Below are 57,527 nucleotides of genomic sequence, written 5' to 3'. Positions count from 1 at the left end.
CATCCGACGCAGGAATTGTCGATTGCTGCGACCGGGTCGTCGCGCAGGGGATCGTCGAGCTGTTTCACCGACAGCGACGGGCAGCCGGAGAGCCGGATGCAGGCGTGGTCCCCGGTGCACACGTCCTCGTCGACGCCAAAGCGCTCCTTGACGATACGCTCGCCGTCCTTGATCGCCTTGTTGATTTGCGGCTTCACGCGGCGCTGCTTGTTCAGCATGCATTCGGAAGAGGCGACGATGACCTTCGGACCTTCGTCCTTGGTCGTCAGCGCGTCCTTCAGCGTGTCGCGCATCTTGCCGACGTCATAGGTGCGGTCGATCTGGCGGACCCATTGGCCGCCGATGCCCTTCACGGCCTGCACGATCGAATTGTTGGTCTTGCGCCGCTTGTTGATCGCGCGCGAGGACAGGATGTCCTGACCGCCGGTGGCCGAAGTGTAGTAATTATCGACGATGACGAAGACGCCGTCATGCTTGTTGAAGACGGCATTGCCGATGCCACTGGTCAATCCGTTGTGCCAGAAGCCGCCGTCGCCCATCACGGCGATCGAGCGCTTGTCGGCCTTGACGTTGAAGGCCGAAGTCGAGGCCGGGCCAAGGCCGAAGCCCATGGTGGTCGCGCCGATGTTGAACGGCGGCAGGATCGAGAACAGATGACAGCCGATGTCGGCCGAGATGTGGTGCTGGCCGAGTTCTTCTTCGACCAGCTTCATGGCGGCGAAGATCGGCCGTTCCGGACAGCCGGTGCAAAGCCCGGGCGGGCGCGCCGGCACCACCTGCTTGAGCTTCTCGACCGCGGGGTGATTGAGCACGGGCGCTGCATCCGGCGCGGGCGGCCGGTTGCCGAGCAGCCGCGGCTCGGTCTTCTCCAGAAATTCCCTGACGCCGCCGAGCAGGACCTGCGCGGTGTAGTCGCCGCCCATCGGCAGCACGTCCTTGCCATGGACGCGCGCCTGGATGTCCTTGCGCCGCAGCACCGTGTTGATCGCCTGCTCCAGATATTCCGGCTGGCCTTCCTCGACGACGAGCACGGCGTCCTTGTCGAGACAGAACTCCGCGACCTCCGCGTCTATTACGGGGTAGGTGACGTTCATGATGTAGAGCGGGATCTGCGTATTGCCGTAGGCGTCCGACAGCCCGAGATATTGCAGCGCGCGGATGACATTGTTGTACATGCCGCCCTGCATGATGATGCCGACCTTGCTCTGCTTCGGCCCCATCCATTCATTCAGCTTGTTGTCCCGGATGAAGCCGATCGCCGCGGGCATCCGCGTCTTGATCTTCTCCTGCTCGTGCTCATAGGCCGCCGGCGGCAGCACGATGCGATTGACGTCGCGCTTGGGATTGTTGAGCGCGTCCTTGATGGTGTGCGCGGGCCTGACATTGTCCTTGCAGGCGAAGCTGCCGTGCATGTGACAGGCGCGAACGCGCACCTCCAGCATCACCGGCGTATTCGAGAACTCGGAGAGCTCAAAGCCCTTCTCGATCAGGTTGACGATGCATTCATGCTCGGGGCGGGGATCGAGCAGCCACATCTGCGACTTCATCGCGAAGGCGTGGGTGCGCTCCTGCATGATGGAGGAGCCTTCGCCATAGTCCTCGCCGACGATGATCATGGTGCCGCCGGTGACGCCGCCCGAGGCGAGATTGGCGAGCGCATCCGAGGCGACGTTGGTGCCGACGGTCGACTTCCACGCCACCGCGCCGCGCAGGGGATACATCACCGAGGCCGACAGCATCGCCGCCGCCGCTGCTTCGTTGGCGGAGCTCTGGAACACGACGCCGAGATCGTCGAGCACGTCCTTGGCGTCGGCGAGCACGTCCATCAGGTGCGAGATCGGCGAGCCCTGGTAGCCGCCGACATAGGCGACGCCCGATTGCAGCAGCGCCTTGGTAATGGCGAGGATGCCTTCGCCGCGGAACGTATCGCCGTCGCCGAGCCGGAGATCCTCGACTTCACGAGCAAAAGACCGTTCAGCCATTGCAGCCTCCAGAAATATGCTATAGCATACGTTTATATGTGAAGTAAGTCAACGCCGAGCCATGCTATCACGCCTGCGGATCTTCTCTCCGGCAAGGCGGTCATGAGCCAGCGACAGGGTAGGGCCGATGCTGAAGCTGCCTCGCTTTAGAGCCGCCGCCGTCCAGGCTTCACCAGTCTATCTCAACGCGGGCGCGACCGTGGAGAAGGCGGCCTCACTGGTGCGTGAGGCCGCGGCCAATGGCGCGAAACTCGTCGCGTTCCCCGAAGTGTTCGTTCCCGGCTATCCCTACTGGAACTGGATCACTGATCCCGTCACGGGCAGCGCGTGGTTCGAGAAGCTTGTCAAGGCATCGGTGCTGGTGCCGGGTCCCGAGATCGACGTCGTCAGGAAGGCCGCGCGCGAGACCGGGTGCTACGTCGTGCTCGGCGTCAACGAGCGCAGCCCGGTCTCGCTGGGCGCGATCTACAATACCCTTGTTTTCATCGGGCCCGACGGCGCGCTGCTCGGCAAGCACCGCAAGCTGGTGCCGACCTGGGCAGAGAAGCTGACCTGGACCGGCGGTGACGGATCGAGCCTGCGCGTCTATGATACCGAGATCGGGCGTCTCGGCGGGCTGGCATGCGGCGAGAACACCAACACGCTCGCGCGTTTCGCGCTGCTCGGCCAGGGTGAGCTCGTGCATGTCGCCAGCTACATCTCGCTTCCCGTGGCGCCTCCAGACTACGACATGGCGGAGGCGATCAAGCTGCGCGCGATTGCCCATTCCTTCGAAGGCAAGATTTTTACGATCGTCTCCTGCTCGACGGTGTCGGAAGAGATCATCGCGGCGATGGAAACAATCGTTCCCGACGCGCGTGCGCGCTTGCAGCGCAAATCGAGCGCATTCTCCGGCATCATCGGTCCCGACGGTCGCGTGGTCGGTACTCCCTTGATCGACGATGAAGGCATCGTCTACGCCGATATCGAGCTCGAGCGCTGCATCCAGCCGAAGCAGATGCATGACATCGTCGGGCACTACAACCGATTCGACATTTTCGATTTGCGGGTCAACCGCCGGCCGCTGGCGCCGTTGGGTCTGGCGGACGGTGAGGGCGATGCCCGGAGCAGGGCTTCACACCCATCCCGCTGAGATCGGAATAATGGTTTGGGATACGCTGGCTTGAAGCATGGTGCTAATACTTCCACACCGTCATGCCCGGGCTTGTCCCGGCCATCCACGACCTTTCGTGCAGCAAAAAGAACGTGGATGCCCGGGACAAGCCCGGGCATGACGAGCTTGGCCATCGTGCTCTAGCTGAAACGACGAGACAGGACTTGGAGGACAGGATGCGCGAGAACGTGATCGGCCGGGCCAATGTCGAGGACACGCCCGAGCTCAAGGCCTATTACAAGGATCTCGAAAAGTACGAAGCCGGCGCGCTCTGGACCGTCGCCAACAAGATCGAGCCGTGGGCGCCGCAATCGGCCTCAGTCCCCGTGCTCTGGCGCTACAACGATCTGCGCGAGCATGTGCTGCGCTCGGTGGAGCTGGTCTCGCCGGAGAAGGCGGGGCGGCGGGTGATCTACCTCAACAATCCCGGCCGCCGCGACGTCTCGGCCGCGGTCGGCTGGCTCTATTCGGGATTGCAGGTGATGCATCCCGGCGAAGTTGCCACGGCCCATGCCCATTCCGCCTCGGCTCTGCGCTTCATCATGGAAGGAGCGGGTGCCTACACCATCGTTGATGGTCACAAGATGACGCTGGGCGCGCGGGATTTCGTGCTCACGCCGAACGGCACCTGGCACGAGCATGGCGTCGAGGGCAACGGGTCGGTGTGCATCTGGCAGGATGGCCTGGACATTCCGCTGGTCAATGCGCTGGAAGCAAATTTCTTCGTCGTGCATCCAAAGATCCAGCAGGAGCCTTCCGGCTATCCCGTGGACGACATGACAAAGACCTGGGGCAATCCCGGTCTGCGGCCGGCCGACTCGCGCTGGTCGAAAGGCTATTCGCCCATGTTCAAATATGAGTGGGAGCCGACTTACGATTCCTTGCAAAAATATGCGGCCGCAACCGACGGCTCGCCTTACGACGGCATCCTCATGAACTACGTCAATCCGATCACTGGCGGGCATGTGATGCAGACGATCGGCGCGAGCATGCAGTTGCTGCGGCCCGGTGAAAAGACCAAGTCGCACCGGCACACCGGCAGCTTCATCTACCAGGTCGCCAAGGGGCGCGGCTATTCGATCATCGGCGGCAAGCGGTTCGAATGGGAGGAGCGCGACATCTTCTGTGTTCCCTCCTGGGCCTGGCACGAGCACGGCAATGCGTCGGCGAGCGAGGACGCCTGCCTGTTCTGCTTCAACGATTTACCCGTCATCGAAGGTCTCGGGCTCTATCGGGAAGAGGCCTATGGCGACAATGGCGGCCACCAATCGGTGGCGGCCTGAAATGTCCTTGCAGAATTCAAACAGAATAGCCGGATAAAGCTTTCATGCGCCTTGTCACCTACACCTTGGGCTCCAGCGGTGCCCGCCTTGGGGTTCTCGTCAACGGATTGGTCGTCGATGTCGAGCGGCTCGGTGCGTCCAGGGGGCTCGTCTGGCCGAGCGACATGCTGTCTTTCATCGACAACAGCGTGACGCTGCTGCCGGCGCTGAAGGCGTGCCTCGACAGCAGCAACGGACATTTGCCGGTCGGCTCCGCCGTTCCGATTGAGGATGTGAGGCTCCAGGCACCGATCCCGCGCCCGCGGAAGAACATCTTCGGCATCGGGTTGAACTATCGCGCGCATGTGGCGGAATCTGCCAAGAGCCTGGACACGGACAAGGACCTGCCGAAGCAGCCGGTCGTCTTCTCCAAGCCGCCGACCTCCGTGATCGGTCCGGGCGCCGCGATCCAGCACAATGCGAAGATGACGCAGCAGCTCGACTGGGAGGTCGAGCTCGCCGTCATCATCGGCAAGACTGCAACTCGCATTTCGGTCGAGACGGCGATGGAGCACGTCTTCGGCTATTCGGTGATGATCGACATCTCCGCGCGCGACAATCGCCGCGCCGGGCAGTGGATCTTCTCCAAGGGCATGGATACCTACGCGCCGTTCGGCCCGTGCATCGTGACGGCGGACGAGATCGCTGATCCGCATGATCTGCGGCTCTGGCTGACCAAGAACGGCGTCACGAAGCAGGACTCCAATACCAAGTACATGATCTTCGACATCCCGGTTCTGATATCAGACATCTCGTCGGGGATGACGCTCGAGCCCGGCGACATCATCGCTACCGGTACGCCTGAAGGCGTCGGCGCAGGTATGACTCCTCAGGAATGGCTCTGGCCAGGAGACGTGGTGGAAGCCGGCGTCGACGGTGTCGGCGTCATCCGTCACCCCGTCGTTGCGATCTGATGACGAATTTCTCGTTCGATCGCGAGCTCAGGTTCGGGGATTGCGATCCCTCGGGCATCGCCTACTTCCCGTCCTACCTGAACATCCTCAACGGCGTCGTCGAGGACTTCTGGGCGGAAATCGGCTTTCCCTGGCCGGAACTGATTACGGTGCGGAAGATAGGCACGCCCACGGTCCACCTGACATGCGATTTCTCCCGGCCGTCGATGTTCGGCGATCTCCTGACGTTCAGCTTGCGCATCGTCCGGATCGGCGGATCGTCCCTCCATCTGGAGCATATTGTCTCCGGTGCGAATGGTCCGCGCTGGCGCGCGCGCCAGATCCTTGCGGCAACCTCGCTCGTCGATCATCATGCGATCCCGTGGCCCGATGACATTCGCGCCGCATTGATGGCGCATGTGAGCGTGGGCGAGGGCACCGAGGCAGCACCCGCATGATCTCGCTCTTCATGACATTCTCCGATTCCACAGGCGAGCGGCGAATTCGTTCCGACGAGGTTGCCACTGTGGCGGAGTTGGTCGGATCGATCCCTGATATGACCGAGGGCCTGCTGTTCACGCCGCTCGAAGAGTCGGTTGACCATCCCTACAGGGACGATGGCTCCGGCCCCGTGTTTGCGCTTCAACTGCGGTTTCCCGATCTGTTCGCCTGCGAGGCGGCCATGGACCGCGACAGTGTCCTTGCCAGCCTCGCGACAGGCGCCGGACTATCCGGCCTCACCGGACTGGACGTCACGCACCAGGTGATGCTGACACGCGCGTTTCCCGTCGATGTCGCCGCACATCCGGCAGGAACGAGAACTCCGTGCAGTTATCTCGTCCACTATGCCGGCCCGGCCGAGGACATGAACGCCTGGAATCTGCACTATCTGGAGCACCATCCATCGATCATGCGGACCTTCCCTGATGTCCGCCAGATCGAGATCTACACCCGCATCGATTGGATCGACCGGCTCCCGTCGCAGCGTGTCGAGCACATGCAACGCAACAAGCTGGTATTCGACAGCCCACAAGCCCTCGCGCATGCGCTCGGCTCCGACGTGATCAAGCGTATGCGCGCGGACTTCGTCCAGTTCCCGCCTTTCTCGGGCGGCAACAAGCATTTTCCGATGCTGACGAGGGTGGTTAGGTCTAAGCCCTAGATGGCCGAGAGCGTGAAAGAATACGCGTGGGTAGGACACTGTGTGTGACCAATTTGGAAGTGGGAAGGCGACGTTGCGGGTCAAAAGCCGCCGACGGCCGCCGCTGATCTTCACATGGATTGGAACGTCCACAGCGCGCAAGAGGTTAGATATTGCGCACGATCGCGGCGGCGCTGAACGCTGGATTGGAGGCAGTATGAAAATCATGGACGAAGACGGCGAAGTCATCGCCATTGCATCGGATGATCATACTTTAATCGGCGGCCATCACCGCCTCGCCGTGGCGGCTAGCCTCGGAAAAACACTGTTCTGGCGAGATACCGGCGAGCCAGTGAAGCTTGATCAATTCTTTAAGCATTATGGAAGCTCGCTTCGACATACAGCCTGATCCGCCCGACGAGCGATGTTCGGTTCATCGCAACTACGCCAGCTAAGGCTGCTAAGCCCGCCGCCGGTGCAGCCCCACTGCCGCTTATCGAATTTGCTATTTGTTGTCGTCGTTGAACTTTGCGAGATTTGCAGCACTCGTCGAGTGCTGCTTTGGGTCGCGGCTCGTGCTGGAGTGTCGATGGCGGCTGCGCCACATCAAGCGGCCGTGGGAATGCGCTCCGAAGCATCCGTTCAGATCGGAAAGCCAGAACGGCACGAACCTGGGCTTGGCCAAGTTCAATCGGCGATCGCTGCTTCCTGAACGTCCCCTTGCCCTTGGCCGCTGCCAGAGCGTCGAGTTGCTCGGTACCGGCCGGGCGACAGGCCATGATGTCGATGGAACAGTTTTGAAAACGCCGCCGCTGTCTCGTAACCGACCTGGCTCGCGATCCGTGCGATGGGCTCATCGGTGGTTTCGAGCAGGAACGCCGCCTCCGCCATTCGGCGTTCGATCACATAACGATGCATGGACTGGCCGACGAGCTTGGTGAAGCGGGCCGAGAATACCGAGCGGCCGAGCCCCACGCGATGGCCGAGGTCGCTCAGGGTCCAGGGCCGCTCCGGGTTTTCGTGGATCAACTTGAGCGCCGGTCCGATATGCGGGTCCGATATGGCCCCGAGCCAGCCGCCTTGTCCGGGACTGAGAGACGCGATCCAACTTCGGAGCGCCTCGACGAACAGCACTTCCGTCAGTCGTGAAAGCGCGACGCGTTGACCGGGACGCTCGAGTGCGGACTCGCTGACCATGCGGCGCAGAATGGCTTCGAGCCAGCCACCGTCCGCCGTCGGCTTCAGCAGGAGCACGGGCGGAAGCAGCTCCAGCACGCTGCCAAACATCGGCCGGGACACGGTGAAATTGCCGCAGATCATGGTCGAGATCGGCTTTGCGCGGCTGCCGTGACGAATGACGCCAAACCGCGACGACGCTCGATCGATATCCATGATCCGCAAAGGCTCGGCCCGGCGATCCGAATAAAACACGTGGGGCTCGCCGCGTGTGATCACGACAAAATCGCCCTCGGTCATCTCGATTTCCTGTCCCTGTTCGAGCGCGAGGGTGGCGGAGCCCTGGCTGAGATAGTGAAACAGGGCGTAGGGGCGCGACGGCAACTCGAGATGCCAGGGATGACCGAGCTCGAAGTGAAAGAGCAGCGTCCCGCCGAGACGAACGCGATCGAGCACTTGGGCGAGGATGTCCATGCTGCCGAGATTAGACCGGTGGACGATTGGACACAACATCCGGACGATTGATCCCTATCGTCCGAAAGCGCCGCGCAATAGGTCATGTCGCGGGCGGGCCGACATTACGTGCGGCAACCATTTCGCCGACGGCAGATGGAAGAACCGCCACCTTGCTGGAAACGCCTGTCCATTCCCCCGGACTGTGTTCGTCCGACATGCCAACAGGAACAATCAATGCGAAATATTCTTCTCTCAGCCGCCACCATACTCCTGGCCGGATCGACATTGGTCGCCTCCGCCCATTCCGCCGAGCTGCCCAAGGGAGCAACCCATAACATCGTGCTCGTGCACGGCGCTTTCGTGGACCAGACGAGCTGGCAGCCGGTTGCCGATATTCTCACGAAGAAAGGCTACAACGTAACGCTCGTGGAGAATCCGCTCACTTCGCTCGCCGCTGACGTCGATGCCACCAAACAGGCGCTCGCGAAGCAGAACGGCAGGACCGTTCTGGTCGGCCACTCCTGGGGCGGCGTGGTGATCACGCAAGCCGGCAACGATCCCAAGGTTTCGGCGCTGGTCTATGTTTCCGCTTTCGCGCCGGAGGTAGGTGAATCCCTGGCGTCGCTGGCAAAGGCCGGCCCGTCGACCGAGGGTGGCAACGCGATCCATCCCGACGCGAAGGGCAATTTGTACATCGATCCCAAAGTGTTTCCGTCAGCCGTCGCGGCTGACCTTCCTCCGGAAATCGCTGAGCACCTCGCCAACTCGCAGCTTCCGTTGAACCACGTTGCGTTCGAAGCTCCCGTCGACATTGCGGCCTGGCATGACAAGCCGACGTTCTATGTCATCAGCACGAAGGACAAAGTCCTCGCGCCCGAGGCCCAGAAGTCATTCGCAGCGAGGATCAAGGCGCAGACGACGGAAGTCGCAGGCAGCCATGCTTCGCTCGTCGTTCATGCCAAGGAAGTCGCCGCGGCGATTGAAAAGGCCGCACTCGCGAAGTGACGATACCGCTCCCGGCGTTTTCGCGCCGGGGGCGCTCGCTCGGAGTATGCAGAACGCATCGGACCGCGATGGCGCAAGCCAGTCAAAGCCGCGGAAGCGCCAGCGACAGCCTAGAGGAAGGTTTTGGTCGCTGCGCCACACCGGTCCGCCATTCGATTATTCTATGCCAAGCATCCGGAGGATGACATGACTCAACTCGACATCTCGGGCCAGGACGTCTGGCACTGTTTTCACGCAGCTAACACACGAATTGCTATCGCGCGGGATCCGTCGGCCCGCGCCTCACGGCAGCACCGCGGTCGTTCATATCTGCGTCGAACTGACCGTCACGCGATGGACTTCCATCTTCTGGCCGATGCCTTTCAGGTTCTCGTAGTTGCGCGACATTGAACGTGAATTGACGATGTCACCGATGCCCGGCGCCTCCATCACCGTTGCACTGATGCAGACTTCGTTGACATCGGCGAGACCTTGCACGCGTGCGGCGATATTCACGTCCTGTCCGAAATAGTCGATGCGGTCGTTGAGCGTCACCGCAATCGCACGTCCCTTATGGACACCGACCTTGAGCCCCAGCGGCTGCGAAGCGGTCCGGTTGAATCGCGACAGTTCTTCGATCATCTCGATGGAAGCGCAAACGGCGTCCTGAGGACGCTCGAACCCGGCCATGACCGCGTCGCCGATCGTCTTGACGATGGTGCCGGACCGTTCCCGGATGATCCGGTTCAGGATCTCGAAGTGTTGACGGACCAAAAAATACGCGTTCACGTCACCAACGCTTTCATACAGCGGAGTCGACTGCTTCAGATCGGTGAACAGGAAAGTCATGTCTGAGACTTTGATGCTCTCGCCCTCATCCACCAGCTGCGCCTTGTAGAGTTCGCGGAAGCTCGGGGTGAGCAGCAAGCGCCTGCCGGAAAGAAACGGTTCATATTCGACCAGATGGGGCTCGAAACCCGGGGGATACTGGACGAACCAGAGGCGACCGCGATCGCCGGTGCGGTTCTCGATCCGGATGGTGTGTTTGCCGGGGGTGAGATCAGCCGTCTGCCGGAACGAAAAGCGTCCGTCGCCGAGGACCATGTCTCTCGGTGCCGTCGGGCGGTCGGGCACCAGGAAGCGGCCAGACTCGAGCTGGACCAGCGTCTCTTGCCGTTCTGCCGGCTTCCCGTCCGCGAAGAAGACCAGAAGGAGTTTGTGGCTCAGGTCCAGCACCTCGAAACGGCCAGCCGTAACCTCGAAGTCGAAGCTGCGGCGCTCATGGGCCTCGATATCGGCAAATCCCCGTGAGAGCGCCGCAACGAGCTGCTGATGCGTCATCCCGTGCGGAGCGATGAAGCCCTTGGAAAAGTTGTAGCGCAGGTAGAAATCCTCAACAGAAAGCCTTTCGGGATGGCGGAATATGATGTCGCGCACGCCGCTCGAGACCGTAAAGGCGACCTGAATGTAGTCGTCCAATGCCACATCGTTGTTCGCGTTGCAGAACGCGCACTGAAAGCGCGGATGGACCTGGTCGAGCTCGCGAAAGCTGCCGGCGACCTGCGGGCAATAGGCGCAGATGAGCAGCCAGTCCATCTCGAACAGACCTACCTTTGCGGCGTGCACGAACAGCTCTATCGCGTCCGTCTCGGATAGTCCGACGAGACGGCCGTAGTGGATGGGGTTGACGCGAAAGAGATCATAGTCGTCGGCAGTACGGATGAAGTGTTCGAGATCCGAGAGGGCATTCGGAGCCCAGCTTCTTGCCGATCCGAGCGCATCGAGGCGCTGGCTCAGGAGACTCTCGTTGACTGGAGACGGGACACTCATCTCAAGCTCCCTATCGAGTGACTACCCTATCGGTCTCAGGCTGAACTCCGCGACGGCAGATACTCAGGTGGGTCTTGCACCCGCCAGCCGTTGCTTCGCTCGTCCGCTTCAAGACTGGCGGTATCGGCAATCCGCATTCGCCTGCACGCAGGAGCGCAAAGTCTCGTCACTGGGCGGTGGCCAAGTCGGCTGCATCGGCAAGTGCGATCAGAAAGTCGGTGCGTCGAGCTGCCCGTACGGGCACTTGAATCCATGTTCCGCGACAATGTGCCTAATCTATCCTCGGCTTCGTCCTTGTCGCAAGCAACGAACGCATCGCGGACATCAGGCGTGCCCCTAACCTGATACCCCGGGAGAAAAGCCTGCCAGCGCGGAGCCACGGATTCATCCAGCGGCAACCAAACGTAACATCTTCAACGGTACCGGGGGACAGCAACATGTCAGCCGTCATCATGGTGCGGCAAGGCACGCTTGCGTTTGGCGGTTCATATCGGAAGTCTGGGATGCCCAGGTTGGCGCGATCCCGGGAGCGGCGATGATGGCATCATGCCACTGTTTTGCCCGACGGAGCAAGTTAATTTTCGTAAAATCCGCAAGCAGCGATTAAGCCACTGATATCGCTGTCACCGGCTACTGTGCATGGGGTTGTTTTCGAACATTTTTGTTGCGCGGCTCGCCTGGCCTGATCCAGACGGATTCTAGTGTCCGCCGAGATAGGCCGTGATCAGCCGGGGATCGTGGATGAGATCCTTGGCGGGACCCGACTGCACGATCTCGCCGGTCTCGAGCACGTAGCCGTAATCGGCCGTCTCCAGCGCGGCGCGGGCGTTCTGCTCGACCAGCAGGATCGACACGCCGAGGTCGCGCAGCGATGCGATGGTGCGAAAGATTTCGCGTACGATCAGCGGTGCGAGGCCGAGGCTGGGCTCGTCCAGCATCAGGAGCTTCGGCTTGGCCATCAGCGCGCGCCCCAGCGCGAGCATCTGGCGCTCACCGCCGGAGAGGGTGCCGGCGGCCTGGCGCTGCCGTTCCTTCAGCCGGGGGAAGCGGTCATAGACCTCGTCCAGCGTCTTCTGGACGCCCGAGCGGTCGCGCAGGCTGTAGGAGCCGAGCAGGAGATTGTCGGCGACCGACATGTCGGAGAACAGCTCGCGCTTCTCGGGCACAAGGCACAAGCGGCGCTCGACGCGGTCCTCGACGGACATCCTGCCGATGTCGTTGCCCTGAAAGACGAGGCGGCCGCGGGAGGCGAGCAGGCCGATGGCGGCCAGCAGCAGCGTGGTCTTGCCGGCGCCGTTGGGACCGATGACGGTGACGATCTGCCCTTCCTCGACCGACAGCGAGACGTTGCGGACCGCCTCGACATTGTCGTAGCAGACCGTCACATCGGACATGGAAAACATCTCGCTCACGCGACGCCTCCGAGATAAGCCTCTTGAACCCGCTCGTCGTTGCGGATCGCGCTCGGTACGCCTTCACAGAGCTTGGAGCCGAAATCCAGCACCACGATGCGGTCGACCAGCGACATCACGAACTCCATGTCATGCTCGACGATCAGAATGGTCAGATGGTCCGCCCGCAATGACCGCAGCAGCTCGGCAAGCCTGAGCTTCTCCTGGCGGCGCAAACCCGCCGCCGGCTCGTCGAGCACCAGCAGCGCAGGGTCGGCCGCGAGTGCGCGCGCGATCTCCAGGATGCGCTGATTGCCGAGGGGAAGGTTGCCAGCGAGCTCGAATGGCTTGTCGCCGAGCCCGACGCGCTCGAGCTGCATCAGCGCCTCATGTCGGGCGCTCGCTTCCTCGCGTCGATTCAGCCGGAAGGCGCCGGCAAACAGGCCGGTGCCGGTGCGGCCGTAGGTGCCGAGCATGACGTTTTCGAGCAGGCTCATGCGCGGCCGCAGCTTCACGTGCTGAAAGGTTCTGGCGATTCCAGCCTTGGCGATGCGGGATTGCGCGTCGCGTGTGATCGGGCGTCCCGCGAACACGATCTCACCCTTGTTGACCCTGAGCGCACCGGTCAGGCAGTTGAACATCGTGCTCTTGCCGGCGCCGTTCGGGCCGATGACGGCAAGGATCTCGCCGGAGCGGACCTCGAAGCTGACATTGTTGACGGCGACGAGGCCGCCGAACCGGCGCTCGGCACCATCCACCTTCAGGAGGAGCTCGCCCGGCTTCGGCTGCGAACGGCGAGGCAGGGACGGCGCCGACTGCGGCCGCTCTCGCCGCATCTTCGGCAGGTAGCGCGCGACGAACGGCACGATGCCCTGCCGCGCCCATTGCAAAAACAGGATGAACAGCGCGGAGAAGGCGACGATCTCGAGCTGGCCGGATGCGCCCTTGGCGATGAGTGGCAGATAGTCCTGCACGCTGTTCTTCAGTAGCGTCACGATGGCGGCACCCACGACGCCGCCGAGAAGGCTGCCGGCGCCACCGACCATCGACATCATCAGATATTCGATGCCCATACCGGCATCGAACGGACCCGGGCTGATGAAGCGGCTCAGATGCGCGTAGAGCCAGCCGGACAGCGAGGCCAGGAACGCCGCGATCACGAAGGTCGCGAGCTTGATCCGGAAGGCATTGATGCCGAGGCTTTCGACCAGCGTATTGCCGCCGCGGAGCGCGCGCATGGCGCGGCCAAGCCGGGAGTCCAGGAGATTGTAGCCAAGCACAAGGACGAGGACGACGATTCCCCAGATCAGGAAATAGATCTGCGCGCTGGAGGCCAGCGCAAACGATCCGAAACTGATCGGCGGGATCGACGAGATGCCGTTGAACCGACCGAGCCCCTCGACATTGCCGAACAGGAAGCCGATCGCAAGGCCCCACGCGACGGTCGAGAGCGACAGGAAATGGCCCTGAAGCCGCAGGGTGACGACGCCCAGAAGGGTCGCGACGCCGCAGGTCAGGACCACGCCGAACAGCAGTCCGAGCCAGGGCGAATGCCCGTTCAGCGCAGAGACCCAGGCCGTCGCGTAGGCCGCAACGCCAACAAACGCGGCCTGTCCGAAGGACACGATGCCGCCGACGCCGGTGAGAAGTGCAAGTCCGATGGCGACCAGCGAATAGATGCCGATGTAATTCATCAGCGTGATGCTGAAGGGGCTGAGGACGAGGGGCGCGAGCGCGAGGCACACCACCGCTGTCAGCGCAGCAAGCTGAACGTGAAGACGCGTCATTCCTCGATTTCCTCCTCGGAATGCAGCGAGGCGAGGGATCGCCAGATCAGGATCGGGATCAGGAGTGAAAACACGATGACATCCTTGAGCGCGCTGCTCTCGAAGGATGCGAAGCTTTCGAGGATGCCGACGCCGACGGCGCCGATCACCGCACCGGGATAGCTGGTCATGCCGCCGACGATGGCGCCGACGAAGGCTTTGAGGCCGAGAAGGAAGCCGGAGTCGTAGAAGACGGTGTTCACAGGAGCGATCAGGATGCCCGATACGCCGGCCATCAGCGACCCCAGCAGATAGGCAATGGTGCCGGCGCGAGCCGGCCGTATCCCCATCAGGCGGGAACCAGTCCGGTTCACGGCCGTGGCGCGCAACGATTTTCCGACCAGCGTGAAGTCGAAGAAGAGGTAGAGCAGGCCGCTGAAGACGAGTGCCGCGATCACGATCAGCATGGTCTGGCCCGAGATCAGCACGCCCGCGAACTCGGTCGAGAGTGAGGTCAGCGGCTCGGTCCGGACCCCTTCGGGGCCGAAGAACAACAGGCCAAGGCCCACCAGCGCGAAATGCAGCGCCACGGACACCGTCAGCAACAGGAGCACGGTGCCGTCAGCAATCGGACGGAATACGATCCGATCGAGCAGCGGGGAGATTGGCATGATCAGCATCAGCGCGAGCACGAGCCGGACCGCGAGGGGAGGATCCAGGCGCATGACAAGCCAGGCTGCGCCGACAACAGCGAGCGGAAGCACGAGATAGAAGGACAGTGCGCGAGGCAGCTGCCGGAGCTCGCTGGAACGCGCAAGGGCGATGATCTCGATCAGGGTAGCGAGGCAGGCCAGGATGACGACCAGCGCTCCCGTGCCCGGAAAGCGCTTCGCATCGAGGGCAGCCAGCGTCAGCGCCGTGAAGGCGGCGATGTCGCCGAAGGGAATAAAGATGACCCGCGTCACCGTGAAGATCAGGACCGTCCCGATCGCCACCAGGGCATAGACAGCTCCGGTGGCGATCCCGTCGATCGCAAGAATGGCTGCGATGTCGCTCGTCATTGAGACGTCGTTCCCTTGTTCTCGTGGCTTGCCGCCGTCCGACTTAAGGCGCGTACTTCCAGGCGCCGCCGGTCAGGCGCACCACGACCAGGGCGCGTTCGTCGACACCGGTCACCGCGCCGGGCTTGAAGTTGTAGACGGCATGCACGCCCGCCAGCTCCTTGGTGCTGAGGATCGCATCCCGCAGCGCAGTGCGGAATTCGGCCGTTCCGGGTTTCGCCGTCTTGAGGGCGCGCTCCGCAGCATTGGCGAAGATCAGCCAGGCGTCGAAGGAGTAGGCGGAGAAGCCGTCGGTGGTCGGGACGTTATTGGTCTTCTGGTAGACGCTGCGGAAGTCCAGCGCGATCTTCTTGGCGAAATGCTCGTCGGGAAGCTGCTCGGCCACGATGACCGGGCCCGCGGAGACCTGGATGCCTTCCGCCGCCTTGCCGCCGACGCTCACGAAGTCCGGATTGACCAGCGCCACCGTGCCGTAGGTGTTGCCCTTGAAGCCGCGGTCCGCGAGGCTGAGGAGAGGCAGCGCGCCTTGCGTCCCCGAGCCGCCGTCCAGCACGGCGTCGGGCCGTGCAGCAAGCACCTTCAGGATCTGTGCGGTCACCGAGGTGTCGGTGCGCGCATAGCGCTCATTGGTCTGGATCTTGATGTCACCGGCGGCTTCGGCGGCCTTGGCGCCGTTGTAGACGAGGTCGCCCCACGCGTCGGAGAAGCCGATATAGCCGATGTTCTTCATGCCATCGCGCTTCATGCGGTCGGCGATGACCTTGACGAGGAGCGACGCCGGCTGTGGCACCGACACCACCCACTGCTCGGGTGTTTCAGGCAGCTTGCCGATCGGCGAGACCGCGATCATCGGCACTTTCAATTCGCTCGCCACCGCCGCCATCGCGATGGTCGAAGGCGCCGTCGCGGTGCCGATCAGGAGGTCGACCTTCTCCTCTTCCACCAGCTTGCGCGCGTTGCGGGTCGCGGCCGACGGGTCGGAACCGTCGTCGAGCTGGATCAGGCGGACGGTTTCGCCGTTGATGGTCTTCTTGTATTCATAGGCGGCGTTGATGCCGCGCCCATAGGGGATGCCGATCGACGAACCGTTGCCGCTGAGCGAAGTGACGAAGCCGATGGTGATGTCGGCCTGCGCGGCTGGGGCTGCGACGATTCCGGCGACAAGTGCAAGGAAGCTCAGAGTCTTGCGCATCTGCGTTCTCCTCCGTTGATGCTGGATAGAAATGCCTTGAAGCTGCCGCGCGGAGACCCCGAACGACGAACCAACCGATTGAAAGCATTGCTGCAGCGCCAAATCCCTGGCGCGACCGAAGGGAGTTTGCTCGCCCGGGCGCTCAGCAGCCATGATGTTGCTTGCCGCGCGAACGACGGGCCCATCGGCGAATGCAGGCGGGCCTTTTCCGGAGCAATGAAAGGTCGTCGGTGCGGCCGCGATGCGCGACCGGTGATGCTGCTGCTACGGCCGGCTGTTCGAGCACGGCGACTGTCCACACGATCGAGTCTCTCAAAATCGCTGCCCTGCAACATCATTGTCATGGCCGCCGGTCCCTAGCCCGGCGAGGAATTGCTTAAAGCCTAAAGTATTGCCGGTGGCGCCGTCAACACGTGTCACGGCGCTGTCAGAAAAAAATGTTGCTGCATACAATTTCGTAAGTATGCGGCGTTTCTTCATCGCTCGAGCGCGCGAAAAAGCTGGGCTTGCCGTGTCGTGGACGATGCCCATCGCCGCCGCCGCGGCGCGCATTTGACGCGTGAATTAGTTTATGATTGAAATATATTCATCGGCATCTGACGACCGACCCTCCGATCACCGCTTGAGGAAGAAGGACGATGCGCATCTTCTGGCAGAGCTTCGTTGATGCGAGCGTGAACGCGCCCTACATGGCGCGGCTGTCGGAATATCTCAACAACATCGCCGCATCAGGCACGACGGTTCACGTCGAGGGCATTACGCCGCCAGACCGGGAATTCGGACGGCTTGCGGAATTGCGCTGTGCGGTCCAGGCGATCGATAACGGCATTGCGGCAGAGGAGGGCGGGTTCGACGCCTTTGTCATGGGGCATTTCCAGGATCCCGGCCTTTACGAGCTGCGCTCGGCGCTCGACATTCCCGTGATCGGGGCCGGCGAGGCAACGTTGCTGGCGGCCTCACAACTCGGCCGGCGACTCGGCCTTGTCACGCTCGATCCCGTCTTCGAGGTCTGGCACTACGAGCAGGCCGAGCGTTACGGCCTCGGCGGCCGCGTGGTGCACGTGACCGGTCTCGGCTGCAAGCCGGAGGATTTCGCCGATGCGTTCGCCGGAGACGCCGTCGCGCAAGCCCGCATGATCGAGGATTTTGTCGCCTGTGCCCTCCCCCTGGTCGAGCGCGGCGCTGATGTCGTGATCCCGGCCGGCGTGCTGCCGGGCCTCCTGATTGGGCGGGAGCATGGCCTGAAGGTCGGCCACGCGCCGGTGGTCAACTGCGCGGCCGTGGCGCTGAAGAGTGCCGAGATGTGGGTGCAGCTCCGGCAGCTCAATGGCACAGAACCAAGCCGGGGGCCGAGCTTCACGCGGGCCAGCGCCCAGGCGCGCGCCGATTTCCGGGCGCTGCTCGCCCGTAGCAGCCGCTAGTCCCCGCGAACAATTCCTGGAGAGCTAATCATGATGACTCCCGAAAAGATCCTGTACGAGACCGAGGTGACGGCGACCGGCGGTCGGGAGGGTAAGGCCGCTAGCATCGACGGACTATTGTCGGTGTCGCTGTCCTTGCCGAAATCGCTGGGCGGCCCGGGTGGGGAGGGCACCAATCCCGAGCAGCTCTTTGCAGCCGGCTATGCCGCGTGCTTTCTCGGCGCGGTCAAGCTCGTCGCGCGCACGCGGAAGGTGGTGCCCTCCGCCGAGCCGTCCGTGACAGCTAAGGTTGCGATGGGGCCGGTTGCCGTCGGATACGCGCTTGCTGTCGAGCTGAAGGTCAATCTGCCTGGTGTCGAGAAAGCAGTGGCCGAAGAGGTCGTTGCCGGCGCACACGAGCGCTGCCCCTATTCGAACGCAACCCGCGGCAATATTGACGTGAAACTGACGGTGGTCTGAGTCGGATGAACGAGGGCGGTCGGTGACCAATACCTTGCGCACACCGTACGACGGGGTCGTGATCGCGGCTCCCGTTACAATTCCCTATGTGCGCTACTCCATAGAGAGCGCGCAGTGGTGGATCGGGCGGGCGCTGAGCGCGCTCGTTGCACAGGCCGGCATCAAGGCGTCTGATATCGACGGTCTGTGCGTCTCCAGTTTCACCATGGGTACTGACAGCGGGGTCGGCTTGACGCAGCATTTTGGGCTCTGCGTACGATGGCTGGACACGATCCCGCTCGGTGGCGCCAGCGCCATCGCTGCGCTGCGAAAGGCGGCGCGCGCGGTTCAGGCGCGCGACGCCGACATCGTGGCGTGCGTCGCCGGCGATACCAATCATGTCGATTCGTTCAGGCTGACGCTGGAGAATTTTTCCCGGTTCAACCAGGACGCCGTCTATCCCTACGGAGCGGGCGGCGCCAATGCGAGCTTCGCGCTGATTGCGCGCAACTACATGCGGACGTTCGGCGTCACGCGCGAGGATGTCGGAAGGATCGCCGTCGCCCAGCGGGTCAATGCCTTGCGCAATCCGCACGCGCTGATGAAGACGCCGCTGACGATGGAGCAGTATCTGGCGGCACGGCCGATCTCCGACCCCATCCATCTGTTCGATTGCGTGATGCCATGCGCCGGCGCCGAGGCCTTCCTCGTGATGCGCGAGGAGACTGCAGCCTCACTCGGGCTGGCAGCCGCCCGGCTGCTTTCGACGATCGAGCGGCATAATGCCTTTGCCGACGATCCGATGCAGGTGCGCGGCGGCTGGGCGATGGACGCGGGCGAGCTCTATGCGATGGCCGGCGTGAAGCCTGACGATCTCGATATCGTGCAGACCTATGATGATTATCCCGTCATCACGATGATGCAGTTCGAGGATCTCGGCTTCTGCAAGAAGGGCGAGGGCGCGGAATTCGTGCGCCAGCACGATCTCACCATCGACGGCGACTTTCCGCACAACACCTCGGGCGGGCAACTCTCGGCCGGGCAGGCCGGCGCGGCCGGCGCTTATCTCGGTCTCGTCGAAGGGCTGCGGCAGGTTCTGGGAATCGCGGGGCCGACCCAGGCCAGCGACGCAAACCTCTGCCTGGCCTCGGGCTTCGGCATGATCAACTATGACCGCGGCCTGGCATCGGGCGCCGCGATCTTTGCAGGGCCTTCGCGATGATCGAGCCGATCAAACCGCCCCGGCGCAAGAACCCGCTGTTGCGGACGCGGCTTCCTGCCTCGCCACCGCGACCGCGCAGCAGGACGTCCCATGGGTTTACGCGGGCAGCCGCCGAAGGCCGCTTCATGCTGCAACGCTGTGAGGCTTGCGGCACCTTTGCTTATCCGGCGCGGGAGGCGTGTCCGTCATGCCTGTCGTTGGGCCTCGCATTCGTCGACGCGCCGCGCCGAGGCATGCTCCTTTCCGAGACGACGGCGCGCGTGCCGAGCGATGTCTACTTCCGCGAGCGGGCGCCCTGGCGGATCGGCCTCGTGAAGATGGATTGCGGTCCGACGATCGTGGCACACCTCCACGCCGACTGCGCGGAGGGCACGCCCGTCCGCATGTCGTTGCAACTCGACAAGAGCGGTCAGGCGGTGGCCTTTGCCCATCCTGAGGGGGAGACTCCCAACATGGTAGACGACAAGCAGTGGCGGGAAATGACGGCCGACCCGAAATTCCGGCGCGTGCTCGTGACCAACGGCCGCAGCGTGATCGGCCAGGAAGCCGTCGCCGCCTTGAAGGGTGCAGGGGCCAAGACGGTATTCGTCGGCGTTGCCGAACCATGGCGGCCGTTCGCCGGCGAGAAGCTGCTGCGTGGTCAGGACGGGATCGAGATCGTTACCCTTGACGCAGCCGACGAAAAGTCCGCCGCCGATCTGGCCGCCGACATCGGCGGTAAGGTCGATATCCTTGTCAACACGACGGAATATGTGCGGCCGGGCGGCCTGCTCGACCGCCGGGGCACAAGCATCGCACGCGACGAGATCGACCAGGCCTATCTCGGCTTCATCAACCTCGCGCAGGCCTTTGGACCCGCCATGCGGATGCGCGGCGCCGACGGCATCAATAACAGCGCCGCTTGGGTCAACATTCTCTCGGTCTATGCGCTGGCGAACTGGCCTGCCTTTGGCGCCTACTCGGCCTCGCAGGCAGCCTGCCTGTCGCTGTCGCACTGCCTTCGCGCGGAGCTCAGGCCCGCGGGCGTCCGGGTGATGAACCTGTTCACCGGGCCCGTCGACACCGAATGGTTTCAGACCGTGCCGCCGCCGAAGGTGGCGCCGCGCGCGATTGCGCAGGCGATCGTATCGGGGCTGAGAGGTGGGCTCGAAGAGATGTATGTCGGAGATGTCGCAGAAGAGACCCGGCAGCGTCTCGCGGCCAATCCGAAAGCGCTCGAGCGCGAGCTCGACAGGTGAGATCGAGATTTCAATCAAACCGGAGGATGTGACGATGCAAAGCAAGAATCTCCTGGAGCTGGCGGGTGCGATCTCTTCCGGCGCGGTGCGCGTTGTCGATCTGACCTTTACGCTTAGTCCGGATTTTCCGGTCATTGTGCTACCGCCGGAGTTCGGCCAGGCGGCGCCGGTCCGCATCCAGGAAATCTCGCGGTACGACGGTCGCGGCCCGGCCTGGTACTGGAACAATGTCACGTTTGGCGAACACACCGGCACGCATTTCGACGCGCCGATTCACTGGTTCACCGGCAAGAACCTGCCGAACAATGCCGTCGACACGATGCCACCGAAGGACATGATCGCCCCGGCTTGCGTCATCGACTGCTCCGCACAGGCCGCGCAGGATCCGGACTTCGTCCTGACCGTCCCGCTTGTCGAAGCGTGGGAAACGAAGCATGGACGGATCCCGGATCGTCACTGGGTTCTGCTGCGCACCGATTGGTCGAAGAAGGGTTGGCGCGACTACGCGAACCTCAGGGACGACGGTGCACATACGCCGGGCCCGAATCCGGCGGTCATGAAGTGGCTGGTGGAGGAGCGCGGCGTCATCGGGTTTGGCACCGAGACCATCGGTACCGATGCGGGGCAGGCCGGGCATTTCGATCCGCCTTATCCGGCGCATCACTTCCTGCACGGAGCGGGGCGTTATGGCCTGCAATGTCTGTGCAACCTGGATCAGTTGCCGGCCACCGGCGCCATCATCGTCGCCTCGCCACTGAAGATCCAGAACGGCTCCGGCAGTCCGCTTCGCGTCATTGCGCTGGTTGCGTCAACCTGAACCCAACCCGTGGCGCTTGCCGATCAGAACAAGAAACGCTCACGAAAGACAGGTGCCATGAACTTGATCAAGAACCTGCTGGCCTCCACTGCATTGCTGCTTGCCGTCCCGCAGCTTGCGCAGGCCGAAATCCTCGTCGGATTCGTCACCGGCCTCAGCGGGCCGGTGTCGTCGATCGGCATTCCCAACGCGAAGGGGATCGCGGCAGGGCAGGCCTATATCGGCGAGATCGGCGGCGAGAAGCTCCGGGTCATCCAGCTCGATGACGGCTCCGATCCAACGGCGTCGGCGCGCAACGCCCGTAAGCTCGTCGAGCAGGAGAAGGTCGATGTCCTCATCGGCACGTCCGGAGCCCCCCAGACGCTCGCGATGGCGACTGCGGCCATCGAAATGAAGGTTCCGATGATCGCGGTGTCTCCGATCGCGCCGGTGCCGCCTGGCGACGGCGGCCCCTGGGTCGTCCAGACGCCGCAACCGACGCCGCTTCTCGTGCAAGGTATCATCGACCACATGAAGGCGAAGGGCCTGAAGACGGCCGCCTTCATCGGCTTCTCGGATGCGTTCGGCGACCTCATGTACAATTCGCTCGAGCAGAGTGCGAAGACGGCCGACATCAAGGTCATTGCCAACGAACGCTACGCCAGATCGGACTCTTCGGTGACGGCCCAGGTGCTGCGCGCACTCGCTGCGCGTCCCGATGCCATTATGCTCGGCGGCACCGGGACGCCCGGTGCACTGCCGGTCATCGCCTTGTCCGAGCGCGGGTATAAAGGGCCGCTCTACGGCAATCACGGGCTGATCAGCGCCGATTTCCTCCGTCTGGCCGGCAAGACCGCCAACGGCATCATCTGCCCGACCGGACCGGTGACCGCGGCCGAGCAGCTGCCTACCAGCAATCCGATCCAGAAGGTGGCTCTGGATTTCCGCAGCGCCTTCGAGAAGGCGAACGGCGAGGCGCCGACGGATTCATTCTCGTCCTATTCTTTCGACGGCTGGCTGGTCTTCGCCGATGCCGCCAAGCGCGCGATGGCAACCGGAGCGAAGCCCGGCTCGCCGGAATTCCGCACCGCGCTGCGTCAGGCGCTGTTCACGACCAAAGAGGTCGTCGGCACACAGGGCGTCTACACCTATACGCCGGCGGATCGGCATGGCGTCGACGATCGCTCGCGTATCCTGGTCCAGATCGAGGACGGCAAATACAAGCTGTTGCCCTGAGGCGGGAGCATGATCGTGACGGAGAACGATGCGCCGGCGAACATCAGCGAGACGGTCGGCCGAGAGAATGCGACGCCGGGCTGGGTACGCGCAGTGACGTCGTTTCCGCCGTCGGACCGCATCCTCTCGACGATCCTCACGCGGCAGGCGGAGCGTTACGGCGATCGCGTCCTGCTGGTCGCGGGAGAGACGCGCTGGACCTTTGCGCAGACCGCGGCGATTGCGGCTGCGTCGGCCCAGGCGCTCGTCGATGCCGGGATCAAGCCGGGCGATCGGGTCGCGCTGATGTGCTCCAACCGTCCGGAGTTCCTGCAAGTCTATCTCGGCTGTGCGTGGCTCGGGGCCATCGCAGTGCCGATCAATACCGCGCTGCGCGGCTTCCAGCTCTCTCACATCTTCCGCAACTCGCGTCCTGCGCTCCTCGTCGTCGAGGCTCAATTCGTTGCCGCGATCGATAGTGTCGAGGCGGGTGTCGAGCTGCCGCCCCGCACCTGGATCATCGGAGCCGCCGCCGGGGCAATCGATGCCAGGCTTTCCGCGGGACCTTTGCCGGCTCTCGGAGCCACGGCCCCGGCGGGCGCCGTCCGCCCCGGCGACACCGTTGCGATCCTCTACACATCGGGCACAACAGGACCTGCAAAGGGTGTGTGTTGTCCGCAGGCGCAACTGTTCTGGTGGGGCATCTATTCGGCGCGGGCGCTCGGCATCCGCGAGGGGGATGTGCTGTTCACGACACTGCCGCTGTTCCACACCAACGCGCTGAATGCGTTCTATCAGGCGCTGCTGAACGGATGCACCTACGTGCTGGAGCCGAAATTCTCCGCCTCCGGCTTCTGGGCCGTCGCGCGACGGCACAATGCGACGGTCGGCTATCTGCTCGGCGCCATGGCGTCGATGCTTCTGGCGCAGCCGAAGGGCGCAGACGATTTGACGCATCGTATGCGTGTCGCGCTTGGCGGTGGCGTGCCGCCGCAGATCCACGGTCCGTTCCGCGAGCGATTTGGCGTGCCCCTGGTCGACGGCTACGGGTCGACCGAGACGAACTTTGTGTTCGCCGGCGCGATTCCGTCCGATCGCCCGGGGACGATGGGTTATCTGGCCGATGGAATCGAGGCGCGGATCGTGGACGAGAATGATTCAGTGCTTCCCGACGGACAGGCCGGCGAGCTCGTGCTTCGCGCCAGAGAACCCTTTGCTTTCGCCACCGGCTATTTCGGCATGCCGGAGAAGACGGTCGAGGCCTGGCGAAATCTGTGGTTTCACTCGGGCGATCGGGTCGTTCGGGATCCTGACGGACATTATCGCTTCATCGACCGCATGAAGGATTCGATCCGCAGGCGTGGCGAGAACGTATCCTCGTGGGAGGTCGAGCAGGCCATCCAGTCCCATCCCGCGGTCGCCGCTTGCGCGATCTACCCGCTGCCATCGGAGTTGGGAGAGGACGAGGTTGCGGCTGCGATCCTGCCGGAACCGGGCCAAGCGCTGGAGCCCGTCGACATCGTCAGGCATTGCGAAGGGCAGATCGCCTATTTCGCCATCCCGCGCTATGTGCGCATTCTGAGCCAGATGCCACTGACGGAGAACGGCAAGATCAAGAAGGGCGTGCTGCGCGACGCGGGCGTCACCGCGGATACATGGGATCGCGAGGCGGCCGGAGTGAGGTTGCGACGCTGACCGTCGCCTCCGCTCAGGGTTTTTGTAACGCGTCCCTGACGGCGCCCTTGAGCTCGTCGAGCTCGCTGATCAACCCCTCGTACCGGTCCGCCGGGAAATCCGCCAGCAGTTCGGCGAGCCACGCGCCGTGGCTCTTGGCCATGCGTCTGAAGGTCTTGCGGCCTTCGACCGTCATGCAGACAATCTGCACGCGGCGGTCGAGGTTCGACGGCGTGCGGGTGATGTATCCATCCTCAACCAGGCGATCCACGATCGGCGTCAGGTTCCCGGCCGAGACCATCAGGCGCTTGGGCAGCTCTCCCAGCACGAGTCCGCTCGGTTCGCGGTCGAGCTGAGCGAGAACATCGAAGCGGGGCATCGTGAAATCAAACTCTTCGCGAAACCGGCGCCGCAGCTCGCCTTCGATCAGAGTCGTGCAAGCAAGCAGGCGGAGCCAAACCCGGGTTTGAGCCCTGTACTCGGCTTCCTGATCTGTCCCGTTCCTGGCCGAAACAGGCGTGGACTCCTTCGCGAGTGCCAATCGAATCTCCCGGGCTCGTGGCCTATTGAAAGCTGGCGCAGCTCTTGTGGACACGAGCAAGATAGTTCGTGCCAAAAGTAAATTCAAGGCTGAGCCCGCATCGCCCGGTATCGGCGCTCCCGGGTATCCAATTTGCAATGAATCTCAAATAGACGCTGTGGTGGCGAGCTTGCGGCCCGTGGTCCCTGCGGTACCGTCTTGACAAAGTCTGTGCGAAGAAAAATTTTATGCTTAAAATAATTCGGGTGAGAGCTCGGCACACGGCGCGACGCTCGAAATCGAGGGATCATGCGAACAGCAATAGCCTACACTGTCCGTTCCTGGATCGGCGCGTTCGATAGGTGTTGATCTACAGGCGTACGACTTCACCAGTTCGAACGCTCTCGTCGGCGGCAAAGACGATGCGAAGTGAATTGATCGCGTCTTCGTGATGCTCGGACAGGTCCATCTCGCCACGGACCGCACTCAGAAACAGCCGCTGCTCGCGCTCGCAGAGCTCCTGATGGTCGGGTTCATCTGCGGTCGAGATCAATTCGTCCGGCTTCGCAAAGCGGTCTTCGGTGTCGCGCGCCGCGTGATGGATGCGAAGCGCGTTGGTCCGTGTATGCGTGTCATGTTCCGCCGAACGCCCGCCCGTATCGGTACTCTCTTTCGCGACCATCGACACGCTGCCGTTTGGGCCGATCATGTCTTTCACGAAATGAGCGGTCTCGCTCATCATCGGACCCCAGCCGACCTCGTACCAGCCGACGGAGCCGTCGTCGAACATGATGTGAAGATGGCCGTAATTGTACATGGCCGGCGCGATCTCGCTCGTCAGTCGTACCCCGACCGCGTGAACCGCAACGGGACGCGCTCGCGTCACCTGGCACATGATGTCGACGTAATGGACGCCGCAATCTACGATCGGTGAAGTCGACCGCATGAGTCTCTTGTGCACCTCCCAGAAGGAGCCTGCAGACTGCTGGTTGAGATTCATGCGCATGACGAGCGGCTTTCCGAGCGTTCGGCCGATTTCGACGAACCGCGACCATGCGGGATGTACGCGCAGAATATAGCCGATCAGCAGCGCCTTTCCGGCCGCGTGTGCAGCGCTGACGACTTGTCGCGCGGCATCCCGCGTGTCGGCCAGCGGTTTTTCGCAGAAAACATGCGCGCCAGCAGCGAAAGCCTGCAACGCCATGGCGGCGTGATGCTCTGTGTAGGTGCAGATCGCGACGGCATCGGGACGCAAACTCGTGAGCGCCTCGTCGAAGCTTTCGAAGCGCGGAAGAGCAGGAAACTCGGCCTCGAGATCGTCGCGATCGGCCGCGCGAGAGGTGCAAAGACCGACGAGCTCGAAACCCTCGATCGATCGGTAGGCGCGGGCATGGCTGGTTCCCATAGTGCCGAGGCCAACCACGAGAACGCGAACATTCTGTGGAAGTGAAATGGAGTGCGAGGACATGGCTCGATCGCGTCCTTCAGTCAGGTGTTGTCCGTCACCGTATCGTGCTCGGAGCTGTCGGTGGGCGGCCGGCCCTCGATCCAGGTTTCCAGCACCCGCAGCTCGTCGTCGAGATGCACGAGGCTCGCGAGATAGCCTGGTGCGATACAGCCGAGTTCAGTATCGCGCCGGAGAAACGTTGCCGGAACGCGTGATGCCATTGCGAGGGCATCGGCGAGCGGAAGCCCGACGACGTTGACGGTAAATCGCACGGCCTCATCCATGGTGAGAACCGAGCCGGCGAGCGTCCCGTCGTCGAGCCGCAGGCAACCGTCAGCGCACGTCACGCGGCGGCCCTGAAGATCGAAATGATCGGGGCCGCCGGCCGCCGGCGGCATCGCGTCGGTAATCAGCATGAAACGATCGCGCCGCTTGGCGGCAACGGCGATGCGCAAATTCGCCTCGTGGACATGATGGCCGTCGGCGATGAGGCCGACGAACGCCTCGTCGAGATCGAGCGCGGCACCGACCATGCCCGGCTCGCGCCCCGTCGGCGCGCTCATCGCGTTGAACAAATGGGTGAACGCGCGCGCACCTACTTCCACGGCCCTGCGTGCCTCTTCGTAGCTTGCGTCGGAGTGGCCCAGCGAGACGAGCACGCCATGCCGTGCGAGCTCGGCGATGCTCCCGGTCCCGACCCGATTGGGCGCGAGCGTCAGCATGACCGCGCCGCAATCCGCCTTTGCGATTGTCGCGACGTCGTCGGGCTCGAGGTCGCGGATGTAGCTGAGTTCATGCGCGCCCTTGCGGCGCGGATCCAGGAAGGGCCCCTCCAGGTGAATGCCGAGCGCCGCAGGGGTCAGGCGCCGCGCCTCTCGCGTCGCGGCGATCGCTGCGGCCGTCACCTGCGGCGCGTCGGTCACCAGCGTCGGCAGCAGCCCGATGGTCCCGTGATTACGGTGCGCGGCCGCGATGCGGGCGATGCCTTCGGGCGTCGGGTCCTCGTTGAACAAGACGCCGCCGCCGCCATTGACCTGAACGTCGACATAGCCGGGCGCAAGCAGGCCGCCGCCGAGATCCCGCACTGCGCCGTCAGGTCTCTCTGAGTAGGGAACGATTGCTGCAATGCGCGCGCCTTCGACGACAACCGTGTGGTCATCGAGAAAGCGCTCGCCATCGAAAATCCGCGCGCCGGACAGAACGATCATCAGACGGTCTCCGTTACCTTGCGCAGATTGCGCGGGCGATCGGGATCGCGCCCGAGCCGGAGCGCAAGCGCTTCGGCAAGCCGGTAGAAGCGGTGGATCATGACGATGGGTTCCAACAGGGGCGCCTCGACTCGTGCCGTCGCGAGACAATCCGACTCATCGGCGCCGCCTGCTTCGATTGCGATCACCGTCGCGCCGGCGCCGGCCAGCGCCGAGAGCGTCGGCAGCATGCCTTCGCGCGCTGGGTCGGACGGCAGGAAGGCGATGACGGGGAAGCCCGAAGCTATAAGTTCGGCCGGGCCGTGCAGCACCTCGGCCGCGGAGTAGGCCTCGGCGTGAATCGCGCACGTTTCCTTGAGTTTGAGTGCCGCTTCCGCGGCGATCGCAAGCGTCGCGCCCCGGCCGAGCACGAAAGCGCTGCGGGCATTTGCAAGTCTCTCCAGTATCGCTGCGGGCGGCGGCGTTGCTTGGGCGCGCAGGACGTCCGGCAGGCCGGCGAGGGCATCTGCGAGCTGCCGATCCTCGCGCCAGGCCGCGACGAGGCTCGCTCCCGCGACGAGACCGGCCACCATCGATTTGGTCGCGGCGACGGAACGTTCCGTGCCAGCGCATAGCGGCAGCAGGATTTCGGCCTCTTGCGCGAGTGGCGAGGCCACGTCGTTGACCAATGCGAGGGCCAACGCACCGCCGTTTCTTGCGGCACGCTGCATTTCCACGATGTCCGGGCTGCGGCCCGATTGCGAGATCGCGACGGATACGCTGCCTTCAAGTTGCATCGGCGTCCGATAAAGCGTCGCAATCGAGGGGCCGATGGAGGCACAAGGCACCCCCGAAAGAATCTCGACGAGATATTTCAGATAGAGCGCGCAGCAATCTGACGAGCCACGGCCGATGGTTGCGACGAGCGGCGGATCGAGGGCGCGCAGACGCGCTCCGAGTTCAGCGAGCCGTTCCGCATTCTGACCGAGCTGGCGCGCGGCCGCTTCGCCTGCCTCGCTGATCTCCTGAAGCATGTGTGTCGTCATCGGTGCGCCTTTCGGGCCGGAGGCGACAGCGTGAGTTCGGAGACGAAATCATAGGCGTCCGCGCGGTACCAGGATTTCGTAAACTCCACGCAGGCTCCGTCGGCGAGATAGGCGATGCGCTGGATGTAGAGCGCCGGGCTGTCTGGCGCGACGCCGAGTAGTTCAGCGTCCGCATGATCGACGAGGGTCGCACGCAGGCGCTGGAGGCCTCGGGTCGGCTTGAAGCCCCTTGCGGAGAGTGCCTCGTAGAGCGAGCCGCCGACCGAATCCTGTCCAGGAAGAAAGCGTATCGGCACGGCGGCGCGTTCGATTGCCATGGGCGAACCGTCGGCCAGGCGCAGGCGTCCAAGCCGGAACACGCGTTCGTTCGGTCGTACGCCAAGCATCATCGCCTCTTCCGGCGTCGGCAGGAATACGCCGCGTTCGAGCTCGCGCGAGCTCGCCTCCAATCCGCGCAGCCGCATGTCTTCCGTGAAACTCGTCAGACGCGACGAGGGCTGTTCGACGCGCGGCGTTGCGCGATGGATGAAGGTGCCCGCGCCGTGGCGGTGAAACAGCACGCCTTCGACGATCAGATCAGCGATCGCCTTTCGCAGCGTGGTGCGCGAAATGTCAAGCAGCTCGCACAACACGCGTTCCGCCGGAAGCAGTTGCGTCTCAGCGAAGCGTCCGGTCTCGATCTCGCGTCGAAGCGCGTCGACCACGGCACGATAGAGCTTTTGGCCCGGCGCCGTTTCGACCGTCATGGACATGCCGCGTCCTCCGCGAGAGTTCCGCCGGCGAGAAGGATCGCGCCGTCGACTGCGTCGCGCCGCGGCTGGGCGAGGCGCTTGGCCACATCAGGCGGCAAGAAGGGCCGCAAGGGCTCGCCGAAGCCGCCCACGAGCGCAATGCGTTCGGCGCCTAACGCGTTCAGCGCGTTCGCGAGCGCCGCTATCGCGCAGGCTGCTTCCCCGACGATTTCACGCGCGCGCATATCTCCGGACCTGGCGACAGCCAGGACTTGGGGCGCGAAGGAGCCGTAGTCTCTGGGCGTGGCCTCCGCTGCCCAGCGGCTCATCCGCAACGGATCATCATCAAAATGTCGCCCGAGCGCTTGGGCGAGTCCGCTCATCGGCTCGAGGCCGTCGATCGCACGCAGCGTCGCGCGCAACGCGGATTCGCCGAGGCGTGCGGCGGATCCGTCGTCGCCCAGCCAGAAGCCGCGTCCGCCGATGATAGTCGTTCGCGCTCCGACGCGAGCGATGCCCGCCGAGCCCGTGCCCGCGATGATCAGGCCACCGTCGCCGACGCCGTTGGCTCCCACGCAGGCAGCGACAGCATCATTGACGGCGACGATGCGCGCAAAGCCGGGCAGGGCGGCGGAGACACGCACCGCTTCATTGTCGTCCGAGAGCCCGGCAAGGCTCAGGCCGATGGCGATCTCCTGCCGTGACGTGTTGGCACTGATCGCGGATTCGATGGTTTCGCGCACGACCCGCATCGCCTCGTCGAAGTCGAGATAGATGTTCGAAGCCGGCCCGAGGCCGCGCCCTAGCTCGCGGCCCGACGAGTCCCTCAGTCTCGCGCGGCAACGGGTGGCGCCGCCGTCTACTCCGAGAAAGAACCGGGCTGTCGCCAAGGAACCTCCTAAAAAAATTCTTAACGCCTCTAGACAAGTGGTATGTCACGTGGATAAAACGAATACAAGAGGTATCTACCATTGGTATTCACGATGTCGGTACTGCCGAGCTTGGAGACGGGCGGAGAGAGGTGCGGCGACACCACTGACGTCGTGACGACCGATGAGGCGATGTTCGCGGACGCGGTGCTCGCCTCCTACCGCCGCGCGATTGCTTCGGTCGCGGCTGCCTCCAGCGACATCCGCGCGGCAGCACTTCGGCTCGCGGCCATTTGGCGAGCCGGCGGGCGTCTCGTCTATGCCGGTGCGGGGTCTTCCGGCCTTGCGGCGGCCGGAGATGCTGCCGAGCTTCCCGGTACGTTCGGCCTTGACCAGAACCGCATCGCGATTGTCTTGCCCGGCGGGACCGTCGAGCCGTTTCGCATCGACGGCGCGGTGGAGGACGATGCTCTAGCCGGTGAGCGATCCATGACCGAGCTTGGCGATCTCTCCCGCGACGCCGTGATCGCTGTATCGGCGAGCGGCTCGACGCCGTTCACCGTCGCCGCGGCCGCAGAGGCGCGTCGCCGCGGCGCTTTCGTGGTCGGCATCGCGCACCATCCGGCCTCGCCGTTGCTCATTGGCGCCGACGCGTCGATCCTGCTCGAAAGCGGGGAGGAGGCTCTGCGCGGCTCGACGCGGCTCGCGGCCGGAGCCGCGCAAAAGGCCGCGCTCGGCATGCTCTCATCATTGATGGGACTCGAGCTCGGTCACATCCACCAGGGGCTGATGGTCAGTCTGAAGGCCGATAACGCGAAGTTGCGCGAGCGGGCGCGCGGGATCGTCGCAACGATCGCGAGCGTCAGCGATGCCAAAGCGGCAGCGGCGTTGCGTGAGGCCGGCGGCGATGTCAAGCCCGCGGTGCTGATTGCCTGCGGCATCGCCAGCATGAGCGAGGCCGTCAACTGGCTCGCTGCTGCGGAAGGCCGCATAGACGACGCGTTGTGCCGCGCAAGGGTCAGCGGAATCAAGGGCGAAGGCCCGAACAAGGGAGCATAGCATGAGACGGACATTCAAGGCCGCATTGGGAGCTGAGGTTGCCGGGTTGGCGTTGCTCGCGGGGCTGGCGTCGGTCCAGGCAGGCTCATTGAAGATCGAGAGCTGGCGTAATGACGACGCCGACATCTGGAACTCCAAGATCATTCCTGCCTTCAACAAGCACTATCCCGACATCAAGATCGAGTTCGCGGCCTCGGCGCCCAAGGAATACAATGCCGCCCTCAACGCGCGGCTCGATGGCGGTACCGCCGGCGACCTTATTACCTGCCGTCCGTTCGACGCCTCGCTCGCGCTCTATCAGAAACGTCAGCTCGATAGCGTCGACGCCATCAAAGGCATGGACAACTTCTCCGATGTCGCAAAGGCTGCATGGCAAACCGACGATGGCAAAACCACTTTCTGTGTTCCGATCGCCTCCGTTATCGCCGGGTTCATCTACAACAAGGAGGCCTTCGCAAAGGTCGGCGTATCCGAGCCGAAGACGCTTGACGAGTTCCACGCCGTACTCGAGAAGCTGAAGAAGGACGGGACCTATGTCCCGCTGGTGATGGGCACGGCTGACCAGTGGGAGGCCGCAACCATGGGATTCCAGAGCATCGGTCCCGACTATTGGAAAGGCGAGACGGGGCGAGCCAATCTGATTGCTGGCAAGGAGAAGCTCACCGACCCGCAATACGTCGCGGCCTTCAAGGAGATCGCAAGCTGGGCACCGTATCTCGGATCGGGCTTCCAGGCGCAGACCTACGCCGACAGTCAGAACCTGTTCTCGCTCGGCAAGGGCGCGATCTATGCGGCTGGCTCATGGGACATCTCGACGTTCCGGGGCCAGGCGGTTTTCGCCATGGGTGCATTCCCGCCGCCGCAGCCGGCCGGCACGACGGATTGCTACATTTCAGATCACACCGACATCGCGATGGGCGTCAACGCAGCCTCGAAGAACAAGGAGGACGCCAAGAAGTTCCTGGAATGGCTGACGACGCCGGAATTCGCAACGATCTATGCCAACGCGCTTCCCGGCTTCTTCTCGCTTGCCAAGACTCCGGTGAAGGTCGAAGACGATGTCGCTGCGACGATGGTCGGATGGCGGCAGACCTGCAAGTCGACGATCCGCAATTCGTATCAGATACTGTCACGCGGTACGCCGAATCTCGAAAACGAGCTCTGGAATGTGTCCGCGCAGGTCGTCAACGGCAAGCTGACGCCCGAAGCTGCCGGCAAGCAGCTCCAGGACGGCCTCGACAAGTGGTACAAGCCCGCCAAGTGATGTAGGTCCCTCTCTCCGCTTTCGCGGGGAGAGGGGCTGTCCTTGGTCGATAGTTGCTGCACGCTCCGCCAAGAGTTGGCACGAGCCGCAAGCGGACAGCGACGATAACGCACGGTAGGTTTGCTCTCGTCCCGTCATGCCTGAACCCGTCTCCAATATCACCACCCAGATGCCTCGCGCAAAACTCGCGGGCCTTCTGCTGTTCTTTCTCGGGCCCGCGGTGACGATCTATGTCCTGTTTTCGATCTACCCGCTCGTCGCGACGATGGCGCTCTCCACCTACACGAGCGATCCGTCCGGAGCCCGATCTTTCGTTGGCCTCGCCAATTTCGAAACGCTGCTCGGCGATGCGCTTTGGTCGAAGCCATTCTGGAACGCCTTTGGAAACAATCTGATATTCTTCGCCGTGCATATGTGCGTGCAGAATCCGATTGGTATTGCGCTCGCGGGACTACTCAGCCTGCCGGGTGTTAGGCTTAAGGGTTTTTATCGAACCGTGATGTTTCTTCCAACGATGCTGTCGGTCGTCATTGTCGGCTTCTCCTGGAACCTGATTCTCTCGCCCCTCTGGGGCGTGGCCGCTGGCGCTTTGAAGGCCGTCGGATTGGGCTCACTATTTGCTCCCTGGCTGGGGCTCGAATCGAGCGCGCTCGTCACCTTATCCCTCATTTCTGTCTGGCAATTCGTCGGCATCCCGATGATGTTGATCTACGCCGCGCTGCTCAACATCCCCGAAGAGCTGATCGACGCGGCTCGCGTCGATGGGCTCGGACAGTTCCGCATCTTCTTTCACATCAAGCTTCCGCTCGTTCTGCCGACGATCAGCCTGGTCTCGGTCTTGACCTTCGTCGCCAACTTCAACGCTTTCGATCTGATCTACTCGGTCAAGGGCGCGCTTGCGGGGCCGAATTTCGCCACCGACATCCTCGGTACGTTTTTCTACCGCACTTTCTTCGGCAATCAGCTCCAGCTCGGCAATCCGACGATGGGCGCCGCGGTCGCGACCGTGATGTTTTTCATCATCCTTCTCGGCCTCTGCCTCTATCTCTTCCTCGTGCAGCGGCGCATCCGCCGTTACGCTTTCTGAGGGGGAGGCATGACGACGGACCAGCGCGCACGGAGCATCAGTGTCCATCTCATCCTGATTGCCTACAGCCTTCTGGCGGTAGGTCCAATCCTGCTCGTCGTGATGAATTCGTTCAAGGTGCGCAGCGCCATCTTCGGTAGCCCGCTAGCGCCGCCGGACGCATCAACGTTCAGCCTGGTCGGCTATGAGAAGGTCTTTCGCTCCTCACATATCCTCTTGTACTATTCGAATTCGCTGGTCGTGACCCTCGTCAGCATGGCGCTCGTCCTGCTGTTCGGGGCGATGGCGGCTTGGGCGCTTAGCGAGTACCGTTTCCGTGGTTCGACGGCGCTGGCGCTGTTCCTGTCGATCGGCATCATGGTGCCGATCCGGCTTGGCTCCGTCGAAATCCTGAACATGATGCGGTCCGCCGGCCTTAACGACACGCTGACGGCCTTGGTCCTGGTCTATGTCGCGCAGGGCCTGCCGATGTCGATCTTCATATTGAGCGAATTTATCCAGCAGATTCCCAAGGACTTGCGCGATGCCGCGCGCTGCGACGGCGTGCCGGAAACCCGCATCTTCTTCGAAGTGGTCGCCCCGCTACTGCGACCAGCCATCGCAACGGTCGCTGTCTTCACCATCGTGCCGATCTGGAACGACCTCTGGTTTCCATTGATCCTGACCTCGAGCGATTCGACCCATACGGTGACGCTCGGCGTGCAGCAGTTTCTCGGCCAGTACATCACCGACTGGAATTCCGTGCTCGCCGCGCTGTCGATGGCGATCCTGCCGGTCGTCATGATCTACGTCATCCTCTCACGCCAACTCATCGCGGGTCTCACCTCCGGCGCAGTCAAATAGGTTGTCAGAATGGCCAATCTGCGCATCGAGCATCTCAACAAGCGTTATGGCGCGACGACAGTGCTCAACGACGTCAACCTGAGCATCGGAGACGGCGAATTCGTCGTTCTCGTTGGCCCTTCAGGCTGCGGCAAGTCGACGCTGCTGCGGATGATTGCCGGGCTCGATGGCGCATCGGGTGGGGACATCCATATCGCCGGCAAGCTTGTCAATACGCTCGCGCCTGCCGAACGCGGTATCGCGATGGTGTTCCAGTCCTATGCACTCTATCCGCACATGAATGTGCGCAAGAACATGACGTTCGGATTGAAGTTCACCGGCGTGCCGCCGACCGAACGCGAGCGGCGCGTTATAGAAGTGGCTCGCATGCTACGGCTTGAGGAGCTGCTCGAGCGTTATCCGCGCGACCTCTCCGGCGGTCAGCGTCAGCGTGTTGCGATCGGCCGTGCGATCGTGCGCGAGCCCGCTGTTTTCCTGTTCGACGAGCCGCTCTCCAATCTCGACGCAGCCTTGCGTGTCTCGACGCGCGTTGAGATCGCGAATTTGCACAGGCTGCTGAAGTCGACGATCGTCTATGTCACGCACGATCAGGTTGAGGCGATGACGCTTGCCGACCGCATCGTCGTGATGAACAAGGGCCGCATCGAGCAGGTCGGCAAACCACTCGACCTCTATTATGAACCCGCTAATCTGTTCGTCGCCGGATTCATCGGATCGCCTGCAATGAATTTCTTCGAGGCAGAGGTCGAAGGCATCGAGGGCGGACGTGCGCGCATGGCCGGCACCGCGTTTCGCAACCTCGACATACCGGCGGGATCGCTGAAGGTCGGCGACGCGCTGACGGTAGGTGTTCGTCCGGAGCATCTTGTCCGGGGCGAGGCCGGTTTCTTCGCCGCCGAAGGCATCGTCGAGCTGGTCGAACGGCTTGGTGAGGCCTCCTTCGCCTATCTGCGCCGCGTCGACGGCAGGATGTCCGTTGCGGAGGTCCGCGGCCGCCGGACGCCGGCGCCGGGCGAGACGGTGACACTCGTTGCCGCGAGTCCTGATGTCCACGTCTTCGACGCCTCCGGCCTGCGCGTTGCGACATAAACTCGTTGAGGGAGGCGATGCGATGCCGACTGCAAGCAGGTGTGAGGGCGCGATCGTTTCATGACGAATATCGTACGCTATCTGACCCATCCTCAGGTGACTATCGATCCGTTGATCCCCGTTCCGTGTTGGAGCCTGAGCGAGGTCGGCAAAGCGCGCACGGAAACCGTGACGGCGACGGGGCTGCTGTCAGGTACCACGCAGGTCATCTCCAGCGGAGAGCGAAAGGCGATCGAGACCGCTCAGATCATTGCTGCAAAACTGGGAGTTGGCGTGGAGGTGCGCGAGGCGACGCACGAGAACGACCGATCGGCCACAGGTTTCCTTGTCCCCGACGAGTTCGAGGCGATGGCCAATCAGTTCTTCGGGCAACCCCACGTCAGCATTCGTGGCTGGGAACGAGCCCTCGACGCCCAGCTACGCATTGTCCGCGAGGTCGAGCATGTGCTGGCCCGCAACACGCCGGGCGACGTGCTCTTTGTCGGCCACGGTGGCGTTGGTACTCTCTTATACTGCCATTACTCCGGTTTGGGGATTGATCGCGCCCATGACCAGCCCGCTGGCGGCGGTTGCTTCTTCGCGTTCACCTCGCTTAGACGTCGCGTGCTGCATGGCTGGCGTCGCCTCGAAGAGCTGTGATTTTGGAGGAGCAATTGGGCGCGGTCGACGGACTAACGTACGGGATCGCGGATCCAAGGGGGCCTCTGTGTCGAAGCCATCTGAGGAGGTGATGGAGCTCGGATCAATAGAATTCCGTGGCAAGAGCGCGAAATCTAGGTTTCCTCAAATGTGCGGTTAATGCAGTGGCGACGAACCAACAGCCCGTAGGCCAAGCGTCTCCGAAGGGTATTCGCCGAACAGCGCGCGGTAGTATTGTGAGAATCGACCGAGCTCGACAAAACCCTGTTGTAGGGCGGTCGCGCTGACGGTGGTCTTGCCGGGCGAACTATCCCTCAACGCGCAATGAATAGCGCAAAGTCGCTTGTGACGCAGAAACGTTACCGGCCCGATGCCGAACACGTCATGAAAGGCTCGATGCAGTCCGCGTCGCGACACTCGAAAAGCGGCGCAAAGCTCCGACACATGCACCGGCCGGGATTCAGCGGCGGCAAGATAATCCTCGACATTGTGCACCAGCCTCAGCGCCGACGGCAGCGTGCCATGCTCGTCTGCGGGTAACGACTGGAAGATCGTCGCGGTGATGCAATCGACAATGGCGCGTTTCCAGAAATCGGCGGATGCTTCCGTCAAAGTGTCCTGATGCTGTGCGAGGCAGGAAACGATCTGCTGCAAGCGGCCTGTTGTCACCGGCATGACGGTGGGATCGGCGCGATAGCGATTCTTCTCGAGCCAGGTCACGGGATCGCTCAAGCGCGCTTCGCCGGCGAAGATCGTGGTAACATCGGCGAGATCGAAGCGCAGCGCGGCGTAGGAAGAAGCGCCGTGGAAGATGCCGTCGTGCTCCACCGCTGGTGGGATCACCAGCACATCCGCCGGGCGCATGTCGAACGCAAAATGGCTGACACGGTCTTCCGCGGACAGCAGCATCCCGACGATCAGCTTCTCGTCACTGGAGGTGCGCTGCGTACGGACGCCCAGGTTGAACGAACCGACACTGAGAGAGAAATCACCGATGCCGATATGCGACAGCGTGCCGCGCAACCTGCCGCGCCCGAGCTGCATGACGTCAACGTGCGAACCTTGGACGGCCTGATGCAGCCCCTCGAAGCCATTTAGGTCACTGCTCATGACGGAAAGGCGGTTGCCCATACAAATACGCCTCTGGAAATCACGCGAACCAAATGCCTTGTACAACTATCTGGCGATCATGATTTTTTTGCGACGAGACAGTTTGCCGCGGTGGACAGAGCACGTCGCGCAAATACACGCTGCCGATCGCTGCATCCCACCTGAACGCTCTGCAAATTTTCATAAAAGATGATGCGCACAGGGATGATCGATCGACCGGTGTTGGAGAGCTTCCATTAAGCGTGCCACGGGGCGGCCGACATTTGGCACGAACTGCACATCACACGCGCTTGGCATTGATCTATCGTTGCAATTCCGGAAGCGAACACGTGTCCGCGCTGCATCACCAGCGCGGGAGCTAGAGGAGGAGTCTGCGCGAAATTTACGCTTCTGAAGAGGGGCTGACTTGTTTCCTCCGCCGGACAGTCCGGTGGAGTTGAAAATGAAAGGGCTCGACAATGCGTTTGTCCAAGACGGCGGTCGATCGTCGGGAACGAGACGTTTGGAATATCCTTCGCAAGCTCGCTGGCATTGTCTTGCTCGGCGTCGTGGCAACACCCAATCCTTCACATGCAACAAATCTTGGCGCCGCACGGTCGGTTGCCGCGCAAATGCCTGTCAACGTGCACAATCCCGATCTGATCGAGGTGCGTGCCGCCGCGCGCGGCGGTGCCGTGCGCCGCACCACCGTTGTGGGGCCGCGCGGAGGCGTCGCAAGCCGCACCGTGGTGCGGCGTGGCGCAGTGGTGCGTCCGGGCTATGCCGGTGGCGCACGGTGGGCGCGACCGGGTCGCTACTATTGGCCGAGGGGCGGAGCCATCGCTGCCGGCGCGGCCATCGGCGTTGTAACCGCCGCGACCGCCGCCGCCTGGGCCGGCGCGGCTCCTGCTCCCGGCATGTGCTGGTACTACACGGACCCGTCACGCACGCAGGGCTTTTGGGATTATTGCCGGTAAAGCGCATCGTCAGGGGACCGTGTCATGACGTTGCTGCGTACCGAGATCGGGCCGAACGAACGACAGTCGGAGGATAGCCGGACAACCGGCATGCTCTGGATTCCCGGCGGCACGTTCCGCATGGGCTCTGATCGTCATTATCCCGAGGAGGTCCCAAGCCATCGGGTGACGGTCGACGGCTTTTGGATCGACCGCACGCCGGTGAGCAACCGTCAGTTCAAGCAGTTTGTCATTGAAACCGGTCACAAGACCTTTGCCGAGATACCACCCGACCCAAAGCATTATCCGGGGGCGTTGCCGCACATGCTCTACGCGGGCTCGCTGGTGTTCGAGCGACCACGCTCGATCTACGATCTGCGCGACTGGAGCCAGTGGTGGAGCTTCATGAGGGGCGCCAACTGGCGGCATCCCTACTGGCCCAAGAGCGACATCAACGTCCTGAACGATCATCCCGTCGTGCATGTGGCGTACGCGGACGCGTTCCTTTATGCGCGATGGGCAGGCAAGGAGCTGCCGACGGAGGCGGAATGGGAATTCGCCGCACGTGGCGGGCTCGACGGCGCCGAATTCGCCTGGGGTGATGAACTTACCCCCGATGGCGAGCATATGGCCAATACCTGGCAGGGTGAATTTCCGCTGCGCAATCTCCATGAGGATGGTTACGAGCGTACCTCACCGGTGACGGCGTTTCCGCCAAACGGCTATGGCCTCCATGACATGATCGGCAATGTCTGGGAATGGACGGCCGACTGGCGGTCCGCCAAACACGAGGCCGACGCCGCCAAGCCATGCTGCATTCCACTAAATCCGCGCGGCGGACCTGAAGCAGGGAGCCTTGATCCACATCAACCCGCCATCCGCATTCCGCGCAAAGTTCTGAAGGGCGGCTCGCATCTATGCGCGCCGAATTACTGCAGCCGCTACCGGCCGGCCGCGCGCCACGCCGAGCCGGTCGATACCTCCACCAGCCATCTTGGATTCCGGTGCGTGGTGAGGAGTCCACCAACGAAATGACGTCGGTAAGGAGAGTTTAATGTCAGGCAACAAGACCACCGACCGACTTCGCCGACACCAATGAACGCGCCGACATTACGTCCAACATCTACAACGACTGGGTGTTCAAGCTGTCCTTTCTGGCGGTTCCCGCGCAAGCCATGGTCGCGCGCAGTTCATCGACACGTTCAAGGACTTCCCACCGCGCGCAAGGGCGCACGCGTCGCCAACCTGCCACTCTCGCCGGTGATGGCCTTCATCGATACCTCGGAGACCCTCATCGGTGTCGAGATCAACCAGAACGATGCCCGCTATGTCGAGCCGGGGCAGGAGGCCGAAGTGACCTTCAAATTCGCGCCTGGCCATATCTACAAGGGAAAGGTCGACAGCGTGCTGCAGGCAATCGCCGCCGGACAGACACAGACGTCGGGCTCCGCAGTGATGCCAAGGACGATCGAGGCCGCGCCCTTCGTAGTGCGGATCAAGCTGGATGATGGTGCGGTCGCGCGCATGCTCGCGGCCGGCTCGGTCGGCACGGCGGCAATCTACACCGAACATTTGAAGCCGACGCATGTGGCCCGGCGCGTGATCCTGCGTCAAGTAGCGATCGTAAACTATGTCAACCCGTTCTGACCTATTTCAAGTGCCGCGGCCCGCGTGGCGTTACCGGTTGCTCCGGAGTGGCCGGCGTAAAGCTCAGGGTCGCCATGAACGTGGAGTTCGTCGGCCGGTTTTCAGTGTGGATGTCAACATAGCCACGGAAGTTGACATAGCCGGTATATCCCTCCCATGCCGGGAAGAAGATGCCAATCTGCGGGCCGAGGCCGATCGCCGAGCCCCTGTTGTCGCCGAGTTTTGCGCCGGTACCGCTATCGCCTGTGACCTGCTGATACACATATCCGACCAACCCCATGTGAACCGTCTTGCCGATAAACTGCGAAGCCGCCAGGTCGGCATGGAAGTCGATTCCGTTGCGGTAATCCAGAGCGTTATTCGTACCGTTGAAGCTGAACCCCGCGACCGCCGAAAACTCCCGGCCGGTCTTGGGGTTGAGATAGGTGTAGCCGCCACCGGTATCGACCGAGACAAACCCGGGACTGAGATTGGCAAGGCGAGTGGAATCATAGGTGCCGCTCGGGATGTTGCCGAACAGGTACGTCATGAAGTTATTGACGCCGAAATTCCATTTCAGGGTGCCGATGTAATACAGGTCACCCCAGGTGACCCTGTTGTCGAAGGCCGAACCGGAAACCGCGTTGCCGCGCGGGCCCGTCAGCGTCGCGTTGATATCGACGCCGATATTGCCTGGTACCGTCGCCGCACCGATCGTCAACTGGCCGCCGAGCACGGGCGTTGCGAAAGTGTAGGTCGGCAGGAAGACTCCAACATCGGCTTTTGCACGCAGGCCAGCAACGATGTTGGCATTGTTCTGAAGGGCCTTGCCTCCGCCGGCGACAGCGTCGAGGTGGATATACTGAAAGGTATAGCTCATCCCGGGCTGGCCAGGCACTGCCGAGAGGCTGCCCATGGTGCCCGGCAACCAGAAACCGATGCCGCCGTTGTCTGCCTTTACCGAAACCGGCATCAGCGCGATCGCGCACAGCGTCGCCATTGCGAGCGCTCGTTGCGACCATCGATCCATCATTCGGATTCTCCCGGAAGCGCCAAGGGACAAGTCATTCTAGGAGAAGACAAAGCCGCTTGTGCGCCGCTTTGGGGACTTGGTTCGCGCGGCCAAGAGTTTTTCATCGGTAGTGACTTTATCGTCACGCGGCCACGCCGGATCGAACGCCTCAAAGCTGCATTTCGGGACAACGAATATGCAGTTTGTGCCAACGGAACCTTCACCGTCGACATCTCCAAGGCGGCGTCGGAGGCCCAGAGATGACCAACGACCGTCTCAAGGAACAGCGCAAACTCCGTATCGGGTTTCGTACCTCGATCGTCACGCTGTTCGTGGCGGTGGTGCTGTTCGTCGGATTGACGCTGGTCTATCTCAGCTTCAACCGCGTCTCGAAGATCACGCAGACGGCGGCAAGCACCTTCATCGACAAGGTAGCGCAGCTCGGTGCCGGCCGGATCGATTCGAAGTTTCGCAATGTGCGCGACAATCTCGAGATCCTGGCCGGTCTGCCATCGATTCAATCGGCCGAAATCGAGGACAATTCTCGCCTCTATGGCCTGATGGCCTCGATGCTGCGCAACAACCCGCAGATATTCAATCTGTATGTCGGCTATGAGGATGGCTCGTTCCTGGAAATGGACGTGATCGATCGCGCAAAGCCGGCTTTCCGAACCAGCCTCGGCGTGGAGGAAGATGCTGCGTTTCGCGTGGTCATCATTTCCCGCACCGGCGCAGCGTCATCGGCACCCGTTACCGTGTATCTATCTGAAAATCTGATCCAGGTCGCGGAGACCAAGGCGCCGACGAGCTACGACCCGCGCCAGCGTCCCTGGTATGTCGAGGCGTTCAAGGACCAGAAGACGTTGTTGACCGGGCCGTATGTGTTCTTTGCGACCGGACAGCCCGGCTACACGTTGCGAACGGTGCTGAAGGAGGGCCGTCGCGGCGTGGTGGCGGCCGATCTCCTGCTCAATCGGCTCGAGGAAATGCTGGGCGAGCAAAAGCTCGGCGATTCCGGGCTCGCCTTTCTGTTCGACGACTCGTTACGGATTGTTGGCCATCCCGAGATGAGCCGGCTGATGGACGAGATTCCCGAGCGCGGCGACGAACTGCCCCGGATCAGCGCCATCAAGCTGCCCGGCCTTGCGCACGCGGTCGAGGCGTGGCGAAAGGGCGGCGCTTCGCAGCAGTTTTTTGCGGATGATGCCGGACGCAGCTATGTGGCCGCTTTCCAGCGCGTCGAGACGGCGGGCAATGCCAATATCAAGCTGGCCGTGATCGCGCCGCTCGACGAATTTTTCGCGAAGATCATTTCCGAGCGCAGCGGGCTGTTTGTGCTGGCGCTCGGCTTTGTGCTCGGCATGCTGCCGCTGGCCATCTGGCTCGGCTCCATGCTGGCACGATCGCTGCGCAATCTCGCGCAACAGACCGACGAGATCCAGCACTTTCAGCTCGCGGATCGGCCGCGTCTTCATTCGCTCATCACCGAAATCAACGAACTCGGCCGTTCGGTCTTTACGATGCGGACGGCCATTCGCAATTTCTCCAGCTTCGTTCCGCGGCCGATCGTGCGGCAGCTCATCGAGTCCGGAGCGTCAATCGAACTCGGCGGGACGCGACGGGAGGTCACGGTGCTGTTTACCGACGTCGCAGATTTCACGGCCAAGACGGAAAAAGCTGATCCATCCGAGGTCATGATCTTCACCTCGCGCTATTTCGCGGCGTTGTCGGAGACGATCATGGAGCACCACGGTACCATCGACAAATTCATCGGCGATGCCGTGATGGCGCTCTGGAATGCGCCCGATGACGATGCCGATCACGTTGTGCACGCCTGCGAGGCCGTGCTGGCCTGCGTCAAGCGCAACGGCGAATTGAACGAACGGTTCCGCGAAGCCGGCTGGCCGGCTTACGTCACCCGCTTCGGCTTGCATGTGGGAGATGCCGTCGTTGGCAATGTCGGCTCTTCCGATCGCATGAACTACACCGCGCTCGGCGCCACCATCAATCTGGCCGCCCGCCTGGAGGGATTGAACAAGAATTACGGAACGCAGATCCTCGCCAGCGCCGACGTCAAGGCACGGGTCGGATCCAGATTCGCTTTTCGCAGTGTCGACGAGATAAGGCCCAAGGGGTTTGCCGAGGCGGTGGCGATCTACGAACTGTGTGGCGAACTGGACGGCAATGGCGGCTCGGAATTGGCCTTCTGCGAACGCTGGGACGCTGTCTATGCGTCGATTCGGAACGAGGAGGCGAGCGCCGCCTTGATGCGAATTTCCGATTTTCTCCACGAATATCCCCGGGACGGCGTCGCGCAATATCACGTCGAGCGTCTTCGTGTGGCGGTCCAGCAGCGGAAATTGCTCGCAACGTCCCGGCATTGAAGATGATTGGAAACGGCCGTCAGGAGATCGAACGATGGACAGACGGCAACTTCTGACCGGCGCGGCGGGCTTCGCGATCGGCGCAACCGCGATATCAGCGCCTGCGATTGTCCAGGCCAGGACGAAACTCCGGCTGGGCCATTTACACGTCGTCGCGGTCGATGGGCAGATTTTGACCGGTCTCGATCGCGGCTCGTTCGAGCGCCACGGGATCGAGTTCGAGCGCTCGGAATTCAATACCGGGCCCGAGGTCTTCGAAGCGATGGCCGCCGGTCAGCTTGACGTGTTGTCGGCGGGCGGCGTGATCTCCAACTATCTGGCACTTGGCGCCGGCCGCGCCTTCCTGATCAACGACATCGAGGTCGCCACCGCACAGCTCTGGGTGCGGCCCGATCTGGGTGTCCGGACGTTCGCCGATCTCCGGGGCAAGCGCATTGCTACGACCACCAGGACGACCGCTCACATCTTTCTCGATCGCGCGTTACGCGCCAACAACATCGACAATTCCGAGGTTGAGGTACGCAATAGCAGCATGTCGGCGGCAGTTGCCTCGTTCATTTCCGGCGAGGTTCCGGCGGTTGCGCTCTGGGTGCCCTTCAACATCACGGTTCGCGAGAAGCTGCCAAGTGCCGTCAAGTTGGTGGATGCGTCGGCATTTTATCCGCAATCGGCGGTCGTCGGCGGCTGGGTTGCACGGCATGATTATTACAGCAGCAACAGGGACGTTATCGTCGGGATCATCCGCGGCTGGGCGGACGCGAATGATTACATGGTGCGCAACAGCGCCGGTGCGGCTGAGGCCTTGCAGAAAAACCACTACCGTCACGCGACGGTCAACGACATCGCCGAAGCACTCAAGGCGCAAAAGATGTTTTCGTCGCGGGAGTGGAAGCGGCTCTATTCCGACGGCACGGTGGTCAAATGGCTCCAGCAGGTCAGCGACTTCTTCATGACCGAAGCCGGTTCGGTAAAGTCGACGCCGGCAGCGGAATATTTCGATCCAAGTATTTATCTCTCGACAATCGGGTAAGTGGCGCGCTGGGCGTATTCGCTTGCAGCAAGACCACGCAGCAGAGCGCCGTATGCCTTCCGAAATCAGCTGCTGGCCGCGACCAGGGTGCGCAGGTCCGTGAGCTCGGCTGGTGATGCGACCGGGAACTTCACGGCCGGACACTTTGACTTGTCCGGCGCTTGCACCGGAGCGGCCGACCGAGACACACAGTCGACGCCGATAAGCTTTCACGGAAAGCTGAAGCGCATGTCCGAAAGCACCAAGACGTTGTTCACAGGGACCGTCACATTGGTGGCAGCGATTTGCCGGGCTCGAGATTGCCGGCAATAGCTCGCAGCCGGGCCTCGTTGGTCGTTGCGCAGCGAAAGATCAGTGGTGGGATCGATGCCGTGACCCGGCTCATCGCAATCGAATTTGCAGAAGAGCACCGGTGAGCGCGGTGCCATCGCGATCCGATCACCGGTGACGGAATCACATCGATGCGGTCCTCTCGCGAAGATGCAGTGTTCGCCACTGGAAAGATGTCGTTGGTATTAACGCGGAGCGCGGCGGATCCGGCAGGTTATCGCAATCAAAAAGCGAGGTGAAAGAGAAATGAGCTTCCATCGCCAGTCAATTGTTGATCTGCTCGGAATCGAAATTCCGATTATTCAAGCGCCAATGCTGGGTGCTGTTACGGGCGAGATGATCATTGGAGTCGCGGAAGCGGGCGGGCTAGGTTCGCTTCCTGCGTCTCATTTGGGTGCCGAAGAGACGCGAGATATTGTCGCCAAGATTCGACGGCAGACGTCGAAACCTATAAATCTCAATTTTCTTTGCCACGAACAACCGATGGCGAACCCGGAACAGGAGGAGGCTTGGGTTCAGCGTTTGAGGCCGTACTATAGCGAGCTCGGCCTCGCTTTCGAGCCAAGCCGTTCCGGCATTCAACTATCGACATTCGGGAGTGCCCATTGCACGCTTCTGGAAGAACTTGCGCCCGAGGTCGTCAGCTTTCACTTCGGCCTTCCGCCCAAGCACCTTCTGAAGCGAGTACGCAACACCGGCGCAAAGATCCTATCGTCGGCGACGACCGTCGAAGAAGCGGAGTGGCTTGAGGAAGCCGGTTGCGATGCCATCATCGCCCAGGGCCTCGAGGCTGGAGGGCATCGCGGAACGTTCCTCCGGCACAAACTTGACACGCAAATCGGCACGATGGCATTAGTCCCGCAGATCGTCGACGCGGTGAAAGTGCCGGTCATAGCAGCCGGCGGTATTGCGGATCCCAGGGGAGTCACCGCTGCATTCGCGTTGGGAGCTGCGGCGGTTCAAGTCGGCACTGCATTTCTCTTCTGTGAGGAGGCGAACATTTCTCCTTTGTGCCGCAAGGCATTAAAGGCTGCCCGACCCGAGCAAACGCTGGTCACAAATGTCTTTACCGGCCGGCCGGCCCGCGTGTGCGAGACGAGGATCGTTCGAGAGCTTGGTCCAATCGCGAAAAATGTACCGGCCTTTCCGCTCGCCGCGAGCCCTTTGGCGCCCCTGCGCGCCGCTTCTGAGCCGCATGGCAGCACAGACTTCATGCCTTTATGGTGCGGTCAGGCTGCGCGGCTAAGCCCTGAGCTGTCGGCCGCGGAACTGACGATATGGTTGTCGAAGTCGGGTGAGCGACGATTGTAGAGTCTCGTTCGCGATGCAGCTTCCTGCTACGCCGTGTAGCGTCAACGGCAAGGCCGCCGCATAGGTTGAACCACGTGCGGCACTCCAACCGTGTCGCCGAGAGTTTCCGGAATTTGGCGCAGGTGCCGTAATTCACGACGAGAGCTGCAGTTTTTGTCAAGATTGGCGGTTGCGGTCGCAATTGCAGCCTTGAATTTCCAATACCTGTAACGCAGCCTGCCTGTCCGCAGCCGGAGAGCTGCAATTGGACAGCGGCTGCCGTCTCTCTGCCAAACGGATACTCCAGTGTCGGATCTCTTCCGGCCTTGGTGTATTCGGACAAAGTTGTCAACTTCCTGTGACATTCAGCTCCTGTGGCTTGAACCGCAGTTGTCGTCACGGATTTGATGCCAAACATGCTAGCTCGTGAACCCTGAGAAGGCATTGGCAGGTATGACCCCATGAACCTCATCGACCATTCCACTGACGTCGGGACGCGAGAGCCAGCTGCGATTGGCGCCGGATCAATTCGATGTTTCCGCCCTAAATTGCTGACGGGGATCATTGATGCGATTTGGGATCTGGACATTCCTGATGACGAAACAGCCAAGGCGTTCACCATTAAATGGGCGCCTGGCACGTCTCTGCTGTTGATGGCGCAATACAGAGCGCCGGCGCTCGTTCGTCAGGGAGAACGAGTCTTGCCGAACAAATGCGCAACCCAGATCCAATCCTCGTCTCTCACTCTCCAGCCGACGGGGGCGCTTGGAATCGTAATAGTGTGTCTGCGGCCCGACGCGGCCAACCGCGTCGTCAGCGCGCCACTGGGACAATTTGCCAATACCAACATTCACCTTGGAAGTATCTTCAGCCGCGGCGATGTATCGGTATGCGACGAATTGCTCGCCGGGGCGCGCAATAGCTGTGAGAGGATTGCAACCGTTGAAGCTTTCTTGATTCGACGCGCTCGACCAGAGCAGGACAGCTTGGCTTCCCACGCCGCATCCTGCCTTAGGCGAGATCCGACGTTGCCGATGAAGCTGCTCGCATCGATGCTGAGCGTCAGCACGAGGCAGTTATCGCGATCTTTCAACGCTACATTTGGAATGCCTCCAAAGCAGTTTGCACGCCTTGCGCGCATCGAGAGGATTGTTGCCGAGCGGCGCAAGGGGTTGTCGTGGGCTGAGATCGCATGCGCTTGCGATTTGGCCGATCAGTCGCATCTCGCCAGAGAGTTCAGGGGAATCATCGGCGAAGGACCTACGGAATTCTTCGCCCACGAGATACGCGAGGGTGCTGGAAGAATGACAGAGGCCAATTTTGTCGTTCAGCGGGCCGTTTGAAGCGAGCGGCTTTGAAAGTCCGCGCGCCGGCTCGCCGCCGCCGTGACAAAAGCAGGTTTCAAACTTCGGCGCCCGTCCGAAAGGTCGATGAATCCATAGTGCTTCCGGGATCGGCATCGGGATGACCGTTTCCTGCGGATCCAGGCAGAGCGCCGATCGCTCAACCGCGTCCGCCTGTTAGTCGGATGTCAAATTCGCTCACCAGCGTCCGGCGTGAGCTCCGCCATCGACGTGCAAGATCTCTCCGGTGACGAAAGCGGCGCCTTCGAGATAGAGCACTGCATCGGCGATTTCCTGAATTTCCCCGATGCGGCCCATTGGGTGTAGCGTTGCGAGGACGGCGTGCGTATCGATCGCGTGCATCGGGGTGCGGATCGCTCCGGGAGCCACTGCGTTCACGCGGATACCCTTGTCCGCATATTCGATCGCGAGGGATCGCGTCACGGCGTTGAGTCCACCCTTGGTGATCGCGGTCATGGCCGCGGGGAGGCTTTTCAATGGCTGCTCGGCCAGAAGACTGGACGTAATGTTGACGACGTGTCCGCTCCCTCGATTGAGCATTTCCGCGATGGCTCGCTGCGTGACGTGAAAGAAGCCTCCGAGGTTTACTTGCGCGAGCGTCGTAAATTCGCTCTCGGTGTATTCGGTAAAAGGTTTGGGCAGAAAGGCTCCGGCATTATTAATGAGGGTGTCCACGCGTCCGAAGCGCTGTATCGCAGTCCTGACAACCAACGAGGCCGTCTCTGGCTGAGAGATGTCGCCGGCGACTTCGACCAGGTTTGGTTGACCGGTTGTCGCGATCGTTCGCGAACACGCTACGGCTCCGTAGCTCTTGGCTAGGAATCGCTGGACTATTCCGGCGCCAATTCCTCGAGAGGCACCCGTTACTATGACAACTTTCTCTGCTTGATCCATCATGACGCTCTTGTTGAAGTGTACCAAAAAAAGCGAGTACAAGTCTGACGATGCATGCGTAAATCGTCTTGGCTTTTCCGGACGCGCGCTTCAGCTTTTCGTGACGATGCCAGCACAGAATCCAGCCGAGATGCGGCAAACGAACGTGTGCCTTCCGAAGGCGGGAGGTAGATATTGAGGGCGCGCCAGTCCGGTCGGGCAAGAGATCATGCTTCGCGCAAGGTTGACCGGACACGTCTCGCCAGGTCGGCTAGGCTGAAGGGCTTGTCAATAACAGGAAATTCGCCAACGGCATCATTTCGTTGCAGCATGCCCTCGGCGTAGCCCGAGGTGAGCAGGACCTTGATATCCTTGCGTAGCCGCCTCGCTTCGCGGGCTAGCTCAATGCCGTTCATTCCGTTTGGCATTACGATATCACTGAACAGAAGCTCGAACGGTTGGTCACTCCGGAGAGTCCGAAGCGCTTCTGCGCCATTGTGGGCGCAGGAAACCTGATAGCCGAATGTGGAGAGCATTGCCGAAGTGACGTTCAGGAGATCATCGTTGTCTTCGACGACTAAAACTCTCTCCGAGCCCGCGGGCAATGCGTGCGTCTCGGTGGCATCCGGTTTGGTGTCGCGCTCCCGTCTGCTTGCAGGCAGATATAGCGTGATCGTGGTACCTGCTCCCGGTGCACTCTGCACAGCTATATGTCCTCCGGATTGTCGGACAAAGCCATAGACCATGCTGAGCCCGAGCCCAGTACCCTTACCAAGCTCTTTGGTCGTGAAGAAAGGTTCAAACACCCGGTCCTGCACTTCGCGAGGCATTCCGCTGCCGTTATCTGTGACGGACAGGCGAACGTACGATCCTGGAGAACATTCAGGCATGCCCAATTCCACCACAATGTTCTTCGTCTCGATGCGGAGAACACCTCTTTCTGCCATGGCGTCCCGAGCATTCAGGGCGAGGTTAAGCAGAGCAGTCTCCAGCAGAGCAGGATCGACATGGCACAGCCACAGCTTCTCGTCCGTCTGCAGTCGGACTTCGCAGGTGTCCCCGACGGCCTGTTGAATGAGCCCTTGAAACTCGACAATGAGCTCGTTTGCGTCGACTAATTTCGGCCTTAGTGCCTGCCGCCGCGAGAAGGCGAGTAGTTGGGCCGTTAGCTTTGCACCTCGATCAGTAGCGCGTCGCGCGGCCTCGGCACACCGACGGATTTTGCCAGGATCCGTCGTGCTTTCGATGAGCTCAAGGTTTGCGGAAATGACGGTAAGAAGGTTGTTGAAGTCATGAGCAACGCCGCCGGTAAGCTGGCCGACGGACTCCATCTTTTGACTCTGATGGAGTTGCTCTTCCATCGTACGCCGTGCTTCAAGGGCGTGCTTGTGTTCGGTGATATCCCGTAGGAAGACCGCCAGGCCCTGACTCGATGGGAACGCGCTTATTGTGTACCAGACTTGAGTACGTTGACAAAACGTCTCGAGAAAGATCGGTCGTTGCTCCGACGCCGCCTCACGAATTTGCTTCAGGACGACGAGATCGGCGGTGGCGGGAAGGGCTTCCGCAAGGGGCAGGCCGATGACATCTCGGTCATGGGCCAGTCGCAGCTTGGCAGGTCCGTTGAGATAGCTGACTGACCAGTCTCGATCGATTATGATCACGCCGTCGGTGGTACTCTCGAAGATCATCGTGATCCGAGTTGCAGCTTCCTCTGCTTTCTCCTTTGCTTCGGACAATTGATGCTCACGGTGGTCCAGCGCGTCTGCCATCGTATTGAATGCCTCGGCCACTCTTGCTATTTCTGACGTACCGTGGATGTCCACACGCTGGTCGAATTTGCCGAATTGCCATTGATTGGCGGCATCGACGAGCTTCCCCAGCGGGCGATGGATAAATCGACGGGCGCTTAACGATGTCAGGATCAGAACCAGCGTCGTGCTCAGCACGATCTGAAGTATCCCCCTCTGAGTACCGCGTTGGATCTCGGCGAATGCCCGGGCCTTGTCCAGGCCAAAGCCGATGAGAAGCCCTCCGGAAACATCCTTCAGCGTCGAGTAGCCCACGATCCGTTCAACGCCATCGCGGTCAACGAGATCGGCCGTGGTGCGATCGTTGCGGCTTAGATCATGGTGGCTAGCCATCTTGCGGCCGACAAACCGGGCATTGTCGGGGTAGTGGGCAAGGTATGTGCCATTGCGGTCGACGACGGCAAGCGCGGCACCAGGCGGAACATTCCGCCGATTGAGGGAGTCGGCCAGCCAATCCAGGCCGAGCGCGGCTATAACGACACCGCCGACGCGGCCATCATCGCCGAAGAACGGCAGGGCGAAATGAAGGACGTTCCGGCCGGTCTGGCGGCCAATCGCGAACTGGCCGACTGTAAATTCACCGGTTCTCAGGACATCCGCGAAGTAGGGTCTACCTGCCGCGGTCGAGGGCTTGTGGTCGTCGGTTGCATCGCAGAACGAGTTGCCATTTCTGTCGACCACGATGAAACTGATGAAGCCCGGATATCGTTGCTTAATCTTGGCAAGGTAAGCATTGCATCCCGCAGCGTCCTTCGCCTTTATCGCAGGAAGTTCCGACAAGGCGATCAGCGTCTGATGAATTCCCTGCACGATCTGCCGCTGCTCAGCAGCGGCGAGTTCGGCGAGGTTGAGAGCCTGACCCTGCACCTCAATCTGGCGGGTTCGACGCAGGTCGAACTCATTGTAGATCAGGAGCGCGATCGCAGGCAGCAACGCGACAACGATCAGCACATGTAACCGCAGCAGGAGAGTCACCTCTCACCGTGCTCCATCCTGGCGTCCGGGCTCGTTGAAAACAATGTCGCATCCGTCTGGGTCGACGGCCCAACGGTGTTGCTGACGCATCCGTTGTCCCATCCGCTCTGCGTCATCACAGCTACGCCTGTCCCGCTTCATGCGAGCCTCCTTGGTATGCATTGCAAAATCGCGACACCGTGTTACGGCTCTGTTTCAGTCGTGGAAAACCCGGTTACGCGAGAAACGGGCCCCGCGGATCCAGCAAATCTCTGAATCGATGCTGGCAACGTTTCGCCGTTGAAAAGCCAGATGGCGCGCTCACGCCGGTCCCTGAAGGGAAGCGATTGGAACTAGGGTCTGTACTCAATAGAGATTCCTCTTGAGGCGGGATTGTGATTCAAGCTTTCCAACGGAGGGAGGCTTGGATGGCAAAGCAAGTCTATTGGTTGAGCGATGCAGAGTGGCAGCGAATAGAGCCGTTGTTGCCGCGAGGCCGCCGCGGAGCGCACCGGGTGGATGATCGCCGGGTGATCAGCGGGATCGTCCATATGCTGCGATGTGGGGCGCGTTGGCGCGACTGCCCGGAGGTCTACGGCCCGTATACGACGGTTTACAATCGCTTCAATCGCTGGAGCCGTCAGGGGATTTGGACCGATATTTTCTATGCCCTGACGGGGTCGACTGGCATGTACGGGGCGGCATCTGTTGATTCCACCTACATCAAAGCCCACCGCTCGGCAGCCGGCGCAAAAGGGGGGCCTTCAACAATGCCATCGGCCGCTCGCGTGGCGGGCAAACGACCAAAATCCACGCGCTGACCGATGAGATCGGGCGTCCATATGCCTTGTTGATCACGGCTGGAAACGTCCACGACCTCGACGGAGCCCGCCGTCTGCTCACTTTGGGGCATCGACCGAAGAGTGTCATTGCCGACCGAGCCTATGACGCCAGAAGCTTGCGCGAGGAACTCGCACAGCGGCGGATCAAGGCGGTCATCCCCCCAAATCCGACCCGTAAGCACCCGCATCGCTACGACAAACGCGCCTACAAAGGCCGCAACGTCATCGAGCGCATGTTTTGTCGCCTGAAGGACTTCCGCCGCATCGCCACCCGATATGACAAGCGCGCAGATATCTTCCTCTCAGCAATCCTTCTGACCGCCGCCTTGCTCTGGTGGCTCAATTGAGTCCAGACCCTAGTTCGGTTGATGACGTGACACGGGCCCCGATCTTTGACATGAAAATGTCATGAGTCTGTCATGTGCAAACCAACCGGGATTCCAGAAGGTGCGCGTGGAATGCCCTTGTCGCTGCGCGTCCTAGTGAGTGCTCTGGAGCGCACTTCTAAACGCAGCAGAGCTGTCGGCTGCTCGGGCCAACATCTATATGGCTCGTACACGAATTGGCCCGTTAGCCCGCAGCCCACAAGTAAGAGAGCAAGCATGAGCGTCCGCGAAGGAACTGCACTCATCAGAACAGACACGGCGGAAATGCTCGTCCCCACCAGTCATCTTCTCCTCATTGAGGGCGATCCCAATATTCGGCGGTCACTGGCCAGCTTCTTCGAGGCGCACAACATGCCGGTCCGTGCCGTCCCAGACTGGCGCACGAGCCGCCAGGATTTCGAGGCAAGCAATCTAAGCCTGATCGTCCTTGATCTGCCGTTGGGAGGCGATGATCGCCTCCGGCCTTTGCGAGAGATACGATCCCGCTCCGACCTGCCGATTATCGTGACGGCCGATCATCAATGCGACGAGAGTGATCGCGTAATCGCGCTGGAAATGGGAGCCGATGACCACCTGGCCAAGCCATTCAGCATGAGGGAGCTTCTCGCCCGCGTGCGCGCCGTGCTCAGGCGCAGGAAAATGGGAAAAATGGCTCGCGCGCGCGACCCCGAACGGGGAGGATTCAGATTCGGTGGATGGCAGCTTCATAGACGCGCGCGGCACCTTGCTGGTCCCAAGGGCAATACCGTGCCGCTGACCAAAGGCGAGTACGCTCTGCTCCTCGCCTTCCTCGAGACACCGCAGCGGCCGCTCTCGCGCGAACGTCTGTTGCAGGCGACCCGCGTCCTTGAAGACGTTTTCGATCGAAGCATCGATGTCCAGGTGATGCGTCTACGGCGCAAATTGGAGCAGGACCCGGGTTCGCCTCAAATCATCAGAACCGAACGTGGCGTCGGCTACGTCTTCGTTCCCACAGTCGATCCATTCTAGCAGAGTTTAGGTCGAATCTGGGAATGTCCAGGTGCCTCTCAGGTCGCAAACTATCTACCCTGATCCGGGCGACCTTTTGGCGGCCCAGGCCGTGAATGATCCAGCGATGATATCGCGATGGTCGTAATATGCCGCGCGCACGTGGTGCGGGCGGGTACGGTGTCAACAGATGTTCAGAAGTTGAAGACGGTCGAACATCACGCTTTCGTTAGGCGATAAGCCGGGGATGTTGCGATATTCGAAGCCGCTCGACCTTCATCGCATGCTCGTTGGCTCGAAGACCGGAGGTAGCATGATTGCCAGTCGCAAATTTCTCATTGAGTCGACCTCGAACTACGAGGCTTGGGTCACCGGCCTCCAGTCGCTCGGTTACAGCTCGTTCGAATCCGATGTTTTTGAAGGCTCTGTGCGTCGCTCGGATATGTGGGGAGTTTCCGCGGTTGATGTGGCATTTGCAAGCCGCCGTGTTAGCAGGGCCGAGCGAACGCACCGGCAGACACGCGTCGATGGGAGGGATTACTACAAAGCGGTGTTTCAGATCTCAGGTCGATCAACCGTGATCCAGAACGATTGCGTCATGGAGATTGCTGCAGGTGAGTTTGCACTCGTCGACATGGCACAGTCCTCAAGCCTCATCACCAATAGCAGCCGGTGGCTTGCCATGTATATGCCGCGGCGATCACTGAAGTCCCATCTGGGCATGGAGCCGCGCGGGGGCATGTGCTGGCATAGTGCGGCACCCGTAAGTCGCGTCCTTTTCCGCCTCGTTTCGGACACTCTTGGCGAAGTCGATGAGCCGTTCTGCGCGGGTGAGCCATACATGGAGTTGGCGATTTATGATCTTTTTGGCGCATTACTCCGAGTGTCAGACGTTTCGCCAAGTCGTTCTCCGTCCGACAAGCTGTTTATGCGTGTCTGTAGCATCGCCAAGGGGCGATTCTCGGAGCCTGGAATTAGCTACCTTGATGTAGCCAATGAAGCGGGCATTTCCTTGCGCTATCTCCAGAAGCTGTTCACGACCCGCGGAACTACCTGTGGCCGGTTCATTCAATCCCTTCGCCTGGACCAGGCGGCGCGTCTTCTGAGGCGACGCAAGCTGATCAAATCTGACCAGCCTCTCTCCGAGATTGCCCACGCTTGTGGCTTTCGTGACTACGGCCATTTTTGCCGTACGTTCCGCCGTCGATTCGGGTGCTCGCCGACCGTCGCTTCAGACGGACATCTTGCCGGCGACGAATTGCCTCGCGAAGCTGGCAGACGGGCCGAAATTGCCTGAAGGCTAACGCCCTTTGGGGGCGCGCTCAGTTCAACGGTTGACGCGACGGCCGCGACTGGCGCTGGCGCCGACTGGCCGCGATACTTGCCGATCGGCAACGAGCTGGTTGATGATCCAGAGGATTTCTGATCTCGTATTGATGCTCGCGAACTCGCTTGCCATTTGCGAAGCGCGCTTGCTGTAATCCGGACGATCGACCACGCTCCGCACTGCGTTGCGTAGCGCGTCCGGGCTTGGTGCGTTGGTCGCGAGATCAATGCCGACGCCGGACCACGCCACGCGCGCGTTGACGTCGGCTTTGCCTTCGGTCAAGCCCGCCGTGACCAGCGGGATGCCGAAACTCAAGGCTTGGTTGACGCTGCCATAGCCTCCGTTCGTGACGAATACATCGACGCGCGGCAGCAGCCATTCGAACGGTAAGTAGCTGGCGACTCGTGCATTGGACGGGATCGGCCCGGGGATAGTCTCGGTCGGACGGCCGCCAGCCGTCGCAACCACCAGCACATCTGGCTCGTTGGCGAGCCCGGCTAGGGTTGGCGCGACCAGGAGCTCGAAGCTGTGATTGGCCCCCGTACCCTGAGTCACCAGCACAACCTTGCGCGAGCCGTCGAGCTCATGCGCCCACGGCGGCAAAGGGATCTGATCCGGAATGATTGGTGGCGTGCCCACGAAATGCACCGTTGGTGGTAACTCCCGTGGAAATTCGAAGCCCGGCACCGACAGCTGCATATAGGCATCGGCGAGCTCGACAACGGAATGGAATAGCGGCATTGAAATCGGTCCGACACGGTATGCCTTCAGCACTTTGTTCAGGCTGCATAGGATAGGCTGATCGACCTTCAAGTCCCGCTCTGCAGCCAAAATCTCGTACTGCTCAAGCTGTGCATCCGTCGTCGCTGGCGGCAGGCCCAGGAAATTCGGCGCACCGTCCTCGCGTTGCCAATGGAGGATGGAGGTGCCGCATAGCGTGATCGGAGGGCGCTTTGCACACGGTCCAAGTAACATGGGCAGAACTCCGAAAAACAGGTCGTCGCCGACGATGATATCGGCCGGAAACTTCCTCAGCGCTTCAATCAATCCAAGATGCTGCGGCGCGATGGCGTCGACGAAGAGGCGCCCGGAAGCAACACAAAACCATTCGGATCCGCCGGGATTGCCATTCAAATCCGGGACAACGCCGAGGATGTCTCGCAAGTTGAAATCGGCCTCGGGCGGAAGCGGGAAGAATGTGAGGCCGTTGGCCTTGATGCAGCCGCGAAAGGCGGTCCCTGTCAGCAAGGCAATGTCATGGCCCTCGCTTAGTAGAATGCGTGTGACGGCGAGTAGCGCGTTGAGTTGACTGGTCGCGGGTGTCGAAGCGAAGAGCAGCTTCATGTAACGAATCCTCTTGGTTGAAAGTCGCGGACGCCGATTGTCGACCGGGCAGAGGAAATGCCGCTAGGTCCGTTACGCCGAAGCTTCGGAGCCGTGGAAAATTGGTTACGGCGGAAACGAGCGGGCTTCGATGCGATGCTGGCCGCAGGAGTGCCGCCGCGCCGAAATGTTACAGTTGTAGTAGGGCCCCGCCGCCTTGAAACAGGTTCGTAATCTCAGCTCCATAACTACGTCGTCATTCTGCCGCAGATGCTCAGCGCTTGAGATTGCCGCGAACGGTCATTGGTGATCGGCGGTTGTCAAAACCTCGCGGAAATCTCCGCGCGCACGGGTTTTGCCGACCTGAGCCACTTGTCGCGACGGATCCGTCGGGTTCACGGGGTTCGATCAGGCGGCTGCTCGCTAGACCGTGAGCGCTGGCGGCGGGAATCTTCAAGACCGGATAGTCCCGCTCCTCTAGATCGAGGTCTCTGCATGCGGACTTATCCGTGCCGCCGAAACTGCGAGATAGGAAGATGATGCACGCGGTCGGAAGCGTTCTTAGTGGCCGTCGACGCGCGCCCAAGCAGGAGCGGGGTGCGATGGCGGCGCTCTGCGGCGACGAGCGTGGTGATCCCACTTCTTCACCTTCCGGAGAGGTTCCCAGAATATGACCTGACAAATATCCTAGCTCATCTACAAACCGAAACTTATGATTGTGAACTAGCGACGTGGATCGAAGTGCATTCGTCCCACGAATACGCTCGTGGGCAGGTAACACGCGATTTTGCGTGAAAGTAATTTTGCAATCGGAGCTGATTTCATCCTTGGCGAAGTGGCCAGGGGAAGATGGTGCAAGCCTTCGCGATCAGTTCGCCTCAATTCGAGAGACTGGGTATGTTGGCAGATGTCGGTCACATCATCGTTGTCGATGACGATTCCACTTTGCGTCAAATGGTGATTACTTATCTGGAAGAGCACAATGTGTCGACCAGGTCTGCATCCGATCGAGTAGAACTGCACCGGCTTCTCGAGGGGACGCAGCCGAGCCTGATACTTCTTGATCTTCGGCTCGGTCAGGACGATGGACTGGATCTGCTGCGCGAAATCCGGTCGCATTCCGATGTGCCCGTCATCATTACGACCGGGCATCATCCGGACGAAATCGATCGCATCGTCGGTCTTGAGCTTGGTGCCGACGACTACATCATCAAGCCCTTTAGCCTGAGAGAGCTTCTGGCGCGGGTTCGCGCCGTGTTGCGGCGCCAGGAGATGGGACGGACCGCGCGCGTCCGTGATCCGGAACGCGGCGGGTACCGCTTCAACGGCTGGATCCTCGAACGTCGCGGTCGCACGCTCATTGACCCGAATGGCAGGCCGGTTTTATTGAGCAAGGGTGAGTATGCGTTGCTACTGGCCTTTCTCGAAGCGCCCCAGCGTCCATTGACACGCGAGCATCTTCTGCAGGCAACACGCGTGCACGAAGACATATTCGACCGGAGCATCGACGTGCAAGTCCTGCGGTTGCGACGCAAGTTGGAAACCGAACCCGGCGCGCCACGCGTCATCCAGACCGAGCGCGGCGTTGGTTACGTCTTTGCAGTACCAGTGGAGCCGTTCTAGGCGTGACCGGCCAATGCGTGCGTCGTGACCCTGCATACGATAGTGTAGACGCGATATTGGCTGGCTGCAGCTGTAACCGTATTTCCTGGTGATGGTGGGGTAACAGCGAAGGGTCAGGCAGCCTTCTGCAAGCATGAGCAGGAGGGCCCAGATGTTGAAGCAGAACTACTGTGCGAGGGCTGCGAGCTCGTTCCGCTTGCCAGTGT

50 protein-coding genes and 1 pseudogene (1 of these 51 only partly in view) are annotated in these 57,527 nt (G+C 61.8%); 32 read left to right on the top strand and 19 right to left on the bottom strand.

Annotated features, from left to right (window positions below):
* Window positions 1-1,982, bottom strand: partial view of an indolepyruvate ferredoxin oxidoreductase subunit alpha gene (locus NLM27_RS17900; protein ID WP_254144559.1) — the 5' portion only. It extends 178 nt beyond the left edge of the window; the window shows 1,982 of its 2,160 coding nt (coding positions 1-1,982); the start codon lies at window positions 1,980-1,982; its stop codon lies beyond the left edge, outside the window.
* A 127-nt stretch (window positions 1,983-2,109) separates the two neighbouring features.
* Here NLM27_RS17900 and NLM27_RS17895 point away from each other — a divergent pair, with 127 nt between their 5' ends.
* From NLM27_RS17895 to NLM27_RS17870, 6 genes are all read left to right on the top strand, one after another.
* Complete coding sequence (locus NLM27_RS17895; RefSeq protein ID WP_254144558.1) at window positions 2,110-3,114, top strand: carbon-nitrogen hydrolase family protein; 1,005 nt, start codon at window positions 2,110-2,112, stop codon at window positions 3,112-3,114.
* Between the two features lie 197 nt (window positions 3,115-3,311).
* Entirely contained in the window at window positions 3,312-4,418 is a 1,107-nt protein-coding gene (locus tag NLM27_RS17890; RefSeq protein ID WP_254144557.1) for a cupin domain-containing protein, read from the top strand.
* Between the two features lie 44 nt (window positions 4,419-4,462).
* Entirely contained in the window at window positions 4,463-5,371 is a 909-nt protein-coding gene (locus tag NLM27_RS17885; RefSeq protein WP_254144556.1) for a fumarylacetoacetate hydrolase family protein, read from the top strand.
* Window positions 5,371-5,808, top strand: coding sequence for a thioesterase family protein (locus NLM27_RS17880; protein ID WP_254144555.1), 438 nt, complete (start codon window positions 5,371-5,373; stop codon window positions 5,806-5,808). The genes NLM27_RS17885 and NLM27_RS17880 overlap by 1 nt, the downstream gene beginning before the upstream one ends.
* Window positions 5,805-6,512: a hypothetical protein gene (locus NLM27_RS17875; RefSeq protein ID WP_254144554.1), complete on the top strand. Its 708-nt coding sequence runs from the start codon at window positions 5,805-5,807 to the stop codon at window positions 6,510-6,512. The genes NLM27_RS17880 and NLM27_RS17875 overlap by 4 nt, the downstream gene beginning before the upstream one ends.
* A 196-nt stretch (window positions 6,513-6,708) precedes the next feature.
* Window positions 6,709-6,900, top strand: coding sequence for a hypothetical protein (locus NLM27_RS17870; RefSeq protein WP_254144553.1), 192 nt, complete (start codon window positions 6,709-6,711; stop codon window positions 6,898-6,900).
* Between the two features lie 278 nt (window positions 6,901-7,178).
* Here NLM27_RS17870 and NLM27_RS17865 read toward each other — a convergent pair whose 3' ends face one another.
* Window positions 7,179-8,141, bottom strand: coding sequence for an AraC family transcriptional regulator (locus NLM27_RS17865; protein WP_254148857.1), 963 nt, complete (start codon window positions 8,139-8,141; stop codon window positions 7,179-7,181).
* 216 nt (window positions 8,142-8,357) lie between these two features.
* Here NLM27_RS17865 and NLM27_RS17860 point away from each other — a divergent pair, with 216 nt between their 5' ends.
* Window positions 8,358-9,128 (top strand): alpha/beta fold hydrolase, encoded by a 771-nt coding sequence (locus tag NLM27_RS17860; protein ID WP_254148856.1) that lies wholly within the window; start codon window positions 8,358-8,360, stop codon window positions 9,126-9,128.
* A gap of 303 nt (window positions 9,129-9,431) precedes the next feature.
* Here NLM27_RS17860 and NLM27_RS17855 read toward each other — a convergent pair whose 3' ends face one another.
* The 6 genes from NLM27_RS17855 to NLM27_RS17830 form a co-directional block, all read right to left on the bottom strand.
* On the bottom strand, window positions 9,432-10,937 hold the full coding sequence (locus tag NLM27_RS17855) for an adenylate/guanylate cyclase domain-containing protein (protein ID WP_254144552.1): 1,506 nt from the start codon (window positions 10,935-10,937) through the stop codon (window positions 9,432-9,434).
* Window positions 10,938-11,635: 698 nt separating this feature from the next.
* Window positions 11,636-12,349 (bottom strand): ABC transporter ATP-binding protein, encoded by a 714-nt coding sequence (locus NLM27_RS17850; protein WP_254144551.1) that lies wholly within the window; start codon window positions 12,347-12,349, stop codon window positions 11,636-11,638.
* The gene (locus NLM27_RS17845) at window positions 12,346-14,115 is read right to left on the bottom strand and encodes an ATP-binding cassette domain-containing protein (protein WP_254144550.1); all 1,770 of its coding nucleotides are present in this window, start codon (window positions 14,113-14,115) and stop codon (window positions 12,346-12,348) included. The genes NLM27_RS17850 and NLM27_RS17845 overlap by 4 nt, the downstream gene beginning before the upstream one ends.
* A complete protein-coding gene (locus tag NLM27_RS17840; RefSeq protein WP_254144549.1) occupies window positions 14,112-15,155 on the bottom strand; it encodes a branched-chain amino acid ABC transporter permease in 1,044 nt (347 codons plus the stop codon). The genes NLM27_RS17845 and NLM27_RS17840 overlap by 4 nt, the downstream gene beginning before the upstream one ends.
* 43 nt (window positions 15,156-15,198) lie before the next feature.
* A complete protein-coding gene (locus NLM27_RS17835; RefSeq protein WP_254144548.1) occupies window positions 15,199-16,347 on the bottom strand; it encodes an ABC transporter substrate-binding protein in 1,149 nt (382 codons plus the stop codon).
* A 312-nt stretch (window positions 16,348-16,659) separates the two neighbouring features.
* Complete coding sequence (locus tag NLM27_RS17830) at window positions 16,660-16,878, bottom strand: hypothetical protein (protein ID WP_254144547.1); 219 nt, start codon at window positions 16,876-16,878, stop codon at window positions 16,660-16,662.
* A 107-nt stretch (window positions 16,879-16,985) separates the two neighbouring features.
* On the opposite strand from NLM27_RS17830, the gene NLM27_RS17825 reads away from it, so the two are divergent.
* Genes NLM27_RS17825 through NLM27_RS17795 form a run of 7 tightly spaced genes read left to right on the top strand, consistent with a single transcriptional unit; the run spans window position 16,986 to window position 24,372 of the window.
* Entirely contained in the window at window positions 16,986-17,768 is a 783-nt protein-coding gene (locus NLM27_RS17825; RefSeq protein ID WP_254144546.1) for an aspartate/glutamate racemase family protein, read from the top strand.
* Between the two features lie 30 nt (window positions 17,769-17,798).
* Complete coding sequence (locus tag NLM27_RS17820) at window positions 17,799-18,227, top strand: organic hydroperoxide resistance protein (protein ID WP_305887596.1); 429 nt, start codon at window positions 17,799-17,801, stop codon at window positions 18,225-18,227.
* 22 nt (window positions 18,228-18,249) lie between these two features.
* Window positions 18,250-19,428: a thiolase family protein gene (locus tag NLM27_RS17815; RefSeq protein WP_254144545.1), complete on the top strand. Its 1,179-nt coding sequence runs from the start codon at window positions 18,250-18,252 to the stop codon at window positions 19,426-19,428.
* The gene (locus tag NLM27_RS17810) at window positions 19,425-20,666 is read left to right on the top strand and encodes an SDR family NAD(P)-dependent oxidoreductase (protein ID WP_254144544.1); all 1,242 of its coding nucleotides are present in this window, start codon (window positions 19,425-19,427) and stop codon (window positions 20,664-20,666) included. Before NLM27_RS17815 ends, NLM27_RS17810 begins: the two co-directional genes overlap by 4 nt.
* 34 nt (window positions 20,667-20,700) lie before the next feature.
* Window positions 20,701-21,483 carry a cyclase family protein gene (locus NLM27_RS17805; RefSeq protein ID WP_254144543.1) on the top strand — a complete coding sequence of 261 codons (783 nt, stop codon included), beginning with the start codon at window positions 20,701-20,703 and terminating at the stop codon, window positions 21,481-21,483.
* A 57-nt stretch (window positions 21,484-21,540) separates the two neighbouring features.
* Window positions 21,541-22,698 carry an ABC transporter substrate-binding protein gene (locus tag NLM27_RS17800; RefSeq protein ID WP_254144542.1) on the top strand — a complete coding sequence of 386 codons (1,158 nt, stop codon included), beginning with the start codon at window positions 21,541-21,543 and terminating at the stop codon, window positions 22,696-22,698.
* Between the two features lie 9 nt (window positions 22,699-22,707).
* A complete protein-coding gene (locus tag NLM27_RS17795) occupies window positions 22,708-24,372 on the top strand; it encodes an ATP-dependent acyl-CoA ligase (protein ID WP_254144541.1) in 1,665 nt (554 codons plus the stop codon).
* A gap of 13 nt (window positions 24,373-24,385) precedes the next feature.
* Here the strand turns inward: NLM27_RS17795 and NLM27_RS17790 are convergent, their stop codons facing one another.
* The 6 genes from NLM27_RS17790 to NLM27_RS17765 form a co-directional block, all read right to left on the bottom strand.
* Window positions 24,386-24,892 (bottom strand): MarR family winged helix-turn-helix transcriptional regulator, encoded by a 507-nt coding sequence (locus NLM27_RS17790; protein WP_254144540.1) that lies wholly within the window; start codon window positions 24,890-24,892, stop codon window positions 24,386-24,388.
* A 349-nt stretch (window positions 24,893-25,241) separates the two neighbouring features.
* Window positions 25,242-26,339: a Gfo/Idh/MocA family protein gene (locus tag NLM27_RS17785; protein ID WP_254144539.1), complete on the bottom strand. Its 1,098-nt coding sequence runs from the start codon at window positions 26,337-26,339 to the stop codon at window positions 25,242-25,244.
* Between the two features lie 20 nt (window positions 26,340-26,359).
* Entirely contained in the window at window positions 26,360-27,526 is a 1,167-nt protein-coding gene (nagA, locus tag NLM27_RS17780) for an N-acetylglucosamine-6-phosphate deacetylase (protein WP_254144538.1), read from the bottom strand.
* Window positions 27,526-28,551 (bottom strand): SIS domain-containing protein, encoded by a 1,026-nt coding sequence (locus NLM27_RS17775; RefSeq protein ID WP_254144537.1) that lies wholly within the window; start codon window positions 28,549-28,551, stop codon window positions 27,526-27,528. Before NLM27_RS17775 ends, nagA begins: the two co-directional genes overlap by 1 nt.
* On the bottom strand, window positions 28,548-29,303 hold the full coding sequence (locus NLM27_RS17770; protein ID WP_254144536.1) for a GntR family transcriptional regulator: 756 nt from the start codon (window positions 29,301-29,303) through the stop codon (window positions 28,548-28,550). The genes NLM27_RS17775 and NLM27_RS17770 overlap by 4 nt, the downstream gene beginning before the upstream one ends.
* Window positions 29,294-30,172: a BadF/BadG/BcrA/BcrD ATPase family protein gene (locus NLM27_RS17765; protein ID WP_254144535.1), complete on the bottom strand. Its 879-nt coding sequence runs from the start codon at window positions 30,170-30,172 to the stop codon at window positions 29,294-29,296. Before NLM27_RS17765 ends, NLM27_RS17770 begins: the two co-directional genes overlap by 10 nt.
* 93 nt (window positions 30,173-30,265) lie before the next feature.
* Here NLM27_RS17765 and NLM27_RS17760 point away from each other — a divergent pair, with 93 nt between their 5' ends.
* From NLM27_RS17760 to NLM27_RS17735, 6 genes are all read left to right on the top strand, one after another.
* On the top strand, window positions 30,266-31,210 hold the full coding sequence (locus tag NLM27_RS17760) for an N-acetylmuramic acid 6-phosphate etherase (RefSeq protein WP_254144534.1): 945 nt from the start codon (window positions 30,266-30,268) through the stop codon (window positions 31,208-31,210).
* Window position 31,211: 1 nt separating this feature from the next.
* Entirely contained in the window at window positions 31,212-32,474 is a 1,263-nt protein-coding gene (locus NLM27_RS17755; protein ID WP_254144533.1) for an ABC transporter substrate-binding protein, read from the top strand.
* A 169-nt stretch (window positions 32,475-32,643) separates the two neighbouring features.
* On the top strand, window positions 32,644-33,561 hold the full coding sequence (locus NLM27_RS17750; RefSeq protein ID WP_375142321.1) for a carbohydrate ABC transporter permease: 918 nt from the start codon (window positions 32,644-32,646) through the stop codon (window positions 33,559-33,561).
* Window positions 33,562-33,570: 9 nt separating this feature from the next.
* On the top strand, window positions 33,571-34,404 hold the full coding sequence (locus tag NLM27_RS17745) for a carbohydrate ABC transporter permease (protein WP_254144531.1): 834 nt from the start codon (window positions 33,571-33,573) through the stop codon (window positions 34,402-34,404).
* A 9-nt stretch (window positions 34,405-34,413) separates the two neighbouring features.
* Complete coding sequence (locus NLM27_RS17740) at window positions 34,414-35,493, top strand: ABC transporter ATP-binding protein (protein ID WP_254144530.1); 1,080 nt, start codon at window positions 34,414-34,416, stop codon at window positions 35,491-35,493.
* Between the two features lie 60 nt (window positions 35,494-35,553).
* A complete protein-coding gene (locus NLM27_RS17735; RefSeq protein WP_254144529.1) occupies window positions 35,554-36,132 on the top strand; it encodes a histidine phosphatase family protein in 579 nt (192 codons plus the stop codon).
* Between the two features lie 156 nt (window positions 36,133-36,288).
* On the opposite strand, the gene NLM27_RS17730 is transcribed toward NLM27_RS17735, so the two are convergent.
* Window positions 36,289-37,263, bottom strand: a complete 975-nt coding sequence (locus tag NLM27_RS17730) for a helix-turn-helix domain-containing protein (protein WP_254144528.1) — start codon at window positions 37,261-37,263, stop codon at window positions 36,289-36,291.
* Window positions 37,264-37,853: 590 nt separating this feature from the next.
* Here NLM27_RS17730 and NLM27_RS17725 point away from each other — a divergent pair.
* The 3 genes and pseudogenes from NLM27_RS17725 to NLM27_RS17715 form a co-directional block, all read left to right on the top strand.
* Window positions 37,854-38,198 (top strand): hypothetical protein, encoded by a 345-nt coding sequence (locus NLM27_RS17725; RefSeq protein WP_254144527.1) that lies wholly within the window; start codon window positions 37,854-37,856, stop codon window positions 38,196-38,198.
* A 90-nt stretch (window positions 38,199-38,288) separates the two neighbouring features.
* Entirely contained in the window at window positions 38,289-39,212 is a 924-nt protein-coding gene (locus NLM27_RS17720) for a formylglycine-generating enzyme family protein (RefSeq protein WP_375142320.1), read from the top strand.
* Between the two features lie 186 nt (window positions 39,213-39,398).
* A pseudogene (locus NLM27_RS17715) lies at window positions 39,399-39,824 on the top strand (HlyD family efflux transporter periplasmic adaptor subunit); the annotation flags it as partial.
* Between the two features lies 1 nt (window position 39,825).
* Here NLM27_RS17715 and NLM27_RS17710 read toward each other — a convergent pair.
* Window positions 39,826-40,803, bottom strand: coding sequence for a transporter (locus NLM27_RS17710; protein ID WP_254144525.1), 978 nt, complete (start codon window positions 40,801-40,803; stop codon window positions 39,826-39,828).
* A 12-nt stretch (window positions 40,804-40,815) separates the two neighbouring features.
* Here NLM27_RS17710 and NLM27_RS17705 point away from each other — a divergent pair, with 12 nt between their 5' ends.
* The 5 genes from NLM27_RS17705 to NLM27_RS17685 all read left to right on the top strand — a co-directional run bounded on the left by NLM27_RS17705 (window position 40,816) and on the right by NLM27_RS17685 (window position 47,192).
* A complete protein-coding gene (locus tag NLM27_RS17705; RefSeq protein WP_254144524.1) occupies window positions 40,816-41,079 on the top strand; it encodes a hypothetical protein in 264 nt (87 codons plus the stop codon).
* A complete protein-coding gene (locus NLM27_RS17700) occupies window positions 41,076-43,199 on the top strand; it encodes an adenylate/guanylate cyclase domain-containing protein (protein WP_254144523.1) in 2,124 nt (707 codons plus the stop codon). Before NLM27_RS17705 ends, NLM27_RS17700 begins: the two co-directional genes overlap by 4 nt.
* Window positions 43,200-43,233: 34 nt before the next feature.
* A complete protein-coding gene (locus NLM27_RS17695; RefSeq protein ID WP_254144522.1) occupies window positions 43,234-44,229 on the top strand; it encodes an ABC transporter substrate-binding protein in 996 nt (331 codons plus the stop codon).
* A gap of 576 nt (window positions 44,230-44,805) precedes the next feature.
* Window positions 44,806-45,870, top strand: a complete 1,065-nt coding sequence (locus NLM27_RS17690) for a nitronate monooxygenase family protein (protein WP_254144521.1) — start codon at window positions 44,806-44,808, stop codon at window positions 45,868-45,870.
* Window positions 45,871-46,310: 440 nt separating this feature from the next.
* Window positions 46,311-47,192: a helix-turn-helix domain-containing protein gene (locus NLM27_RS17685; RefSeq protein ID WP_254144520.1), complete on the top strand. Its 882-nt coding sequence runs from the start codon at window positions 46,311-46,313 to the stop codon at window positions 47,190-47,192.
* Window positions 47,193-47,390: 198 nt separating this feature from the next.
* On the opposite strand, the gene NLM27_RS17680 is transcribed toward NLM27_RS17685, so the two are convergent.
* Both NLM27_RS17680 and NLM27_RS17675 read right to left on the bottom strand, forming a co-directional pair.
* Window positions 47,391-48,107: an SDR family NAD(P)-dependent oxidoreductase gene (locus NLM27_RS17680; protein WP_254148854.1), complete on the bottom strand. Its 717-nt coding sequence runs from the start codon at window positions 48,105-48,107 to the stop codon at window positions 47,391-47,393.
* Between the two features lie 206 nt (window positions 48,108-48,313).
* A complete protein-coding gene (locus NLM27_RS17675; RefSeq protein ID WP_254144519.1) occupies window positions 48,314-50,872 on the bottom strand; it encodes an ATP-binding protein in 2,559 nt (852 codons plus the stop codon).
* 407 nt (window positions 50,873-51,279) lie between these two features.
* Between NLM27_RS17675 and NLM27_RS17670 the strand changes: the two genes are divergently transcribed.
* From NLM27_RS17670 to NLM27_RS17660, 3 genes are all read left to right on the top strand, one after another.
* Window positions 51,280-52,040, top strand: a protein-coding gene (locus NLM27_RS17670; protein ID WP_375142247.1) for an IS5 family transposase whose coding sequence is annotated in 2 segments (ribosomal slippage) — window positions 51,280-51,616 and window positions 51,616-52,040 — 762 coding nt in all. Because the reading frame shifts where the segments join, the coding sequence is not laid out codon by codon here.
* 303 nt (window positions 52,041-52,343) lie between these two features.
* A complete protein-coding gene (locus NLM27_RS17665; RefSeq protein WP_254148853.1) occupies window positions 52,344-53,069 on the top strand; it encodes a winged helix-turn-helix domain-containing protein in 726 nt (241 codons plus the stop codon).
* 292 nt (window positions 53,070-53,361) lie between these two features.
* The gene (locus tag NLM27_RS17660) at window positions 53,362-54,345 is read left to right on the top strand and encodes a helix-turn-helix domain-containing protein (protein WP_254144518.1); all 984 of its coding nucleotides are present in this window, start codon (window positions 53,362-53,364) and stop codon (window positions 54,343-54,345) included.
* Between the two features lie 30 nt (window positions 54,346-54,375).
* Here the strand turns inward: NLM27_RS17660 and NLM27_RS17655 are convergent, their stop codons facing one another.
* A complete protein-coding gene (locus tag NLM27_RS17655) occupies window positions 54,376-55,719 on the bottom strand; it encodes a nucleotide disphospho-sugar-binding domain-containing protein (RefSeq protein ID WP_254144517.1) in 1,344 nt (447 codons plus the stop codon).
* Window positions 55,720-56,595: 876 nt separating this feature from the next.
* Here NLM27_RS17655 and NLM27_RS17650 point away from each other — a divergent pair.
* Window positions 56,596-57,321, top strand: a complete 726-nt coding sequence (locus tag NLM27_RS17650) for a response regulator (protein ID WP_254144516.1) — start codon at window positions 56,596-56,598, stop codon at window positions 57,319-57,321.
* Window positions 57,322-57,527: the final 206 nt, after the last annotated feature.

The organism is Bradyrhizobium sp. CCGB12 (genome assembly GCF_024199845.1).
GTDB lineage: Bacteria > Pseudomonadota > Alphaproteobacteria > Rhizobiales > Xanthobacteraceae > Bradyrhizobium.
The sequence above is the reverse complement of the archived record's forward strand: the minus strand, read 5'-3'. Positions and strand labels throughout refer to the sequence as shown.

Excerpts from the sequence above, each read along its gene's own strand:
- NLM27_RS17895 (WP_254144558.1), top strand. The coding sequence starts at position 2,110 with ATGCTGAAGCTGCCTCGCTTTAGAGCCGCCGCCGTCCAGGCTTCACCA.
- NLM27_RS17890 (WP_254144557.1), top strand. The coding sequence starts at position 3,312 with ATGCGCGAGAACGTGATCGGCCGGGCCAATGTCGAGGACACGCCCGAG.
- NLM27_RS17885 (WP_254144556.1), top strand. The coding sequence starts at position 4,463 with ATGCGCCTTGTCACCTACACCTTGGGCTCCAGCGGTGCCCGCCTTGGG.
- NLM27_RS17880 (WP_254144555.1), top strand. The coding sequence starts at position 5,371 with ATGACGAATTTCTCGTTCGATCGCGAGCTCAGGTTCGGGGATTGCGAT.
- NLM27_RS17875 (WP_254144554.1), top strand. The coding sequence starts at position 5,805 with ATGATCTCGCTCTTCATGACATTCTCCGATTCCACAGGCGAGCGGCGA.
- NLM27_RS17870 (WP_254144553.1), top strand. The coding sequence starts at position 6,709 with ATGAAAATCATGGACGAAGACGGCGAAGTCATCGCCATTGCATCGGAT.
- NLM27_RS17865 (WP_254148857.1), bottom strand. The coding sequence starts at position 8,141 with ATGGACATCCTCGCCCAAGTGCTCGATCGCGTTCGTCTCGGCGGGACG.
- NLM27_RS17860 (WP_254148856.1), top strand. The coding sequence starts at position 8,358 with ATGCGAAATATTCTTCTCTCAGCCGCCACCATACTCCTGGCCGGATCG.
- NLM27_RS17855 (WP_254144552.1), bottom strand. The coding sequence starts at position 10,937 with ATGAGTGTCCCGTCTCCAGTCAACGAGAGTCTCCTGAGCCAGCGCCTC.
- NLM27_RS17845 (WP_254144550.1), bottom strand. The coding sequence starts at position 14,115 with ATGACGCGTCTTCACGTTCAGCTTGCTGCGCTGACAGCGGTGGTGTGC.
- NLM27_RS17840 (WP_254144549.1), bottom strand. The coding sequence starts at position 15,155 with ATGACGAGCGACATCGCAGCCATTCTTGCGATCGACGGGATCGCCACC.
- NLM27_RS17835 (WP_254144548.1), bottom strand. The coding sequence starts at position 16,347 with ATGCGCAAGACTCTGAGCTTCCTTGCACTTGTCGCCGGAATCGTCGCA.
- NLM27_RS17830 (WP_254144547.1), bottom strand. The coding sequence starts at position 16,878 with ATGGGCATCGTCCACGACACGGCAAGCCCAGCTTTTTCGCGCGCTCGA.
- NLM27_RS17825 (WP_254144546.1), top strand. The coding sequence starts at position 16,986 with ATGCGCATCTTCTGGCAGAGCTTCGTTGATGCGAGCGTGAACGCGCCC.
- NLM27_RS17820 (WP_305887596.1), top strand. The coding sequence starts at position 17,799 with ATGATGACTCCCGAAAAGATCCTGTACGAGACCGAGGTGACGGCGACC.
- NLM27_RS17810 (WP_254144544.1), top strand. The coding sequence starts at position 19,425 with ATGATCGAGCCGATCAAACCGCCCCGGCGCAAGAACCCGCTGTTGCGG.
- NLM27_RS17805 (WP_254144543.1), top strand. The coding sequence starts at position 20,701 with ATGCAAAGCAAGAATCTCCTGGAGCTGGCGGGTGCGATCTCTTCCGGC.
- NLM27_RS17800 (WP_254144542.1), top strand. The coding sequence starts at position 21,541 with ATGAACTTGATCAAGAACCTGCTGGCCTCCACTGCATTGCTGCTTGCC.
- NLM27_RS17795 (WP_254144541.1), top strand. The coding sequence starts at position 22,708 with ATGATCGTGACGGAGAACGATGCGCCGGCGAACATCAGCGAGACGGTC.
- NLM27_RS17785 (WP_254144539.1), bottom strand. The coding sequence starts at position 26,339 with ATGTCCTCGCACTCCATTTCACTTCCACAGAATGTTCGCGTTCTCGTG.
- nagA (WP_254144538.1), bottom strand. The coding sequence starts at position 27,526 with ATGATCGTTCTGTCCGGCGCGCGGATTTTCGATGGCGAGCGCTTTCTC.
- NLM27_RS17775 (WP_254144537.1), bottom strand. The coding sequence starts at position 28,551 with ATGACGACACACATGCTTCAGGAGATCAGCGAGGCAGGCGAAGCGGCC.
- NLM27_RS17770 (WP_254144536.1), bottom strand. The coding sequence starts at position 29,303 with ATGTCCATGACGGTCGAAACGGCGCCGGGCCAAAAGCTCTATCGTGCC.
- NLM27_RS17760 (WP_254144534.1), top strand. The coding sequence starts at position 30,266 with ATGTCGGTACTGCCGAGCTTGGAGACGGGCGGAGAGAGGTGCGGCGAC.
- NLM27_RS17755 (WP_254144533.1), top strand. The coding sequence starts at position 31,212 with ATGAGACGGACATTCAAGGCCGCATTGGGAGCTGAGGTTGCCGGGTTG.
- NLM27_RS17750 (WP_375142321.1), top strand. The coding sequence starts at position 32,644 with ATGCCTCGCGCAAAACTCGCGGGCCTTCTGCTGTTCTTTCTCGGGCCC.
- NLM27_RS17745 (WP_254144531.1), top strand. The coding sequence starts at position 33,571 with ATGACGACGGACCAGCGCGCACGGAGCATCAGTGTCCATCTCATCCTG.
- NLM27_RS17740 (WP_254144530.1), top strand. The coding sequence starts at position 34,414 with ATGGCCAATCTGCGCATCGAGCATCTCAACAAGCGTTATGGCGCGACG.
- NLM27_RS17735 (WP_254144529.1), top strand. The coding sequence starts at position 35,554 with ATGACGAATATCGTACGCTATCTGACCCATCCTCAGGTGACTATCGAT.
- NLM27_RS17730 (WP_254144528.1), bottom strand. The coding sequence starts at position 37,263 with ATGGGCAACCGCCTTTCCGTCATGAGCAGTGACCTAAATGGCTTCGAG.
- NLM27_RS17725 (WP_254144527.1), top strand. The coding sequence starts at position 37,854 with ATGCCTGTCAACGTGCACAATCCCGATCTGATCGAGGTGCGTGCCGCC.
- NLM27_RS17720 (WP_375142320.1), top strand. The coding sequence starts at position 38,289 with ATGCTCTGGATTCCCGGCGGCACGTTCCGCATGGGCTCTGATCGTCAT.
- NLM27_RS17710 (WP_254144525.1), bottom strand. The coding sequence starts at position 40,803 with ATGGCGACGCTGTGCGCGATCGCGCTGATGCCGGTTTCGGTAAAGGCA.
- NLM27_RS17700 (WP_254144523.1), top strand. The coding sequence starts at position 41,076 with ATGACCAACGACCGTCTCAAGGAACAGCGCAAACTCCGTATCGGGTTT.
- NLM27_RS17695 (WP_254144522.1), top strand. The coding sequence starts at position 43,234 with ATGGACAGACGGCAACTTCTGACCGGCGCGGCGGGCTTCGCGATCGGC.
- NLM27_RS17690 (WP_254144521.1), top strand. The coding sequence starts at position 44,806 with ATGAGCTTCCATCGCCAGTCAATTGTTGATCTGCTCGGAATCGAAATT.
- NLM27_RS17685 (WP_254144520.1), top strand. The coding sequence starts at position 46,311 with ATGAACCTCATCGACCATTCCACTGACGTCGGGACGCGAGAGCCAGCT.
- NLM27_RS17680 (WP_254148854.1), bottom strand. The coding sequence starts at position 48,107 with ATGGATCAAGCAGAGAAAGTTGTCATAGTAACGGGTGCCTCTCGAGGA.
- NLM27_RS17665 (WP_254148853.1), top strand. The coding sequence starts at position 52,344 with ATGCTCGTCCCCACCAGTCATCTTCTCCTCATTGAGGGCGATCCCAAT.
- NLM27_RS17660 (WP_254144518.1), top strand. The coding sequence starts at position 53,362 with ATGATTGCCAGTCGCAAATTTCTCATTGAGTCGACCTCGAACTACGAG.
- NLM27_RS17655 (WP_254144517.1), bottom strand. The coding sequence starts at position 55,719 with ATGAAGCTGCTCTTCGCTTCGACACCCGCGACCAGTCAACTCAACGCG.
- NLM27_RS17650 (WP_254144516.1), top strand. The coding sequence starts at position 56,596 with ATGTTGGCAGATGTCGGTCACATCATCGTTGTCGATGACGATTCCACT.